The sequence below is a fragment of the Paraburkholderia sp. genome (assembly GCF_035948235.1).
Lineage (GTDB): Bacteria > Pseudomonadota > Gammaproteobacteria > Burkholderiales > Burkholderiaceae > Paraburkholderia.
Window position 1 is genome coordinate 1 of the sequence record NZ_DASZJJ010000204.1, and the last position, 55,937, is coordinate 55,937.

Here is a 55,937-nt window from a genome sequence, read left to right on the forward strand (position 1 = left end):
GATTGAATTGCTCTGCATTGCAGGCGACGCGGCGCTCACTCATCTCTATTCGCACGGCACGCAGCGGCACATCAAGGCCGCGTTGGAACTGGGCGCCACGCGCGCGCAGATTCTCGAAGTGCTGAAGATCGTGAGTCTGCAGGGCATCGAAGCCTGCGAGCTCGCCGTGCCGTTGCTCGATGCCGAATGTCTGGGGCACGAGCACGCAAAGCGTTAATTGTTTGAAGGGGCCGTGCCTCCCGCACGACGCGTCGGCAAGAACGTGCGTGCGGGACCTCAATCTTTGCGGCGCATTGCCGTCGCCCCATTGCTGTAGCTGGAGAAATCATGAGTCAAGCTGCCATCGAGGACGAGACCGCGAGTGAGTCGGCGTCGTCGGAACAATCGCGACTGGCGTATCGAAAGATCACATGGCGCCTGTTGCCATTTCTATTCCTCGCTTATGCGGTCAACTCAATCGACCGTATCAACATCTCATTCGCGAAGTTGCGCATGGCGCAGGATCTCGCCCTCGGCGATGCCGCCTATGCGATCGGCACCACGGCCTTTTTCGTGGGCTATATTCTCTTCGAGATTCCAGGCAACCTGTACATGCAGCGTGTCGGTGCGCGCGCCACGCTCACGCGAATCATGATCCTGTGGGGCTTCGTCACCATGCTGAGCTGCCTCGTGTCCACGCCTTTGCAGCTTTACGTCTCGCGCTTCGCGCTTGGCGTGGCCGAGGCGGGATTCTTTCCGGGCGTGATTCTCTACCTGACCTACTGGTTTCCCTCGTGGAAGCGCGGCCGCGTCACGTCCATCTTCTTCATGGCGGGCTTTGTCGCGGGCATGGTGAGCGGTCCGATCGCGGGCCTCATCATGACGACGCTCGACGGCTGGCACGCGTTCAGGGGCTGGCAGGCGCTCTTTCTCCTCGAAGGCATCCCTGCCGTTGTGCTGGGCGCGTTCGCGTGGTTCTGGCTCGACGATCAGCCCGCCCACGTGAAGTGGCTAAGCGAGCGCCAGAAGGCCATCGTGATCGCCAATCTGCGTAGCGACGAAGCGCATGGTGCGCCGCACGGCTCCTCGCTGCGCACGGCGATTCGCGATGTTCGCGCATGGCTGCCAGGCATCGTGTTCTTCACGATCTACTCAGGCACCAACACCGTGGCGTACTGGATGCCGTCACTGCTGCAAGGCGCTGGCCTGCACGACATGCATCGCATCGGCCTCGTGTCGAGTGCGCCCTATGCGATCGGCGCGCTGTCGATGTACCTGATCGGCCGCAGTTCCGATCGCTGGCTGGAACGCCGCTGGCACCTCGCGGCGACGATGTTCACGGCGGCGCTCGGCTTTCTCCTCATGCATCTGCTGAGTGCGCATCTCGTGCTGTCGATGATCTGCATGGCGATCGGCGCCGGCGCCTGCCTCGCGGCGGTTCCCGTCTTCTGGACCATTCCGCCTGCGTATTTCAGCACCCGGGCGGCGGCGGCCGGGATCGCGCTCGTGAGCAGTGTGGGCTCGCTTGCCGCGCTGGTCAGTCCGATGGTCGTGGGCGAGATCCGCGTGTCCACGGGCAGCCTTTACTTCGCGTTCGACTTTATCGGCGCGATGTTGATCGTGGGCGCAGTTGTCGTGCTGGCCGGGATCCCGGCGAGCGCACTGCGCGAACGCAGAAGATAGGTTTTCGCAAACCGCCTGCCCAACTTCTCAGCGATGACCCCGTGCGCCCTCATCGGGCGCAGGGAGGCGGCTGCGCCGCAGAAAGTCGACGCGAAATGCCGAACGACAAGGATCACCGATAAGAAAACGCAGTGGCATCACCATAACAAAGGAGACGACATGAAAAAGCAGTTGATGATCGCGATGACGGCAGCGACGTGCGCAGGCGTAGCTCATGGACAATCGTCGGTCACGTTATACGGCGCGATCGACGGGGGACTGCTTTACCAGAGCACCTCGGCGGCCTCGTTCAGTCCAGCAGCGAAGAATCAAGGTGCGATCTGGCGTTACAAGGACGCAGGCATTTATTCGAGCATCTGGGGTATGCAGGGCGTCGAGGATATCGGCGCCGGCTACAAGGTCACCTTCAAGCTTCAGGGCGTATTGGATTCCGGCACGGGAAAACTGGGGCTCTCGGACACGGCGGGCGCGCCGGGCTTCTTCAACCAGATCGCGAGTGTGGGCGTGAGCGGCCCGTTCGGCTCAATCACGGCAGGCCGCCAGATCGTGCCAATGATCTACGCGATGGCGGACACGGATGTTCGTGCCTCACAGTATTTCGGCAGCATTCTTGGCGCATGGCTCGGCTTGAACACGGCGGCGGGATGGCCGGGCACCAGCACGAACGGGCCGATTGGCGCGCTGTACGATTCCAATGCGCTCATCTATCGTTCGCCCGCATATCACGGCGTCACGGCCGAGCTGGAATATGCACCGGGTGGCGTTGCCGGGCAGTTGCAGGGCAACACGCGCGAGTCCGCAGTGCTGAAATACTCGGGCTACGGGCTCAAGCTTGCCGCAGTCTATTACAACGGGCACGATACCAATCCGGGCGCCAGCTCCGTACCAACGGGCTTGAACAATAACCGCTATTGGTATTTCGGCGCGCTCTATACGCTCCACGACTTCTCCATTTCCGGCTCGTACAGCAACGGGTCCAATCCTGCCCATCGCAACATGGTCAATCTCGACCTTTATTCGCTGGGCCTCGGCTATCGCCTCACGCCCGCCTTCCGGATCACGAGCGGCGCTTACTACATCACCGACAGGAACCACTCGACGAACAACTCGCTCGAAGTGGCTGCCGGTGCTGAATACAGTCTTTCGAAGCAAACGTTGGTTTATGCGCAGGTGGGCTGGGTCAACAATCACGGCGACATGACGCAGACCATCACCTACGGTCAGCCCGTCGCGCCCGGCAACGGCACTACGGCCGTCATGATGGGTATGCGTCACAACTTCTGATCGGTCCACTGGTAGTAACTGCGCCGCGCGAGGACGTTCACTTGTCGTGCTGCGTTTGCGTGCGTGGCCGCTTGCGCCAACTGCTCGGCGTCTCGCTGTGCCAGCGTTTGAATGCGCGCGTGAAGTTACCCTGGCTGTCGTAGCCCAGCCGCGTTGCGACATCGGCGATCGGCAGGTCGGTTTGCGCGAGCAACTGATCTGCCAGATTGCGCCTTACGTCCTCGATCAACACCTCGTAGCTCGTTCCCTGCTCATCGAGACGGCGATAAAGCGTGAAGCGATGGATCGCGAAAAACTCTGCCACCTTGGTGGATGTGCAGCCGTCCGGCAAGAGCGTTTCGATGACATGACGCACCCGCGAACTGAAATCGTTGGCCTGCTGCGAGCGCAACTCGGTCATATGCTGACGCAGGAAGCGGCCGAGTTCCTGATCGTGACTCTTCCTCGTCTGATCGAGCAGCGCCTGCGGGAACAGCACTTCGTATTGTGATTGACCGAACCAGACCGGGGCCTGGAAATAGCGCTCGTAGAGCGCACTTGACTTCGGCTTGCGGTACGCGATTCTCACGAGCGTTGGATGCCACGAGCGGCCGAGAATCAGCTCGAGAATACGCACGTTCGCGGCGAGGTACGCCGTAAGCAGATGCTTCGCGCCCGGAATGCCGCTATCGACAGAAAGCGAGATGCACGCATAGCCGTGTTCCTCGCTCATGCGCACATGCAGCCCGCGGTACCACACGCCGCAGAACTCGATGAGGTTTTCCACAGCTTCACGCACCGTGGGCGCATTGAGCACGAGAAAGCGCAGTGGCCCGACATTGCCGAGGGCGGCCTTCTGCCCGAGCAGCAGGCCGAGATGTTCGCAGCCGATCTTCTTCGCCGCCGCTTCGAGAATCCGGCCATGTGTCACCGTCGACAGCGGATCGAGCGGCGACGCCATCGCCTCCCGGTTCACGCCGAACGATTCGAGCAGTTGCCAAGGGTCCGTGCCGTGCTCGCGCATGACCGCCGGCAGCGAGTTGAGCGCGCCGATCGGGATGGATTTTTCCGCTGTCGGGGTTCGCATTAATTCGGTCTCCCGGCGCCTGGCAGTGACCGGGCCCCGAGCCTAAGAGATGGTCTGTACTGGATATTCTATCCTGCGACTCAGGCGCACTAGTCCGGCAATTTTCATGTGTGAATGGACAGACATCGTGAGTAAGCGGCATGCGGATCGAGCGTCGGCTCGAAGCGGTGAAGGAGACATTCCAGCGTCAAGGCTTCGACGAAGTCGGACGACGGTTCATGGCCGGCTAGCGTCCGACGAGCGAGCTCGACGATTGCCTCCGGCGCGCGACCTGTACAAAAGGCACGAGCCCGACCCGTCGCGACCCTTGATCTCAAGAGGTAAGTAAAGTCCGAAAATCAAACAGAAGCGGACATTCCGGCGGCGCAGTTCAGCGACAGATTCCGGCTTGCAGTGCCGCGATGATGAGTGAGACGAAATGTGCCCTGAGAGTTGTGACCGATAGCCGGATGCGTTGCCAACACGCTTATTGCGGGCGGTCACCCGATGAGCATCGCGTGAGACAGCGCACGCCAGCCAACGCGACGTCGCTGGTGCTTGCAAACGTGGCTGGCCATTCCCCGAAGGAATAAGTTCTATCACCGCCGCCTGCCTTCTTGCAGCGCGGCGTCAGCGCGATCATGTGTTCACCGTCAACCCCACTGAGGAATCAACGATGAACACCTTCAACGCCTACACGATCGACACCGCGCCGGCCGACGCGAAGCCCCTACTCGAAGGCACGAAAGCCGCTTTCGGCTTCGTCCCCAATCTTCAGTCTTTCATGGCGGACTCGCCCGAACTGCTGGCCGGTTACTCGGCGCTCTGGGACCTGTTTTCCAAAAGCACGCTGACGCCGCACGAACAGCAGGTCGTCTATCTGACCTCGAACTTCGAGAACGACTGCCACTACTGCATGGCCGGCCACAGCACGCTCGCAAAGATGATCAAGATGGACCCGGCCGTGATCGACGCGTTGCGCGCCGGTACCGAGCTTCCCGACGCGAAGCTCGAAGCCCTGCATCGCTTCACGACCGTCGTGGTGCGTGAGCGCGGCTTTGCTACTGATGCCGACATCGACGCTTTTCTAGCCGCCGGCTACACGCGCCGCAACGTGTTCGAGGTGATTCTCGGCGTGGCGACGAAGGTGATGAGCAACTACACGAATCACATCGTGCATACGCCTTACGACGCCTTCATGAAGGGCAACGAGTGGACCAAGCCGCAGACGAGCGTCGCGGCCAGCGTTTGAGCGCAGGTTCTTACTCGATCACCCGACACAGGAGAAGGACATGTCACTGCAAGACAAACTCGACGCGTTCAAGGCGGACTTCAAGGGCGGCAAGCCGCCGTACTACGCACCGCCCGAGATTCACCCGATCATGGAGCGCGCCACCGCCGAACTGATCGCAAGCGGACAGGCGGTACGCGCAATCAAGGCGGGCGAGCGCGCGCCCAGCTTCACGCTCAAGGATCAGGATGGCAACGACGTGTCGTCGGCGGAGCTGCTGCGTCGCGGCCCGCTCGTCATCACGTTCTATCGTGGTGTGTGGTGCCCGTACTGCAACATCGAGCTTCAGGCGATCAACGACGTGCTACCGCAGATCGAAGGATACGGGGCAAACGTCGTGGCCATCTCGCCCCAAACGCCCGTGAACAGCCGCAAGTCGGTGCGCGATAACAAGCTCGGCTTTCCGGTGTTGAGCGACGCGAATGGCGAGGTCGGTGCCGCGTTCGGCCTGCGCTTCGCGCTGCCAGATTATCTGGTCGATCTCTACAAGGCCCTGAAAAACGATCTGCCCGCGTTCAACGCCGATCCTTCATGGACGTTGCCGATGCCCGCGCGCTACGTGATTGGCCAGGATGGCATCGTGCTGTACTCGGAAGTGAATCCCGATTACACGCATCGTCCCGATCCGGTCGATATGTTCCCGGTCCTGGAGCGCGCGCAAGCAAAGGTGTAAGCAAACGCGCAGGTCATCGCCGCCTTCGGGCGGTTTTTCTTTTCGCCAACGTTATTTCACCCCACTGATCATCATGACAAAGCGCACTTTTCTGGTAACGGGCGCGACCAAAGGCATCGGTCTCGCGCTTAGCGAGCGGCTCGTTGCAGCAGGGCATCAGGTCATCGGCATCGCGCGTTCGCACGCGACGTTTCCTGGCGAGCTCATCACGCTGGACCTCGGCGATCGCGCTGCCACCAACGCGGCACTGCGCGAGTTGGCACAACGCCATCGCGTCGACGGCATCGTGAACAATGTCGGGCTGGTCCGGCCGCAACGTGTCGAAGCGGTCGATCTCGATGTGCTCGACGAAGTCTTCTCGGTGAATCTTCATCCGGCCATCCAGAGCGTGCAGGCGTTTTTGCCCGGCATGCGCGAGCGCGGCTGGGGGCGCATCGTCAATATCTCCAGCCTCACCATTCTGGGCATCACGCAACGCACGGCCTACGCTGCTGCAAAAGCCGCGCTCGTGAGCTTCGCCCGCACGTGGGCGCTGGAACTTGCAACGACAGGCGTCACAGTGAACTCGGTGGCACCCGGTCCCACCGAAACGGAGTTGTTCCGCGCCAACAATCCACCTGGGAGCGGAGGCGAACAGCGCTATCTGTCAGGCGTGCCGATGGGGCGATTCGGCAAGCCGCAAGAGATCGCCGCGGCCATCGCATTCCTGCTCTCCGATGACGCGGGTTTCATCACCGGGCAGACGCTTTTCGTTGACGGTGGCGCCTCAATCGGCAAGGCCGGAATCTGAAGGCAAGTTGTCCGTCTGTCCGGCAAACAGGCTTTCGACGAAGGCGACGAAAGCGCGCGCCTTCGTCGTTGCCATCCGCCCGGAAGGAAAGACCGCCCATACGTCGACGCCCGGCAACGTCCAGTCCGTGAGCACCGCCTGCACGGAGCCGTCCGCGAGTTCCGGGGCGAACATCCATTCGGAGGCCACAGCCAGTCCCAGATCGGCGAGGACGGCGGCGCGCATCCCTTCGGCCGCGCTGACCCGTACGCGGCCCGACACCGTGACGGCCACTTCGGTGCCGTCCACGTGTCCGAACGCCCACGCGTCTCCACCGCTGCGCATGGCATGAACGATCGCCCGATGCTGACTGAGCTCAGCCGGCGTATGCGGCACGCCATGCCGTGCGAAGTACGCCTTCGTGCCGACCACCAGGCGCTTTCCGCTTGCGACGCGACGCGCGGTCATCGAGGAGTCGTCGAGTCGGCCCATGCGCAACGCGACGTCGACGCCTTCTTCGAGCAGATCGATCGGACGATCGTCCATCACGATCTCAACATCGAGTCTCGGGTGCTGCTCGAGGAAAGCGCCAAGTGTGGGGATGACGTGCAGCCGCGCGAAGGTCACGGCGGCGCCCACACGCAGCTTTCCGACGAGCCCCTCCGACGATTCACGCACCGAATGTTCCGCGCGATCGGCTTCTTCGATCGCCAGACACGCGTGTTCGTAGAAGCGCTGGCCAGCATCGGTGGGGGTGAGGCCGCGGGTCGAGCGCAACAGGAGGCGCGCGTTCAGATGCTCTTCGAGCTGAGCGATCGACTTCGATACGGCGGGTTGTCCAATCTGAAGCCGACGCGCCCCCGCCGAGAACGAACCCGCCTCTACGACGGCGACGAAGGTTTCCATTGCGGCCAGGCGATCCATGCGGGCGGGGTCTCGGGAGTGAGGAAAAAGGGCGTCGCAGCGTTGCCGAGCGCGAGCGATATCGCATTCCACGCGGACGACCGCGCAACTATACAGCAGCCTGAGGCGGTGAGTGGAGCGGGGGGCGGCGTGCTTTTCCGCATTCCGCGCCAGCATCGCGATGACACCGCGCGACCGGCACAAGGCGTGCCCATGCCGGTACGGAATAACTTCTATCGCCGCGACGGTGCTTCCGGGGCAGACGTCAATCGCCGAAAGTTACGTCATCCCGTTCACGGTTTCAGGCGTCAATTCCATGTATCAGGTCTACGCATTTTCCACGCCGAATTCCGTCAAGGTGCCGATCGCGCTCGAAGAACTCGGTCTGCAATACGAACTGCATTCGGTGAACGTCAGGAAGGGCGAGCAGAAGCACGCCGATTTCGTCGCCCTGAATCCGAATGGAAAGGTGCCGGTGCTTCGCGACGAAGAGCGTGGCTTCACGCTGAGGAGTCCGCGGCGATCCTGGTCTATCTCGCGGAGCGTCACGGCGCGCTGCTCGCGCAGGAGCCGGTGACGCGCGCGCGCACCTTCGAGCAGCTGTTTGTGCATGCGTCCGGCCTCAGTCCCGCCTTCGGGCAGGCGGGGTATTTTCTGCGCTCCGCGCCGTCCGGTTCATCGGAGCATGCGCTGGATCGCTTCACGCAGGAAGCCCGTCGTCAGCTCGGATTGCTCGACGCTGTGCTTTCCGCACGCACCTTCGTCGCGGGCGATGACTTCTCCATCGCTGACATCGCACATTTCGGGTGGATCTGGCGCCGGACATTCCCGGACCTGACGCTGGACGACACGCCGAACGTGCAGCGCTGGTACGACGCTGTATCGAATCGCCCGGCGGTGGGACGGGCAATCGCAAGAATCGAATCGCTCGTCGAAGACCGGCAGGCGGCATGAAAAAGGCCGTGTCGAAATCCCGTACGCTGATTGCGTTCGCCATTCTTTCTATCGCAGTGGGAATCGTAATTAGTCGTCCGTCGTCGATGCAACGATCCGTGCCGTTATCTGGCGCTGCGGTAAGTGCAGAGCTTGCCCGCGTCATGGGCTTCGGCATCGTCTAGATACCGCGCAGTATTTACGATACTTTGAATCAACATCTAAGTGAACAAAATGGACAAACTCTTCAGCCCGATCAGTGTCGGACCTTTCGAACTGGATCACCGCGTCGTGCTCGCGCCGCTCACGCGCATGCGTACTGAACATGGCAACGTCCCAGGCGATCTGATGGTGGACTACTACACGCAGCGCGCGTCGAGCGGCGGCCTGCTGATCAGCGATGCAACGGCCGTTTCGCCGCTCGGTATTGCCTACGTCGACGCACCTGGCATCTTTAGCGAGGAACAGATGCGAGGGTGGAAGCGCGTGACCGACGCCGTACATGCGAAGGGCGCCCGCATTTTCCTTCAGATGTGGCACGCGGGGCGTCAGGCGCATCCGGCTAACACAGGCGGCCTGACGCCTGTTGCGCCGTCGGCGTTGCGATCGCTCGAACATGCGGCGATCCGCGACGGGAGCGGAAACATCGTCGAAGCGGAACTGATCGTGCCGCGCGTAATGGAGATCGACGAGATCACGGCGATTGTTGAGCAATTCCGCCGCGGCGCCGAACTTGCGAAAGAGGCTGGTTTCGACGGCGTGGAACTGCACGGTGCGAATGGATACCTGTTCGAGCAGTTCCTGCTGGACGGCACGAACCAGCGCACGGATCGGTATGGCGGCGCGATTGAGAACCGCGCGCGCTTTTTGTTCGATACGCTCGATGCCGTCGGGGCCGTGTGGGGGCCGGGTCGTATGGCGCTTCGCCTGTCACCGAGCGGGACCTACGGAACGATGTCGGACAGCGATCCACACGCCACGTTCGGCTATGTGGCGCGCCGTCTCAACGACTATGCGCTTGCGTATCTGCATGTTATCGAACCCCGCATTCGCGGCATCGTCGAGCAGGCCACGCAGGAGGGCGACGTGACGTCGAAGGACATCAGGCGCATCTATCGGGGGACCGTTATCGCGGCCGGTGGTTTCACGGGCGATAGCGCGGAACAGATCATTGCCGATGGTCATGCGGATATGGTCGCCTTCGGCCGGATGTTCATTTCCAATCCGGATCTGCCGCACCGTCTTCGCAACCGGAGGCCGCTCGCGCCGTACGACCGCTCGACGTTCTACGGTGGAGACGCACGAGGGTATACGGATTACGCGGTCGATTCAGCGGCGATGGTGTAACGGAGTGAGTTGGGCGTCGGTGGCGCGCGCTTCGGAAATGATAGATAGGACGACCGGCACATCATCGACGCAAAGCAGCCATTTGTGCGCCCGATGTCCGAAGTGGTCGAGCGGCGGCTTCTGGCCGCATTACGCCGCTAGCCTAAGCTCACCAACCTGCTCGCCCGCCGTAATTAGGTCTCAATATCCCGCGGCTGTCCTTCTGCCCTGAATCTCGACATCGACAGCGACACACAGCGACACCCCCCAATTTCCACCACCCTGGAATAAAAATCCAGTATACTGGATTTATGAATGTCGAAGCCCTCCTTGCCAAACGTGTTCGCGACCTGCGTAAAGCGCACGGCCACACGCTGGACGATCTAGCCGAAGCCAGCGGAGTAAGCCGCTCGACGATCTCTTTGATCGAGCGTCAGGAGATCAGCCCCACGGCCGTCGTGCTCAACAAACTGGCCGATGCGCTGGGCGTGACGATGGCCACGCTCTTCACCGACGATGCGCATAGTGCGGCACAGGAGCCGCTTGCGCGCCGCGCCGACCAGCAGACATGGAAAGATCCCGCCACGGGTTACCTGCGCCGTCATGTGTCGCCAGCGGGTTTCGATTCGCCGCTCGAACTGGTCGAAGTGCACTTCCCGCCGGGCGAGAGCGTCACCTTCGATAACGTGACGCGCCACTCGGTCACGCATCAGCAGGTCTGGCTGCTGGAGGGTGAAATGTCCATCAGCGTGGGCGAGACGGCCTGGCAGCTGAACGCCGGCGATTGCCTGGCAATGGTGCTCGACCAACAGATTGTTTTTCACAACCCGGGACGCAAACCCGCGCGCTACGCGCTGGCATTGACGACAGCATCCACGACACAAAGGACACCGAAATGAGCGATCACATCATCGTGCAATGCACCCACGAGCGTCATGCCGATGCGATCCTGGAGATCTTCAACGATGCGATCATCAACTCGACCGCGCTGTACGAATACAAGCCGCGTGACGCACAGAAGATGGCCGCCTGGTTCGAGGCCAAACGCGCGGGCGCTTTTCCGGTGATCGGCGTGGAAGACGAGCATGGCACGCTGCTGGCCTTTGGCAGTTACGGCACGTTCCGTGCATTCCCCGCCTTTAAATACACGGTCGAACATTCTGTCTACGTGCACCAGGATCATCGCGGCCGGGGGCTTGGCCGCGTGATCATGGATGCGGTGATCGCCGCTGCGCGGGAGAACGGCGTGCACGCCCTGATGGGCGCCATCGACGCGACGAATGCGGGCAGTGTCGCGCTGCACGAGCGGCTGGGCTTCAAGCATGTCGGCACGCTGCCCGAAGTGGGCTTCAAGTTCGGCCGCTGGCTCGATCTGGCGTTTTATCAGTTGCTGCTCGATACGCCGGTGAATCCTGTCGACGGCTGAGTGTCGACGATCAATCTACGCGGCCGTCCGTGTGCCTGGATGGCCGCTTTGCTTTTTTCTCTTCCTGCGCCCCGCGCCGCAACTGCGCGAACATGCGCGGCTCCCATTCGCGCGTGCTAATCAGCAAGCCCGTACCGCGCCGGTGCATGAGCGGCGCCGACGCCGACTCGTCATGCAAGGCCGCAAACTTGCTGCGCAGCCGCCGCAATTCCACCGATAACTCCGCGCGCGCCGCTTCGGTCAGCATGCCTTGCGTGAATTCAAGCGATTCGCCCGCGCCCGCGAAGCTGCCTTCGAGAAAGTCGCCAAGCCCACGCGCCTTGAAATACTGCCGTATCGGTCCAGCGGGAATCCAGTCGAAATCGCGCGCCACCAGCAGGCGTATGCGATCGCCGGGCAGCAGTGCGATCAGGCCCATGCGATCGAGCGCGAGCAGCAGCTTGAGGCATTCCGCGCGCGTGACGGTGTAGGTTGCGACGATATCGTCAAGCGACCAGTGATTGAGCGCGCAGACGGTCACCAGCAGCAGCCGTTCGTTCGAGACGAGCTGCGCCTCCTGCGCCTGCGTGAGGATGCGCAATTGCGGCACCGTCGCAGCCGCTTCCTGCACCAGTTCGGCGAGTGTGAAGCCGAGCAGGGCACACACCTCTTCGAGCCGGTCGAGCGTGAAGCGCCCCTTCGAAAAAAGCCGCTTGATACTGGGTTCGGAAACGCGCAGCGCCTGCGCGACGTCGCGATAGGTCAGTCGCCGTGCGCGTAGCTGGCGCTTCAGCGTTTCGACCAGTTGGGCAGTCTGGCTCATCGAAAAGTATAAAAAATTGATACGTCAGGTTGCAGTTGAGGCCACTCTAGCACGAGTTTTCATCTTATTTGATCCTCGTCGGCATACTGGCTCCCGACTTCTCGCCGGGTGCGGGATTCCGATGGCAAACTGCAACGCGCCCCTCTGACCGATCATTCTGCAAGCTCACGAGCCTCTCATGACCTCTACCGCAAGCCGCGAACGCCGTGATGAACCCTCGCAGTTCGCTCTGTTGCGCGAGCGCCGCTTCGCGCCGTTCTTCTGGACGCAGTTTCTTGGCGCGCTCAACGACAACGCCTTCAAGATCGGCTTCACGTCGCTCGTGACCTACGAGGCGTCAAGCTTCGCGGGTGTCGATGCAAAGACCGCCGCGTTTGTCATTCCCGCGCTGTTCGTGCTGCCTTTTGTGCTGTTTTCGGCCACCTCCGGCCAGGTTGCCGACCGCTTCGACAAGGCCACGCTTACGCGTCTCGTAAAGAGCTTCGAGTTCGTCGCGATGTTGATCGGCGGTGCGGGCTTCATGTTGCATAGCGCCGTGCTGCTTTATCTCTGCACGTTTCTCATGGGGCTGCATTCAACGCTGTTCGGACCGGTGAAATATGCCTATCTGCCGCAGCACCTCGCCGATGCAGAACTCGTGGGCGGCAACGGCCTCGTCGAAATGGGCACTTTCGTTGCAATCCTGCTGGGTACGGTGGCGGGAGGCGCGGCCGCTGCTGCGGGTGCGCACGGCGCGACGCTGCTGGCCGGCCTGTGCGTGGCGCTGGCGATTGTGGTGCGCATCCTGTCGGCGCGCGTGCCGGCGTCGCCCGCGCCGCAACCCGATCTGCGCATTAACTGGAATCCGCTCGGCGAGACGTGGCGCAATCTGAAGATCGCCCGCGAAGATCGCAGCGTGTTTCTCAGTCTGCTCGGCATTTCGTGGTTGTGGTTTGTGGGCGCGACCTTTCTCTCGTCATTTTTCGGCTTTGCAAAGGACGTGCTCAGTGCGAATCCCGATGTCGTCACCGTGCTGCTGGCGACGTTCTCCGCGGGCATTGGCATCGGGTCGTTGCTGTGCGAGCGTCTTTCGCGTGGACGCATCGAAATCGGCCTCGTGCCGCTGGGTTCGATCGGCATGAGTGTGTTCGCTATCGATCTGTTTTTTGCGAGCCACGCGCTGCCGGCGCAGGCACATCTGCAATCGGTAGGCGAATTCGTGCGCGCCGCCGCGCACTGGCGAGTGCTGGCCGATCTGTTCCTGCTGGCGATGTTCGGCGGTTTTTATAGCGTGCCGCTCTATGCGTTGATCCAGAGTCGCAGCAAGCCTACGCATCGCGCCCGCATCATCGCGGCGAACAATATTCTCAATGCGTTGTTCATGATTGCATCGGCGCTGATGGGCGTGGCGCTTGGCGCGGCAGGTGTGAGTATTGCGGGCCTTTTCCTCGTGACCGGGCTGTTGAATATATTGATTGCCGTGTACATTTACTCGCTCGTGCCGGAATTCATGCTGCGTTTCATCGCCTGGGTGCTGGTGCATACGTTTTATCGTGTCCGTCGCGTCGATACGCAGCGTATTCCGCATGAAGGCGCTGCGGTGCTCGTCTGCAATCACGTCAGTTTTGTCGATGCCATCGTCATCATGGCCGAGAGTCCGCGTCCGATCCGCTTCGTGATGGATCACCGCATCTTCCGCTCGCGTCTGGCCGGCTGGTTGTTCCGCCACGTCAAGGCGATTCCGATCGCACCCGCGCACGAAGACGCCGCCTTGCTCGATCGCGCTTATGCACGCTGCGCGCAGGCACTTTCTGAAGGCGAACTGGTATGCATCTTCCCGGAAGGCAAGCTCACGCGCACGGGGGAGATGAACACGTTTCGCCATGGCGTCACGGAGATCCTGCGCCGCGTGCCCGCGCCGGTCGTGCCGATGGCGCTGCAAGGCCTGTGGGGCAGCGTATTTTCGCGCGATGAACAGGCCCGCCTGCCGCGCCCGCTGCGTCTGCGCACGATGAGCCGCCTGACGCTGAGCGTGGGCGAGCCGCTTGCACCGGCCGATGCCTCGCCGCAGCGCTTACAGGAAATCGTGCAGACGCTGCGTGGCGCGCAGCCTTAAGAAGCACGCGAAACGCATATTCGGCAAACCTTCTGCTTAACTTGAGCCACACCATGAACAAACCCTGGCTGAATTCCTATCCCTCGGGCGTGCCGGCCGAAATCGACCTGTCCCGCTACGCTTCCATCACGGCGCTTTTCGAGGAGAGCTTCCGGCAGTATGGTGAGCGGCCCGCATTTGCGTGCATGGGCAAGTCGATCAGCTATGCGCAACTCGACGTGCTGTCGCAACGGCTCGCCGCGTGGCTGCAATCGAAGGGCCTCGCACGCGGCGCACGCGTCGCGATCATGATGCCCAACGTGCTGCAATATCCAGTCGCGCTGGCCGCCATCCTGCGCGCGGGCTATGTGGTGGTGAACGTGAATCCTCTCTATACGCCGCGTGAGCTCGAACATCAGCTCAAGGACAGTGGTGCAGAGGCCATCGTGCTGCTGGAGAACTTCGCCACCACCCTGCAGGCGGTCGTGCAACGTACGTCAATCAAACACGTTGTGGTCGCAACGATGGGCGATCTGCTAGGCGTGAAGGGGTGGCTCGTGAACTTCATGGTTCGGCGAGTGAAGAAGATGGTGCCCGCATGGAGTCTGCCGGGCCACACGAGTTTCAACGCAGCAATCGCCGAGGGCGCGCGTCGGCCGTTTCAGCCCGTGCAGCAGGGTCTCGACGATATCGCGTTCCTCCAGTACACGGGCGGCACGACGGGCGTGTCGAAGGGCGCGACGCTGCTGCATCGCAATCTCATCGCCAATCTGCTGCAGACTCAGGCGTGGCTCGAACCGGCGCGGGCGAAGCGCCCCGATGTCACGCAGAACGTGACGGTTGCCGCGCTGCCGCTTTATCACGTGTTTGCGTTGACGGTGTGCGGGCTGTTGAGCATTCATACCGGCGGCCTTTCGGTGCTGATTCCCAATCCGCGCGATATGGCCGGCATGATCGAGACGCTGCGTGGCTACCGTATCACCATGTTCCCCGCGGTAAACACGCTCTATAACGCGATGCTCGATCATCCCGACTTTGACAAGCTCGACCTGTCGCAGCTTTTCGCAGTCGTGGGCGGCGGGATGGCCGTGCAGGAAGCCGTGGCGAAGCGCTGGTTCGAGAAAACCGGCGTACCCATCGTGGAAGGCTATGGTCTGACCGAAACTTCGGCCTGCGTGACCTGCAACTCCGCTGTGTCGGTGAGCTGGAGCGGCGCGATTGGCTTGCCGCTGCCTTCGGCGGAAGTGTCGATTCGCGACGACGATAACAATGTGCTGGGCACGGGCGTGGCGGGCGAGTTGTGCATTCGCGGCCCGCAGGTGATGGCTGGCTACTGGCAGCGCCCCGACGAAACCGCAAACGTGATGACGCCCGATGGCTTCTTTAAATCGGGCGATATCGCGGTGATGGACGAAAGCGGTCTCGTGAAGATCGTGGACCGCAAGAAGGACATGATTCTCGTGTCCGGTTTCAACGTCTATCCGAACGAGATCGAAGACGTGGTGGCGCAGCATCCAGGCGTGTTCGAAGTCGCGGCAGTGGGCGTGCCTGATCGCCATTCGGGCGAAGCGGTGAAAATATTCGTAGTGCGAAGAGACCCGGCGCTCACCGACGCGGAGATCTTCAACTGGTGCAAGGAGCGCTTGACGGGCTACAAGCGGCCCAAACTGGTCGAGTTTCGCGATGGCCTGCCCAAGAGCAATATCGGCAAGATCCTGCGGCGCGAATTGCGCGACGCTCGCGTGTAACGGCCTGATTGATTCGACAGATAAAAAAACGCCCTGCCGTCGAGCAGGGCGTTCCTTTTGAATCAATAACGCGAAAGCTGGCTGCCATTGATCTGCACGCGGTCGCCGGGGTGCAGATCGCCCGGCGTCGGGACGTCGAAGGCGCGTGTCGAACCGTCGCTCAACTGCACGTCGATGCGATAACCGGCCGGGCCGCTCATCTGCTGGCCGATCTGGTTGCCTGCGTAAGCGCCGCCCAGCGCGCCGATCACCGTTGCGGCGTCGCGGCCGTGGCCGCGCCCGATCTGGTTGCCGAGCACGCCGCCCACCAATGCGCCCACGACCGTTCCGCCGACGCCGCCCGCGCTCGTGGCGCTGCTGACCGGGTGAATCGCGGCGATCGTGCCGTATTGCGCGCCGTACTGGTTGTTGTATTGCGGTGTGTTGTTGTATTGGCCGCTGTACTGACCGCTGTTTTGCGTGTCATAGGGCTGCGCCGGTGGCGGCGGCGGTACGTAGGCCGGTTGCTGCACCGTAGCGGGTTGTGCGTAGGTTGGCTGCCCCTGGTAACCTTGTTGCGAACCATACGACGGATAACCGGACGAATACCCGGGGCCGTAGCCCGGTGCAACACAGGCGGACAGCGAAACGGCGGTAGCGGCGACAAGCGCGGCGGTCAGAGCGGAGCGAGTAGAGAGCATGGGCATCACGGTGTTTTCTGCGGCGCTGCGCGCGTGCTGCGCGGCGGGCCGTCTGTAGGTAGCGGATGCGGCGGAGTATAAGGAAAGCCCGTGCAGACGTCCGCTACGCGCGGGTAACAACGTGTAAAGTCTGTTGCCGATGGCGCGCTGCCGGGCGCGCATAGCGCGGATATCGCGAATTCGCGATCCGGCGCGGCAGCGCAAACAATCACGTTAGGGAAGGGCTTCGACCTGAGCATAAGGAGAAACAATGTCCCTCCGAAGTGTCACTGCGCCATTCGTGCGCCCGCGCCGCGGGTTGCGACGCTTGTCGCGCGGCCTGCTGGCAGGCCTTGACGCGCATCCCAAACTGATTTCGGCCGCGGGCGTGTTGTGCGCCATCGTGGTGCTTTCCGGCACGACTGCATGGTTGACGGCCGACCGCGCAGGCCGCGTCGAGCGCGCTAGCGAGCGCGCCCAGAGCGTTGCATCGCTGGTCGCGGGCGGCTTGAGCGGCAACATGAACATCCACGCCGCGCTGCTCGCCGACATGGTGTCGGCGGCGAGCGATCCGGCAGCGCCCATGACCGATAACGTTCGCGAACGTATCCGCTTCGGTCAGGCAATTTCGCACGAGCTGCTCGACGATGCTTTCATCGTCAGTGCGGACGGCATGCTCGAAACCCCACTTGATTCACCGCTCGACAACGCCTTGACGGCGAAGGTCGATCTGCGCGATCGGGACTACTTTCAGGCGTTCGCGCGCGGCGCTTCTCAGGGGCTCTATGTTTCGGAGCCGTTCGCTTCGCGCATTCGCAACGGCAGGCGCTCGGTCGCGCTCGCACGCCGCATCGAAGCGCCTGGCCATGCTTTCGCGGGCGTTGCCGTGCTGGTGGTGCGGCTAGACAGCGTTGAGCGCTTTATCAGCGGTTTTGAATCGCGCGATGTCGATACGGTACGCGTCGTGCGCGATGACGGACTGGTGCTGGCAAATGCGGTGCATCCCGACGGCGCCGCGTCGCTGGCCGTGCAGAAAGGATCGGGCGGTGCGATCGGCCATATCGATCCGGCAAGCGTGAAATGCTGCGTAGCGCATATTAGCGGCGCGCCGCTTGCCGTGATCGCGACGCCGTCCACCGCGCAGACGCTGGGCATCTGGCGGCAGCAGGTGATCTGGCAGGGCGCACTGGCGCTGACGTTCGCGCTGACGCTGGCGCTTGGTTCTATGGCGCTGGAGAGCGCGCTGCGCTCGCGTCACGAGGCGCTGGAGAAACTGCGTGAAATATCGCTGACCGACGCGCTAACGGGGCTGAGCAACCGCCGCGCGCTGGATAGCCGACTCGACGAGGAATGGCGACGCGCGAGCCGGAATAATCGTCAGTTATCCATATTGTTTATCGACATCGACCGGTTCAAGCTCTTCAACGACGAATACGGTCACGCTGTCGGCGACGAAGTCTTGCGCAGCGTCGCGCAGGCCATCGGTGGGCAGGCGCGGCGCATGCAGGATATGGCCGCGCGTTACGGCGGCGAAGAGTTCGCGGTCGTACTGCCGGATACCGACGCGCAGGAAGCCGCCCAGTTGGCGGAGCGGGTGCGACACGCGGTCGAACAGTTGCGCATCGCACACGCGAAGAGCGAGGCGGGCGCAGTGACGGTCAGCGTGGGTTGCGCGACTGTCACGGCCACGCCAGGCATCGAGCATGGCGTAGAAAAGCTGCTGGAGGCCGCCGATGCGCAATTGCTCGTCGCCAAAGCGAGCGGCCGCAATCGCGTCTGCGCAAGTGTGCTGGAGGCGCACGCGTAGCGCGCGTGCGCTCAGTGTGCGCTATCGCCAGTTTTCACGATCTTGCCGCGCGGAAGCACATAAGCCACGCGCTCGCCTTCGCCGGCAATCACGTTGATGTCCGCGAGCGGATCGCCGTCCAGCACCAGGACGTCGGCGATCGCCCCCGCCGCTATCGTGCCCAGTTTGCCCTTCATGTCGACGATCTCGAAATGGCGTGACTTCATGATGCAAGCGTTGCGCACGGTCGTCCAGATTTTGCGTCGGGCGATTTGATCGACATGTGCGTCGTTCAACGATGCGCATGCACGCATGCAAGGGAAAACCCCCTTGTGCAAGGGTGTGTGCGCGGGTATTCACAGTGCCTTCGAGACGGTTTGCCGATTTGTGATACTGCGTGGCCTTTTTGGCTCCGTATCGTAGAAGCGCGAATCAGATGCTCTCGCACCATAACCACGATAACGGAGATGACCTTGGGTCTGAAAACTCATGCAGCGGCCGCAATGAGCGGCTGCGCGCTTCTCGCCACCCTGTCTTTCGCTCAGGCCGCAACGCCTGTTTCCACGGCGGTTGCCGATCGCACCGCCAATGTCCAGACGAATGCGAATCCCGCGCGCCCCAACGTCCTGCTGATCGTCGCCGACGATCTGGGACGTTCCGACCTCGGCGCATTCGGCAGCGAAATTCCCACGCCGAATCTCGACGCCCTGGTCTCACAGGGCCGTTTGCTCGACACGATGTATGTTGCGCCGACCTGCTCTCCCACGCGCTCGATGCTGCTTTCGGGCATCGACAATCACCTCGCGGGCGTGGGCAACATGGCGGAGATGATCACACCGCATCTCACGCCCGAGGAAGTCAATCATCCCGGTTATGAGGGCGGCCTCAATCATCGCGTGGCGGCGCTTCCCGAGATCATGAAGGATGGCGGCTACTGGACCGTGATGGCGGGCAAGTGGCACCTTGGCGCGAGTGCCGGCATGCGGCCCGACCAGCGCGGCTTCATGCGCTCCTATGCGCTCATGAACGGCGGCGCGGCGCACTTCAGGGAAAAGGAAATGCGTATCACCTCGGATTCGCCGGAGCCGACCTACCGCGAGGACGGCAAGAAAGTCGATTTGCCCGAGGACTTCTATTCGTCGCGCAGCTATACCGACAAGCTGATCGAATATCTTGGCGACAAGTCGCGCGACGGCCGTCCGTTCTTTGCTTATGCGGCTTATACGGCGGCGCATTTGCCGCTGCAGGCGCCCGATGAAGCGCTGCGCCGCTTTCGCGGCCAGTACGACGTGGGCTACGACGTGATCGCGCAACGTCGCATCGACAAAATGAAGCAACTCGGGCTCGTGCCCGCCGATACCAAACCCGCGCCACTGCCCGAAGGCACGAAACCCTGGCGCGCACTGACCGGCGAAGAGAAGGCGCGTTCGGCGCGCACATTCGAAGCGTATGCGGCAATGGTGAGCGAACTCGACCGCAACGTCGGGCGGTTGATCGACTATCTGAAGGCGAGCGGCCAGTACGACAATACGCTGATCGTGTTCCTCTCCGATAACGGCCCTGAAGGCAACGAGTGGGACAAGGATAGCGGCAACGCGCAATGGATCGCGCACGACTTCAACAATTCGCTCGACAATATTGGCAGGCCCGATTCGTTCGTATTCGAAGGTCCGGCGTGGGGACAGGTGAGCGCGCAACCATTTCGTCTGTTCAAGGCCTACACGAACGAAGGCGGGATTCGTTCGCCGTCGTTTATTACGTATCCTGGCCATATCCAGCCGGGCAAGGCCGAACAGATGCTCACGGTGAAGGACTTCACGCCCACCATTCTGGACTTTGCCGGCATTCATCAGCCTGGTATCGAATTCCACGGACAGACGGTGCTGCCGATGCAGGGCATGTCGATGAAGCCCTGGCTTACGGGCGAACGCAAGCGCGTGCATGTGGCCGATTACGTCTACGGAATGGAGCTGATGGGCCGCAATGCGCTGCGCAAGGGCAACTGGAAGCTCGTCTATTCGTACGACAACGGCAAGGGTCACTGGCAGCTGTACGATCTCGCCCACGATCGCGGCGAACTGCATGATCTTTCCGCTAAGCGCCCGGAGGTCGTCGAGGAACTGCTGACCGAGTGGTCGCAATACGTGCAGCAGAATAACGTCGTGGAGACGGGGCGCGACACGTCCTATCCGCGTGCGGATTACTGACATGGTGCGATTCAGCGGAGCGAAATCGCGCGCGCAAATCAAGGCGCGATGCAAAGCGACGGCGCTGCCCGTACTGGGCGCGGCGCTTGTATGGGCTTTGGTGGCGGCGACCATTGGCGGGACGCCGCGCGCCCAGGCGAGGGTGGCGGCCGTTGCGAGTGCCGCTACGCCTGCGCTTGGCTCGTTGAAGGCGTGCAAGGCTTTCGGCGGCTTGCCGCCGTCGGGCGAGGCCGACGATCAGGTGAACGTGCCTGCGGGCACTTTCGTGATGGGTTCGGACAGCGACTATCCCGAGGAAGCGCCTGCACGCGCCGTGAAAGTAGGCGCCTTCCTGATCGACCGCTACGACGTGACCAACGCGCAGTTCGCGCGTTTCGTCGCGGCGACAGGCTATCGCACGCTCGCGGAGCGTGGCCTCGATTCCGCGCGCTATCCTGACGTGCCGAAGGCCATGACACGCCCGGGCTCCACCGTATTTCTGCCGCCGAAAGACCTTCTGGTAGGCGCGATGCAGTGGTGGCATTACATCCCCGGCGCGGACTGGCGGCACCCGGATGGGCCGGATAGCTCGATCGACGGGCTTGCGAATCATCCAGTGGTGCATATCGCCTATGAAGATGCGCTGGCCTACGCCAGATGGCTTGGCCGCGACCTGCCGAGCGAGGCCGAATACGAGTACGCGGCGCACGGCGGCAAGAACGCGGTCTATCCGTGGGGCGACACCTTCACGCTGCGATCGAAGCTGATGGCCAACACCTGGCAGGGCGCGTTCCCATTCCAGAACACCGACAAGGACGGTTTTGTCTCGACTTCGCCAGTCGGCTGCTTTCCAGCCAATGGCTATGGGCTGTACGACATGGTCGGCAACGTCTGGCAATGGGTGAAAGACCCGTGGCAGCAGACGCATGCGCAGAAGGCCGCAGAACCGCCGCCGGCGCCCGCCGTCGACCTGGAGGACGCGCTTGTTGCCCGCGCGCGCGGTACGCAATTCGGCACGATCAAGGGCGGCTCGTTTCTCTGCTCTCCGGTCTATTGCAAGCGGTATCGCCCGAGCGCGCGGCACGCGCAGGATCTCACCATGGGCACCAACCACATCGGATTTCGCACGGTGTTGAGATTGCCCGCTTCCTGAGCGATGGCAATCGGACGCGGCAGCAGGTCAGTCTGACGACGCTGCCGCGTCGTTCTGATTCCGCGGTATCGATTCGAATAACAACTTAGTAGTCCAATCTTATGGAGATCTTTTCGTGAAATCACGTTCCCTGACCGTGAGGACCGCGCTCGCGGGTTCGCTCGGCGCCTGGCTGTGCTTCGGTCCGCTTGCTGCGCACGCGCAGAGCAGCGTCACGCTGGGCGGTATTCTCGATACAGGCCTGCTGTACGCGAACAACGCGGGCGGTCATTCGCAATGGACCACGGCAAGCGGGCAGCTTTCGTCATCGCGCTGGATCCTGTCGGGGCAGGAGGATCTGGGTGGCGGCACGCGCGCGGTTTTCCGCCTGATGAGCCCATTCAATATCGACAATGGGCACGGTCCTGGGCGCGCGTTCAACGTCTCCTACGTTGGTATGGCGAATGACGGCTACGGCACGCTTACGCTCGGCCGCCAATGGGATTCGACCGTCGATTTCGTGTCTGGCTTTGCGACCAACGAAACTTGGGCGGGCTATATCGGCGCGCATGTGGGTGACGCCGATAACACCAATGCCACTTTCAAGGTCAGCAATACCGTCAAGTACGCAAGCCCGACTTTTGCAGGCTTCAGCTTTGGTGCTACCTATGGCTTCAGCAATCAAGCCGGCGACTTCACGGGCAATCGCGTGATCGCAGCAGGTGCGGGTTGGACGCAGGGGCCGGCTTCCGTGGGCGTTGGATTCGTGCAGGCCGACCGGCCCGATTCGCAGGCGGCAGGGGCGTTGGGCGCGCCAGGCAGTGGCATTTTCGACGATTATTCGAACACCTTCAGCAACAGCATTGTGAACGGTGAGGGCGTGCAGCGCCAGCGCATCTGGCTGGCGGGCGCGTCGTATCGCATCGGCACGGTGACGCTCGCGGGGCTTTATTCGAAGGTGCAGTATCGCTATCTCGACGCGACGGCGCTTACGCTCGACAACTACGAGGCCAGCATGACGTGGCAGATGAGCCCGGCGTGGCTCGCTGGCGTGGCCTATATCCGCACCAACGGCAGATATTCGGGCGAAGGAACGGCAGGCGCTGAGCCGGGCTGGGATCAGCTCAACCTGGGTACGCAGTATCAGTTATCGAAACGTACGACACTCTATCTGATTGGCGTCGCGCAACAGGGCAGGCACGCGCCGGCGCAGATCTATGGGGTTACGCCATCGAGTACGCGCAGGCAACTGGTGGTCACGGCGGGCATCGTACACCGCTTCTAGGGCGCAGTGTTGTAGCGAGGTGACGCAAGCAGGCGCGGAATCTCGCTCTTGTCGTGCATGCCCAGTTTGCGATACGCGCAGCGCAGATAGTGCCGCACAGTGGTCGGCGAAATCCCCATGCGCTGCGCGACTTCCTTGTGCGACAGACCATCGCCGTAGTGCTGGATCGCAACGAGTTCGCGCGGGCTGAGCAGGTCGAGTGCGGAACGCGTGCGCGCTTCCAGTTGAAAGAGGCCCGCCGTGGGCACGCAGTGGACGGCGACGCGCTCGCCCGTGTACGGATGCGCGGCGCCGCCGTGCAGCCAGTCGATCAGTGGCTGCGGCAAGGTCTGATTGGCGTAGAGCGGCCAGTCCTGGCGCAAGGTGGCTTCGAAGGCCTTATCGGCCTGATGCACTGCGCCGAACGCATCGCAGATCGCGCGCGCGGGCGAGGTTTCAGGCGTCGCGCCGCGTTCGCGCGTGAGCTGGAACGAGCGGTTGATCGTCAGGGCGGCGGCCAGATGTGCGATGACGTTCGCGACTTTACGCGCATCGCCGACGCTGAAGGGCTTGTCCAGCGCCCGTCGATATACCGAAAGAAAAGTCGTGAGTCCGAAACGATGGTCGTGCGCCGTCACGACCATCAGTTGCGCGAGCCCGTGCTTGACGGCCCAATTGCGAAAGCGCGGCGGCACCTCCGGATCGACGACGGAGATCGCCATCGCACGCCCATAAACGCCGCGCGTGCCGATCGCAAGCGGATCGCAGTCGCGCACTTTGACCCACTCCGGAAAGAACGAGTCGGGCAGCCCCCACGTAAAGCTGTTGTGCATGATGGGACCGCCGGGCGTATGCGTGGTCACGCCGGTCCAGCCCGCGTCGAAATCGAGCAAGGCGCCGAGCAGGCGGAAAAAGCCGTTTTCGAATTCGCCGATGCCGGTCTGGTTGGCGAGCGCGTAGAGGTCGAGCAGCAGCACGCTCAGGTCGCGCTCGGCGCTGCCGTCGCTGCAGAACGGGCCCTCGAAATCGGCGCTGCGCGTGGAAGGCGCGCCTGGCGCATAGGCGTCGATGGCGATCGCGGCGGGCATGTCCGAGGCACTGTCGAAGGGCACCGGCCGGTCTGCGTTGCGTGTCAAGCGCTCCTCCTCTGCGATGCTTTTGTCGTGTCTTGCGTTGCGTCTCTTGTTTCTGGTGTTGCGGATTCCCGACCGATTATACGTGCCGCCGATTTTCGGCGAACAGCGTTTTGAAGGACACGCGCACCCCCTGCATTTGAACGGGGTCCAGCATTGCGCGGGACATCTGGCAATCGCACTCAATGCGCCGCGCGCCCGTGTTTATGAGCCTGGCTGCCGCATCAGGGTTTTCCGCAGCGTTCACTTGAACGACTGTTCACGATTTTTCCCGCTACCGACACTGCACGCAGATCCGCATCCGCCGATACGGCGGCCATCGGACGAAAGCGCTTCATGACAACAACGTCGTACGGTTTGGAGAGTCGGTTGATGAAACGATGGAATGGATTTCGGCGCGTGCGCATGAGAGCGGTGGCTGCAGCCATAACGCTCGGCATCAGCTTCGCGGCGCATGCGCAGTCGAGCGTAACGCTGTACGGCATTCTCGATGCGGGCATTCAGTACCGCACGCACGCGGACGGTGAGCACAGCGCCGTGAATCTGCAGAACTACGGGGTGCTGCCTTCGCAGATCGGCATTACCGGCAGTGAGGATCTGGGCGGCGGAATGCAGGCGATCTTCCGGCTCGAACAGGGATTGAACCTCAACGACGGCACGGCCACAGTGCCAGGGCTGGCATTTTTCCGTGGCGCCTGGGTGGGGCTCAAGGGCGGATTCGGCACGCTCACGCTGGGGCGTCAGTTCAGCGTGCTGTTCGATCGCACGGTCTTCTACGATCCGCTGCTTTATGCCGCGTACAGCGGTCAGGGCGTGCTCGTGCCGCTAGCGGCGAATTTCATCGATAACGCCGTCAAATACCAAAGCCCCGATATCGCCGGGTTTAGCGGCGAAGCGCTGGCCGCGACGGGCGGCGTGGCCGGCAACTCGCGCTCGGGTCGCGTGCTGGAGGCGGGCGCGCAATACGCGGGCAACGGCTTTGGCGTGAGCGCGGTGATCCACCAGTCGTACGGTGCGGTGTCGTCGAGTGCGGACACGTCGTCCGAGCAGCGCGTGGTTGGCGTGCTTGCCGCGCATTGGGACATCGACAAGTTGTCGCTCTACGGCGGCGGCGAGCGCCTGACCGGCTCGCTCGAACCGGCCAGAACAGTCGCCTGGGGCGGCGCGCGTTACCGGCTCGATCCGGCGTTGGGTTTCGCGGCCGGTATTTATCACACGTTTTCCAGCACGCCGAGCGTCGGGCATCCGACGCTTTACATCGCCAGCGGTACTTACGCGCTCTCGAAGCGCACCTTCGCCTATCTGAACCTCGGTTACTCGCACAACACGGGCGGCAGCACGCAGCCCGTCTACGAATACGACTCGCTGCCCGTCGCCGGTGTCTCGCAGTTTGGCGCGATGGCCGGCATGTCCCATACGTTCTGATCTCGCGGCCCATTCAAGGGAACCACTACGCCATGAAAAATCCTTCTCCGTCCTTTGCGGCGACCGCTTCGGCTGAAGCGCGGCCGAGCGGTTTCGCGAGCTCGACGCTGCTTTCGCTCATCGTGTTCGCGGCCATCACGCCGTTGTTGTTGCTGGTTGCGCCCGCAGTGGCGGCGCAGCTTGCCGTGCAATTGGGCTTATCAGCGTCGCAGATCGGCACGTACTTTTTCGTCGAGCTGGGCGCGTTTAGCTGCGCGACGCTGCCTTCGCTGCTGTGGCTCGGTCGTGTCGACGCTCGACGCGTCGCGGCCGTCGCCACGGCGCTGTTCTGCGTGGGCAACTTCGCGACTGCGCTGGCGATGCCGGGCTTCGCAGGCCTGCTCGCGCTGCGCACGATCACGGCGCTTGGCGGCGGCACCTTGATGGTGTTGTGCATGACGAGCGCCGCGACCAGTGCGAATCGCGATCGCGTCTATGGACTGTGGGTCGTCGGCCAGCTCGTAGCGGGCGCGGTGGGCCTGTTCCTGCTGCCGCATGTGTTCGCGGGTTACGGCCTGCGTGCGCTCTATGTCGTGCTCGGCGTGCTGGGGCTGTGCGCCGCGCCGCTTGTGCGCGGATTCGATCCGGCGCTGGGCCGCGCGAAGCACGCGGGCGGCGCGGTTGCCGCTGTGCTGGAGCCGCAGGCGGCCCGCGCGGCGTTGAACGCCGCGTTTGTGATCGGCGGCGTGCTGGCCTTCTATGTGGCGATTGGCGGCGTGTGGACCTTCGCGAGCAAGGCCGCGGCGCTCGCGGGCTTCGACGCTGCGCATACGGGCGAAGTGCTCGCCGCCGCGAGCGTGATGGGCATCGTCGGCGCGGGCTGTGCGTCGCTCATCGGCGGGCGGGTGGCGCGCTTCGCGATGCTGCTGGCGGGCTACGCGATCCTTGCCGTGTCGCTGGCGGGACTCGCCACGCAGCCGGGCACATCGGGCTATATGGCCGCCGTGTTCGCCTTCAAGTTCGCCTGGACCTTTGTGCTGCCCTTCATCCTCGCCGCCGCCGCAAAGCATGACCGCTCGGGTCGGCTGGTCGCATCGCTGAACTTCGTGATTGGCGCGGGCCTTGCGGCTGGACCGCTGATCGCGGGCGTGCTTCTTGACGCGGGCGCGTCGCTGGCGGCGTTGTTCGCCAGCGCGGCGGCGATCTGCGTCGTGTCGTGTGTTTGCCTGCTGCGCGTCGAACGCGCGTGATTTCCATTACCGATTTTCGAATCAAGAACCACCACCAGCAAGAGAACCTCATGAGCAAAACTGCCTTCTTTACCGACGAACGCACTTTCTGGCACACGGGCGGCACGCACGCGCTGTTCTTTCCCGTCGGCGGCTGGGTGCAGCCGCCTGCCGCGAGCGGTTACGCGGAATCGCCCGAATCGAAGCGCCGCCTGCTGGCGCTGATCCAGGCGTCGGGGCTTGCGGCGTCGCTCGACATGGGCAGCGCAAACGCGGCTAGCGACGAAGACCTGCGGCGCATCCATCCGCGCGACTACCTCGAACGCTTCAAGGCGGCGAGCGATGCGAACGGCGGCGATCTGGGTGATCTCGCGCCGTTCGGCAAGGGCAGCTACGAGATCGCGGCGCTTTCGGCGGGTCTTGCCATGAGCGCCGTCGATACGGTGCTTGCCGGCCGCGCGGCGAACGCGTTTTCGCTTTCGCGCCCGCCGGGCCACCACTGCCTGCGCGACAAGCCAATGGGCTTTTGCCTGCTCGCCAACATTCCGGTTGCGATCGAGGCGGCGCGTGCGAAACACGGCGTCGAGCGCGTTGCAGTGATCGACTGGGACGTGCATCACGGCAACGGCACGCAATCGATCTACTACGACGATCCCAACACGCTGACGATTTCGCTGCATCAGGAAGGCTGTTTTCCGCCCGGCTATAGCGGCGCGGAAGAGCGCGGCGCGGGGCGCGGCGAGGGCGCGAACATCAATATCCCGCTGCTGCCGGGCGGCGGGCACGACGCGTATCTGTACGCCTTCGAGCGCATCGTGCTGCCCGCACTCGATCGCTTCAAGCCCGATTTGATCGTGGTGGCGAGCGGGCTGGACGCGAGCGCCGTCGATCCCCTTGCCCGCATGCTGCTGCATAGCGAAAGCTATCGCGCCATGACGCAACTCGTGCGCGACGCCGCTGAGCGCCATTGCGGCGGCCGTCTGGTCGTGGTGCACGAAGGCGGCTATTCGGAGGCCTATGTGCCGTTCTGCGGCCATGCGATCGTGGAAACGCTCGCGGATGTGCGCACCCGCGTGGAAGACCCGATGCTCGAACTGGCCATCCTGCAGCAGCCGAGCGCGCGTTTCGCGGCGTTCCAGCGCCAGTTGATCGACGAAATGGCTCAGACGTTTGCGGGCTAATTGCGCCGGTTGCCGATTGCGCGCGTTGTCATCCTTCTGGTTGATGCCGCACGGCGGGGCGGCTCCGTAAAGTGTGAGTCGCGCCGCCGCATTCTGGCAATGAGCGAGCGGCCCTCAAAGTCAATTTACGGAGTCCTCCTTATCATGTCGTCCCAACCCGTCTTTATTCAGGTCGGCGCGCTCGCCGACGGTTTCGCGCCCGATAGCCATAGCCTCGCGCCCACGGGCGATCTCGAGGGCCGCCGCTTTACGCTCGAATTTGCGGATGGAAGCGCTACGACGCTGCATTTCGTGGGCGCGCAGCGCGTGGAAGTCGAACGCAACAGCGGCGCGCAACATGAACGTGCGCATCATGAGTGCCGCGTGAGTTCGGTACGCAATGGCATCTATTTCGTCGATTACGTGGGCGCCGATGAAGCGCTTGTCGATGACGAAGGCCGCGCGCGCAACGTTTCCACGAGCTATGTACTCGATCTGCCGCGGGCTTTGTGTACGGTGGTCGTCGGCGCGTTGCCGAGCGAAACGGAAACCCACATCGATGCTTTCACCCGCGTCGAGCGCGGCATGGAACTGACCGGCGTGCAGGTGCAATTGCACCACGGCCGTATCACGGCGGGCGATGGCATAGAGCCGGGAAAGGCCGCTTTGCATGCGCCCACGCGTGAGTTGATCGGCATGCGCAATCTCTATACGTATAGCGCGACGGAGCGCTACGAGCACGTTTATCTGAACGAGAATTTTTATGCGTGGCAGTGCCTCTCCGGCGTCGAAGCGGGGCTGGCGGATGTGGACCGTTGCCATACGATCGCCATCGACGAAAAGCTCTATCTGTTTGTGTGGCGCGAGAAGATCGTGCCGACGCTTGGCGTCATCATGATCGACCTCGAACGCATGAAGACCGATGGCAAGATCTTCGGATATCAAGGCAGCCGTTTTGATGCGTTGTCGAATTTTCCGGTGGGCGCGCACGCTCAGGTGCTTAACGTTACGCGGTATCCGGTATGACGTGCGCTTTTGAAGGGCGCACTGTGCTGGTGACGGGCGGTGCGCAGGGCATAGGGCGCGGGATAGTCGAGGCGTTTGCGCGCGAGGGCGCTTGCGTGGCTGTTGCCGATCTGCAGGGCGATCTGGCGCGTGAGTGGGTGGGCGCGATGGAGGATGGGGCGCGGCGAAAGCATCGAGTCTATGACGTCGATCTGGTTGAGCGTGAGCAGATTAGTGCGCTCATCGCGCAAGTCGAGGCCGATTTTGGAGGGCTCGATGTGGTTGTGCATAACGCGGCGTATTTTCCGCTTACGCCGTTTGCTGCGATTACGCCGGAGGTGCTGGAGCGCACGCTTGCAGTGAATCTGGGGGCGTTGTTCTGGCTGGCTCAGGCCGCTTTGCCTGCGTTTGTCAGGCGGGGGGCAGGGCGGTTGCTGGTGACATCGTCTGTTACGGGGCCTCGGGTGGCTTATCCCGGGCTGGCGCATTATGCGGCTTCGAAAGCTGGAGTTAATGGGTTTATTCGTGCTGCTGCGCTGGAGCTTGCGCCGTATCGCGTTACTGTGAATGGGGTTGAGCCTGGAATGGTTCGGACGCCCGCTATGGATAATCTTGGGGACGCTATGCTTAATGAGCGAATTGCCAGGGCGGTGCCGATTGGGAGGTTGGGGGAGCCGGAGGATATTGCCGCTGCGATGCTTTATCTGGCTTCCGCCGGGGCCGGTTATGTGACCGGGCAGACTATTGTGGTTGATGGTGGGGCTGTTTTGCCGGAGGCTTCGGCTGCGTTTTTGGGTTGATTTTATGGCGGGTTCGCGTTTCCTTGTGAGCGTGTCGGTCTATTAGCGTTGCCCCTGTGCGGGGCGGCACCTACTTTTCTTTGCAGCGGCAAAGAAAGGTAGGCAAAAGAAAGCCGCTCAAACCGCCAGTGTTACGCCGTCCACCACTTGCCGAATATCGGAGTGGTGACTGGTCTTGCTCGCATCACGCGCCGTATAACAAAGTGGTGACGCCCGCACATCCGGGGCCGCTACGCGCCCCGTTGGGCACAACCGGAAAACCGTCGCAGCACTGTTGGTTTCCCTTGCAGACCCAACCGCTGGGCGCGAAGCGAGCAGCGGGATGAATGAGTCCTTTGTCACTTCGTTTTACGGCGAGTGGTGCGAACAATGCCCAGTCACCACTCCGTTAATGGGCAAGTGGTGGACGGCGTCACACTAGCGGTGTGAGCGGCTTTCTTTTGGTTACTTTTCTTTGCCGCGGCAAAGAAAAGTAACTGCCGCCCCGCACAGGGGCAACGCTAATAGACCGACAAGATCACAAGAAAACGCCAACCCCGCAATAAATCACAAAAAACCCACAACTCTATCCCCGCCCAAAAACCAAAGTAGGCACATCCACAACAGAAGATCCACCATCGGCAACAACCGCCGCCCCGGTCACGATACTCGCAGCAGGCGAAGCAAGAAACCCACAAACCTGAGCGATCTCATCAGCGCTTGCAGGCCGCCTCAAAGGCACATCGGCACACACCCGCGCATACGCCTCATCCACCGTATCCCCATAGCGCTGAACCAACGGCAACATTTCCTCATCGGCCATCGGCGTGCGAACCCAACCAGGACACACCGCATTCACCCTCACACCCTGCGGCCCATAATCACGCGCAAGCGAACGCATCAGCCCGATCAGCGCATGCTTGGCCGTGGTATAGCCACAAACCTCAGGCCCAGCGGCAAGCGACGCAATCGACGCCACCATCACAATCGATCCGCGCCGCTCGATCAACTGCGGCAAACAAGCCCGCGCGCTCACAAAAGCCGTATCCAGATTCGCACGCATCGCAGTGGCCCAGCCATCGTCGCTGGTTTGCAGCGCGATGCCCGCGCCCAGTCCACCCGCGCAGGCGATCAGACTGGCGACACCACCTTCGCCCTCCAGCACAGCGTTAAACCGTTCCCAGTCGGCCGCGCTGGCGGCATCGCCTTCCAGCACCAGGCCCCCCATTTGCGCCGCGACGCGTTCGAGCGGCGCCCGGCGGCGTCCAATCAGCGCGACCCGCGCGCCTTGCGCCGCGAACAGTTTCGCGCAGGCCTCGCCGATGCCGGTGCCCGCCCCGGTGATAACCACGCAGCCCTGAGCGGGCGGAAACGGGGAGAAGGGGGATGTCATTTCGATGGCTCCTGAAAGGGTTGCACTGCGTAGGTGTGCGGGCAGTCTAGGACGCGCCTGGCGATGGGCCTATCGGGCAAAAGGATGACAAGGCAAAGGCGCGCGCGCTGCACATTTGCCAATTAGCGCTCACGCCCCGCCGCGCCGCCTGCCTAGCATCGTCGATATCCACCTTCCGCAAGATCACGGAGTCCACTCATGCCCAGGGATCACTGCCGCGCCGCCGCGCTGGAAACGGCTGTCGCCACGCTCGCAGCGCTGGTGCGCCCCGGCGCGACCGTGTTCTATCGGATCGGCGCCGATCAGCAGCCTTCGAGTTTCGATCTGTTTGGCCTTGCGCAGACCATGCATCGTACGTGGCTGCAGCGCTATCTCGTGCTGGACCCCATGCATCCGTCGCGCTATCTGCGCCAGCACCGCAATGTCCTCACGCTCGCGGGCGAGTTGCCCGAGGCGCTGCGCGGCGAGTCGGTGTACTGGCGGCGCTTCCTGCAGCCGCATCGCGTGGTGGATGTCATGGAGGTGCTGCTGCGCGACGAGGGCCGCGCCGTAGCCGCGTTCTCGCTGTTGCGCTTCGCGCCCGATGTGCCGTTCGCGCAGCACGAGATCGACCACGCCGGCGCGTTGCAGCCCTTGCTCGAACTCGCGCTTGCGCCCGTGTTGCGCAGTGAGAGCGCCCTGCATGTTGCCGCGATGAGCGATGACACCGAAGCGCCGCGCCTCACGCACCGCGAGGAGCAGATCGCGCGTCTCGTGCGCGACGGGCTCTCGAACAAGGCCATTGCGCGCGATCTCGAAGTTTCGCAGCCCACCGTCAAGACGCATCTGCTGCGCATGTTCCGCAAGCTGGGCGTGTCGAGCCGCACGGAACTGGTCGGCGCGCTGTTTCTTTGACCTGCCATCGAACGAGGACTGGACGATGAACGCCCGCGCGCCCTTACTCAACGAAGAACTCAACAACGACACGCCTGCCCCAGCTACGTATGAAGAAAGCGGCCTGCTGCTCTACGCAGTAGCGGCAGTAGCAGTCGAGCGCGATAACGAGCAGGGCTGGTTCCGTCGCTGCGCGCACGCGGGCGCGGTGGTGATTTCGCGCGAGGAGGACGTGCCAGACGTGCTCCTGCGCCTGCCCGACTGCTGGAATATCGCCGATGCCGCACGCTGCCGCGGCCTGCACGACGATCCGGACATCGTCGCTGTCGATCCGCGTTTCCGGCACGGCATCGACGACACGGCTTTCGCCATCGTCGCGCACGACGACGGCCGGCGCCACGTCCTGCTCATGCAGGTCAACGCCGCCGAAGCCGTGCTGATGCCCGAACGGCCGTTTCGCGAGCGCGAAGGCTTCGAATGCTGCGTCTGGCCAACGTGACGACAGCCGATGAACGCGACGAACGCGATGAACGTTTACCCGCACCGCATGGCGATCTGCCAATTTGCGCTAACGCCCGTGCGCTTGCGCCCCTAAAGTCGGCATCACTTACCCGTGTTCGCGCGGGCTGATTGCCCATTTACTTTGCCTGTTTTTTGCCCGAGAGATTGAAGATATGAGTAGCGACGCGAAGGTCAGAGTCAACGACAGCGTGCGTGCATTCATCGCGCGCGAACACGGCCTCTTCATCAACGGCGGCCCGCAGCCTGCGCAGGGCGCAAAGCGTGTCGATGTGTTCGATCCGTCCACCGGCGAGGTGATCGCCACCGTCCCCGACGCCAACGCCGCCGATGTCGATCGCGCCGTCAGCAACGCGCGCGAGGCGTTCGAGGCGCGTGTCTGGAGCGGTCTGCGTCCCGCCGACCGCGAGCGCATCCTGCTGCATCTGGCTGACCTGATCGAAGCCAACGCTGAAGATCTCGCGCAACTGGAAACCCTGGAGCAGGGCAAGTCGATCAACATTTCGCGCGCGATCGAAGTGGGCGCGACGGTCGAATACGTGCGCTATATGGCGGGCTGGGCCACCAAGATCACAGGCGAAACGCTCGATGTGTCGATCCCGTTTCCGCCTGGCGCGCGCTATACGGCGTACACGCGCAAGGAGCCGGTCGGCGTGGTCGCGGGCATCGTGCCGTGGAATTTCCCGCTGATGATCGCGGTGTGGAAGCTGATTCCCGCGCTCGCGGCGGGCTGCACGATCGTCATCAAGCCATCGCCCGAAACGCCGCTCACGGCGCTGCGCCTCGCGGAGATCGCGGTGGAGGCGGGCATTCCGCCGGGCGTCTTCAACGTCGTCACAGGCGGGCGCGAATGCGGCGCGGCGCTGGCCGCGCATCCGCGTATCGCGAAGATTTCGTTCACGGGATCGACGCCCACGGGCAAACTGATCGGCACGGCGGCGGTGCAGAACATGACGCGCTTTTCGCTCGAACTGGGCGGCAAGAATCCGGCCGTGATGCTGGCCGATGTCGATGTCGATCAGGCCGTGCAGGGCGCGCTTGCAGGAGGTTTTCTGAACCAGGGGCAGGTGTGCGCGGCGGCGTCGCGCATCTATATCCATCGCAGCAAGTATCGGCAGATTGCCGATGGTCTCGCCGATGTCGCGCGTTCGATGACGCTTGGCGCGGGCCTCGACCCCAACGCGCAGATCAATCCGCTGGTGTCCGCGCAGCATCGCGACCGCGTGGAGCAGCACATCGCGCGCGCTCATGCCGACGGCCTGCGTTTTCTCGCCGGCGGCACGCGTGTCGATCAGCCGGGTTACTACGTCAATCCCGCCGTGATCGACGATGTGCCGCACGACGCGGCGCTCGTGCGCGACGAGGTGTTCGGCCCGGTGCTGGCGCTGATTCCCTTCGACGATGCCGCCGAGGCGCTGCGTCAGGCCAACGACTCGCCCTATGGTCTTGCCGCAAGCCTCTGGAGCAACGACCTGCGCGCGGTGATGAATCTCGTGCCGCGCATCGAGGCGGGCACGGTCTGGGTCAATTGCCACGTGCCGCTCGATCCGTCGATGCCGTTCGGCGGCTACAAGCAATCGGGCATCGGCCGCGAATTCGGCAAGTACGCGGTCGAAGGCTTTACCGAAACCAAATCCATCTGCATCGCGCATTGAACACGCACATTGTGGGAGACACCATGAGCAAGGAAAATTCCGCTTTCTGGCATCCGATGATTCACCCCGCCGAAATGCAGCAGCGCACCCCGATCCGCATCGTGCGCGGCGACGGCTGTTTCGTGTTCGACGAGCATGGCAAGCAGCTTGTCGATGGCGTGGCGGGCCTGTGGAACGTCAACATTGGCCACAACCGCCGCGAGGTCAAAGAGGCGATCACAGCGCAACTCGACGAGCTTGAATACTTCCAGTTGTTCGACGGCATTTCGCATCCGCGCGCCGAAGAGCTGTCGCGTCTGTTGATCGATATGCTCGAACCCGAAGGCATGACGCGCGTGATGTACAGCTCGGGCGGCTCGGACGCGGTGGAGTCGGCGCTCAAGCTTGCGCGCCAGTACTGGAAGGTCGAAGGTCAGGCCGATCGCACCAAGTTCATCTCGCTCAAGCAGGGCTATCACGGCACGCATTTCGGCGGCGCGTCGGTCAACGGCAACACCGTGTTCCGCCGCAACTACGAGCCGAATCTGCCCGGCTGCTTTCATGTGGAAACGCCGTGGCTCTATCGCAATCCGTTCACGCAGGACCCGCAGGAACTGGGCCGTATCTGCGCCGAAATGCTCGAACGCGAGATCCTGTTCCAGAGCCCCGACACTGTGGCCGCTTTCATCGCCGAGCCGGTGCAGGGCGCGGGCGGCGTGATCGTGCCGCCGGAGAACTATTGGCCGCTGATTCGCGAGGTTTGCGATAAATACGGAGTCCTGTTGATTGCCGACGAGATCGTCACCGGCTTCGGGCGCACGGGCAGTCTGTTCGGCAGCCGCGGCTGGGGTGTGAAGCCGGACATCATGTGCTTTGCGAAGGGCATTTCGTCGGGCTATATTCCGCTGGGCGCGACGGCCTTTAACGCGCGCATCGAACAGGCATTCATGAAGAACGCCGACTTCACCGGCGCGCTGATGCACGGCTATACCTACGCGGGCCATCCTGTGGCGTGCGCGGCGGCGCTGGCGAACCTCAAGATCGTCGTCGATGAAAACCTGCCGGCCAACGCAGCGGCCCAGGGCAAGCATCTGCTCGAAGCGCTGCAGCCGTTCGCGAAGCGTTACGCCGCGGTGGGGGATGTGCGCGGGAAGGGCCTGATGGTCGCGCTCGATCTGGTGCAGGACAAGGCGACGCGCGAGCCGATCGACCCCACCAGCGGTTACGCCAACCGCGTGGCGGAAATCGCGCGCGAGCACGGCGTGCTGGTGCGCCCGGTGGGCACCAAGATCATCCTCTCGCCGCCGCTGGTGATCGAAACCGCGCAGATCGACGCCATTGTTCAGGCGCTCGCCGCAGGCTTCGAGCAGGCCTGAATTTCAGGGATTTTTTCAGGCAGGACCGCTCCCGGGTGCATTAATTTAGTTCGCCAATTAAAATTCATCGATTAAGATGCTGTTGATTCATGCAGGAGACAGCAGATGGATTTCAGGGTCAGCGCGCTTGCCGACGTGCATGATCATTCGCTCGCCGTGAGCGGCTGGGAGCAGGTCTATCGTCAGATGACGCCGGGCCGCTTTGCGAGCCGCGTCGTCCAGGCCACGTCGAGCGACTTTCATTTCTTCCGCGAAGAGACCAACCGCCGTGTCGTGCAGGCCGGCGTCTCGCCCGCGGGCTTTGCCTCGCTCGCCGTGCCGCTCTACGCGCCCGTGGTGGGCACCTTCCAGGGCCAGAAGGTCGATGGCTACGCGCTCATGCAACTCGGCCCCGGCGAGGAATTCCGCTTCTACACGCCCGAGGCCATGCACTACGTGGGCGTGAGCCTGCCCGCCGAGACGATGTTCGAACTCGTCGCCGTGACCATCGGCGAAGAGGCCGCGCGCCAGTTGCGCCGTAACGTGGTGCCGTTTCCCGCCGAAGCCGCGCAGGTTCTGCGTCAGCGCCTGGCGCCTTTTCTCGATGCGAGCGAGCGCGCGGCGTTAGCGGATTCGGCCTCGAATGCGGTCTCGGTCAAGCGCTTCCAGGACGAAATGTTGAGCGTGCTGCTCGGCCTGCTCGAAAGCGCGACGGGTCTGCCCTCGCGCGACGTCACGCACGCCACTTATAGCGACATCGTCAAGCGCTGCGAGCGCATCACCGAAGACAACACCCAGGAATCGCTCACCGTGCTGGATCTGTGCCGCATGCTGCGCTGCAGCCGCCGCACGCTGCAGACGAGCTTCCAGCGCGTGGCGAACGTCACGCCGGTAGAATATCTGCGCTCGATTCGGCTGAACGCCGTGCATCGCCTGCTGCGCTCGACCAGCGCGGACGAATTGCTGATCGGCGACGCCGCCGCGCGCTGGGGCTTCACGCACCTGAGTTACTTCGCGCGCGAGTATCGCGATCTGTTCGGCGAACTGCCATCGCAGACGGTGCGCAAGGGCTGAGCTTTTCCACGCCGTTTTCGTTCCCCTTACATTGGCGTCTGCTTTTCTCCCGATTCGCACCCGATTCGCGCCTGATTCTCCTCCCGACTAACCCTGGTTCCGGCCCCGCTCAGCGCGGCTTGCCGATTTGTGCTGCCGGTCGGCAATTTTGGCTCCCTACAGTGGCTGCAGACACGCGGCCCATCGTACGAGCCGCGGCACGATTACCACTCATCGGAGCGAGATACATGAACGTCGCGGCAGAACCCACGCCCTCGACCGAACTACGCAAAGGCGCCCTCGGTTTGGGCTTCATCGTCTTTTTCGTCATTTCCGCCGCCGGGCCGCTCGTGGCCATCGCGGGGGGCTTTCCCATCGGCATCATGCTCGGCAACGGCGCGGGCACGCCGGCGCTGCTCATCGCTACCGTAGCGATCCTGCTGTTGTTCGCGGCAGGCTATACGGCGATGTCGCGCCACGTCACCAACGCGGGCGGCTTCTACGCGTTCACGGCGCGCGGGCTGGGCGGCACGGCGGGGGGCGCTGCCGCGTTGCTCGCACTGCTGGGCTACAACACCATGCAGATCGGCCTGTATGGCATGTTCGGCGCGGTCTCCTCGGGCTTTCTGCAAACGCACTTCGGCCTGAACGCGCCGTGGTGGGCGTGCTCGCTCGTGGCGATGGCGAGCATCGCCGTGCTCGGCTACCGGCAGATCGACCTGTCGGCCAAGGTGCTTTCGCTGCTCGTGCTGGGCGAATACGTGGTGGTGCTGATCCTCGATCTGGCGATTCTCAAAAGCGGCGGCGCGCATGGTGTGAATGCGGTGTCGTTCACGCCACGGGTGTTTCTGGGCGGCACGCCCGCACTCGGTTTCCTGTTCTGCTTCGCAAGCTTTATCGGCTTCGAGGCGACCACGATCTACAGCGAGGAAGCCAAGGACCCGCAGCGCACGGTGCCGCTCGCGACGTATATCTCAGTACTGCTGATCGGTGGTTTCTATGCGTTCTCGGTCTGGTGCATGGTGATTGGTGCGGGCGCGGACGATATCGTCAAGACGCTGAACGCGTTGCAGGATCCGACCACCTTCCTCTACACGCTCTCCGACCACTACGCGAACAGCACGCTCACGGCGGCAATGAGCGTGCTCTTCATCACGAGCGTCTATGCGGGCCTGCTCGCGTTTCACAATTCGGCGGCGCGTTATTTCTTCGCTAGCGGTCGCGAAGGACTGCTGCCAAAGTCGCTCGGCCACACGCATGCGGTGCATTGCAGCCCGCATCGCGGATCGTTGTGGCAGTCGGCGATCGCCGCTGTCGTGGTGCTGGTGTTCATCGTCGCGCATGCCGATCCGGTGCTGACGCTGTTCTCGTGGCTCACCAATGTCGCGACGCTGTGCATCATCGCCCTGATGACGCTGGCGTCGGCGGCGGTGTTCGTGTTCTTCCGGCGTCAGCGCATACGTGAGGAAAGCGCGCTGCGCGTGGTGTGGTTCCCGGTAATTTCGGGTATCGCACTGGCCGTCGTGTTGATGCTGGCGGTCGCCAACTTCCCGCTGCTCACGGGGGCGGGCGCAACGCTCTCCTATGCGTTGACGGCGCTGCTGCCGGTGTTCGCCGTGTTCGGCGTCTATCTGGCGCGTCGCCTCAAACAGCGCGACCCCGCGGCTTATGGCCGACTCGGCAATTCGAGGCTGTAGAGCGTTCTTCTGGCTAGGTGCTGTGATGCGCGGCTCGTCGATGACGGGCCGCGCGGCGTTTACGGCACGGCAATTGCATGGCTGACGCTTTGTGCTTCAACGATCGGCAACATTTTTACAACCTGTCGCACGGGTGGCGGTGGCGCAGGGAGGTGGGCTGGCATGGTGGCAGGTGTCAAAGAGTGTGGGCCGCTGTATCGAAATGAGGGTCTCAGCGCTACACTCGCCCAAAACCTGATGTCAGGTCCAGCTCGCGTATAGCGCAACAGCCATTCGAGGAAGATATGCCGGCTTTCATCGTTAAATACACTCATCGTCATGTGAACACCGCGACGGACATCGGCTCCGCGATCCGCGTCGACGCTGTTTCGGGCGACGCCGCCATCGATCAGGCCTGGGTCCTTCTCAAGCAGCGCCATCCCGGCGAATACATCGTGGTGACGGCGGCAATCAGAAAGTAGTCGCGGCTTCACCTCAGCGCCGGGTTTGATCGCGCTTCTATAAACCGCACCGCGGCGGGTCAGTAAATTCCGAATTCGAGACGCCCGCCGCGCAGGCGCGCGAGGCATGCTGTACCGTCAGGGATGCACGGGCCTGGATCGTCGGCTTTTTGATCCGGCGTTTCTGCAAATAGCCCGTCGTGCTCGCTGCCGGGGTTCGCCAACGCGCTTTCCCCGGCGGCGGATCGAAACGCTCGCCAACACGGTGGCCAATATGAAAAAAATCCACTTCCTCCCCGCGCTCATCGCCGCCTGCTACGTCAGCGCCGCGTGCGCGCAACCGTTGCCGACCAGCGCGCAAAGCCCCGCGCAGCAGCAGGCCGCGCTGGCCAATCCCGCATCGGTCAACTGCATTCACAACGGCGGCACCCTGCAGATTGTCCAGACGGCGGAAGGCCAGACGGGCCTCTGCAAACTGCCCAATGGCCGGCAATGCGAGGAGTGGGCCTTGCTGCGCGGCGAATGCCAGGCGGCTGGGCAATGAATACGCCCGCCGCCGCGCGCGACTACAGTAGCGACGCCCAGGTGCTTGCGTATGCACTGTGCGCGCAAATCGATCATGCGGCTTCCATGCCGCAATCGCGTGCCTGGGTCGTACACCTGCCCAATATCGATCGGGACGCAACGCTGCGCCTGCGCTTTTCTCCGCCGGAGGCGGCGGGGCGTATCGTGGTAGAGGGCGTGCTGGCGCTCGATGGCACACCGGTGCGGGCTTCCGATTACCTCAGCCTCGAAATCCTGCGTGCGTGCCGTTACCGGAGCACGATTTCGCTGGCGCTCTCGAAGAAAGCGAGTCGTCTGGCCGAGGAAATCAAGGGGCGTCTGATACCGGGCTATATCGACGTGCTCGAACGCATCCGTGCCCAGTGTGGACAGGATCGCACGGCTTATCGGTCGCAAGGGGCGTATGCGCAGAGCAGCATAACCGCTTACGACATCGCCCAGCCCGCGCACAGTTTCACCATGCCCACGCTGCTCGCGAGCATCGGGCTGCATAACCCGGAGTGGAGGGGGCATCGCTGGGTGGTGCTGCCGCGCCTCGTGACGGGTGGTCCGCAGATCGAAGTGAAGCTCGACAGCGAGCAGGCTGGCACTGTGAATCTGTCGATCAGGGAACTGCCGTTCGAGCGCGCGCAGGCCGTGCTGCAGTTGATCTGCGATATGCGATGAATGCGGTCGAGAGCGCTGCGTTTTCTGGGCTGAATCGATCGCAAACATTGGCCTGTTCTTAATGTGACAGGCATATTTCAGGGCATTTCAGGATGGTGTTTTTTCATGCTCGGGCATACTTCGCCTGACGAGGCAAAGACGGCGCCGCGGCGCCGCCTCGGCAACCAGCAACCCCAAAGGAGTCAAGCAAATGAGTATCTTCGGCGATATCGTCAACAAGCTGTTTCACAAGGCCAAGCCTGACCAGACGCCGCCGGCCGTCGAGCCGACGCCGGACCCCGCAGCCGCCCAGGCCGCTGCCCCCGAAGCTGCGCCGGCTCCCGCGCCGCTGACCGATGTCGATGTCGCCGCCGTGATGGACCAGCTCGTGTCCGAAAGCGGCCAGACGCTGAACTGGCGCGTGTCGATTGTCGACACGATGAAGGCGCTCGGGGTGGACAGCAGCCTCGATCACCGCAAGCAGCTCGCGCAGGAACTCAAGTATTCGGGCGACATGAACGACTCCGCAAGCATGAACATCTGGCTGCACAAGCAGGTGATGGCGGCGCTGGCTGCGAACGGCGGCAAGCTGCCGGCCGATCTGGCGGGCTGATCCGGCTGACATGCCGGTTGGCGTTCGAAGGGGCGCCGCAGGCATGTGAATGCAGTAAAAAACGAGCTGCGGGAGCGATTCCCGCAGCTCGTTTTTTATGGTGTGCAATATCCTTCGATGTGATCGCCGGAAAATGCTGCCTGATCGTCAAGCAGGCTAGGACGGATTTCGCTCATCGCCGTTTTCTCTCGTGTGCGTGGCGTGTCGGCTTCCCGGAGCGGGGAGCCTAGGCGGCAGGGGCGCACTGACTTTCATCAGGCTTGTGTTAGCGCCGTGACCCAAATGTTCAGGGCCAAAAACGCTCGGGCAAGCGAGAGATATTCAAGGCGTTGAGTTTGGGTTATGACAATTCGAGCGGGTGGGTTCGAGAGGAACGGGCACCGTCATGACGCAGGAACTGCAGCCTCCAATTACGATCTGGCGCGCGATCGCGGCGTATATAGCCGCAATCGTCGCGGGCGGTCTTGCCTGTGCGGCAATCACGCTGGTGAACTGGCTACGTGATAACGGTTACGAGCCCGCACGCGATCAGCATCTCTTCGCTGGCCTGTTCCTGTTGTCATTTCTGTTTGCTGTTACCGTCGCGCTTGTGGCGCTCGCGCCGGTACTGGTGCCGTCCTATGTGCTTTGCGTCATGGCCATCCGCAAATGGGCAATACGGAGCCGGGTGGCTTTCGTGGCGATCGGCACCGTCTTTTCTACCGTGGGCTGGTTCGCGGTGGCTGTCTATCGCTGCTGGGGAGTGACGTGTTCGTCGACCCCGTGGACGGCCATCTCTCATGCATCGCTTGAGACCGTTATCGAACTGGTCGTGATCGGCGCGGCCAGCGGCCTGGCGGGTCGAAGCACGCTGCTGCGCGCTTCGACCGAAACCTCAGTCAGGACGCGGTGAACTGGCGTCCACGTACGCCCACGCCTTCATACCCGACGCGAGCGTGACCAGATCGCGCCGGTAGGCCGCGACTTCATACTCGTCGGCCTGCGCGAGTTCTTCCGGCGTGATCGCAAACACCGCGCCGCTGACGCGATCGGCGGGATTGCCGGTCCACGCAACGACAGGGTGATGGGTCTTGCCGCTCGTCGCGACCACTTGCGGGTCCTCGATTTTCAGCATGGTCAGCGAGAAGCCGGGCATGTCGTCGCTCTGAGCGTCGAGCTTGCGGCCGAAGGTGGCGATCTGCACCTGTTCGAGCTGCAAGGTGCCGTAGGAGAAGAGACGCTCGGAGAATCTGGGGTCGATAGTCATGGTGCGCGAGGGTGCGAGTAGTGGCGTGAGTGATGTGCGCAGCTGTGCAGCGCGGAATCGCCCTTCATTATAGGGATCGTTGCGTGCGAGCGCCGCCTGGACCGCAACCGATAAAATACGCCGTGAGAACGGTCAATCAATGGAGACGTCACGCTTATGGAAGCCCCGCATCATCTCGACATCGTCCCCGAGGCGCAACGCGAACATCATGTTCCGCGCAACGTCATGGCCCGCTTGCCCTCGCAAGGCGTGGCGGTTTTCACGGTGGACGACGACGCATCCGATACCGCGCAGTTCAGCGAGCGCTATGGCTTCGGTCTGGAGGATTGCGCGAACACGCTGGTGCTGCGCTACAAACGCAACGGCGCGGAGCATCATGCCGCCGTGGTGACGCTCGGCTCGCGCCGGCTCGATGTGAACGGTGCGGTCAAGGCGCGGCTGGGCGCGCAGCGTCTGTCGTTCGCAAAGCGCGAGCAGGCGGTCGAGCTGACGGGCATGGAGTTCGGCGGCATCACGGCTTTTGGCGTGCCCGACGACTGGATCGTGCTGGTCGATGCCGCGGTGATGATGCGCGAACGCATCGTGATGGGCGCGGGCGTGCGCGCCACAAAACTGCTGCTTGCGCCCGCAATACTGGAGCAGTTGCCCAATGTCGATATCGCGCCGCTCGTTTTCGACGACGACTCGATTGACAAGGTATCCTGAATAAAAATACCGCTGAAGCTAAACAGCGCGCCGCGCCACGCCTTCGATCGCATCGACGATGGCCTGCGGCGCGTCGCGCTGCACGAAGTGTTCGCTCTGCGGTACGCGAATGAGTTCGGCACGTGACGACAAGGCGCAGAAGCTCGCCTGCATGGTTTCCCATTGACGCTGCAAGTCGGCGCGCCTCTGCGCTGCAAAGAAAGGCGAGTGCTCGAACGAAGTCGCCACGAGCACCGCCACGGGCAAATCGCCGAGCGCGCCGGGCGTATCAACGGCGCGCGCCGCGCGAAAACTCGCGGGAAAGTCGATGCCTTCGGGCGTGGTGCGCGCATCGCGCCAGCCGCCGCGCCAGAGCGCTCGCATCGACGTCAGTGCAGGGGAATCGTCGGCGGTGGGCTCGACAAACGCCGGGCCGAACGCATCGAACTGAGCTTCGTGCATGGCCTCGACGAGTACTAGGCCGCAGGTCTGCGCCCGAAAGCGCTGGGCGAACAGGCGCATCAGCAGGCCGCCATATGAATGGCCGACCAGCAGCCATGGCGCGGGCATCCTTGCAGCGTTGAGCAGCTTTGCGAGATCGTCGATGATTGCGACGGCGTCGCGCGGTCCGCTGGCGGCTTCGCTTGCGCCGCGTCCGGCGCGGTCGTAGCGAAACACGCGAAAGCGGTGATCAAGGGCCGCTTGAACCGGCTGCCATTCGGCGCTTTCGGCACCCAGCCCGGTTTCCAGCACGACGGTCGGCGAGCCGCTACCCGACGACCAGCAGGCCAGGCGCCTGCCATCGATATTGGCGAAATCCGGTGGAGGAACGGGCGGGGAGGTTTGAGCGGACATGGCGCGCGGGCCCAAAGCGGAAGCGACAGGGCCACTATAACCGCGTTAAACCCCGTCGGCCCCGCGCTCGCCGCGCGCCGGATTTACAGCGCGCGCAGCCCTTCAATATCGACGAGGCGGATCAGCTTGCCCTGGGCGTCGATCAGATTGCGCTTCTGGAAGCGCGACAGAATGCGGCTCACGGTTTCGAGCGTGATGCCCAGATAGCTGCCCATGTCCTCGCGCGACATGCGCAGATGGAATTCGGCGTGCGAGTAGCCGCGCTGCCAGTTGCGATCCGACACATCGAGCAGGAAGTTGGCCACGCGTTCCTCGGCCGAGAGCGAACCCAGCACCATCATCTGCGCGGCTTCGCGGTTGAACTGGTCGCCCATCAGGCGGTGCAGGCGGTCCTGCATCGTCACGGTTTCGCGGCACAGGCTCTTGAGCGCGGCGTAGGGTAGCGTGCAGATCGAGCTGTCTTCCAGCGCGACGGCGCTGAACGCATGGGTGTCGGTGGCGATGCCGTCGAGGCCGAGCGCCTCGCCAGCCAGTTGCAGCCCGGTGATCTGCTCACGGCCGTCGCGATGCACGATCAGTGTCTTGAGCGAACCGGAACGCACGGCGTAGAGGTTGTCGAAACGGTCGCCCGCGCGGTAAAGCGCTTCGCCGCGGCGCACCTTGCGCACGCTGCAGATCAGGGCTTCGAGCTTGGGCACTTCGTCGGAGGCAAGTCCTTGCGGCATACACAGATGGCGCATGGCGCAGACGGAGCAGCGTGCCGCCGTTTGCCGGACCGGCGCGCTCGCGAGGCTGGCCGGATTGACGTGGCGCACGACGACTGGGGATACCGCGGTAGGGGACAGCATCGAAATACTCCTCTGATCGGTTCCGGAATATTGTCCCCTTACCGAGAAGGGTTATATAGGCGACAAAATGACGCGTCTTGGCGACAGGGTTGTTCGAGCCTTGTCAGGCGGCGCTTTGCGTGAACGTGCTAATGCCCGCAGTGTATCGGAAACAAGCTCCATTGCGCATCGATAAAACGAACCCGCGTCACGCTGCTTCGGGCCACGGCAGATCGGGCGAGGCCCAGTCCAGCTCAACGGCCAACAGCACTTGCTGTGTGTCTACCTCGATTGCAATCGAGGCGATCACACACAGGCAACTCGTCAACGGCGAGAGCATCGGGCCGGAGTAGACCGGCTGACCGTTGTTACGCGCGGCCTTCCAGAAGAACGCGCGATGATCCCAGCGGCCCCCGGCTGCATCGCTGCCGTTGTGCAGGCTCAGCGGCGGTTCGGTGCGCGCCGCGCCGCGCGCCTCGAACAGCGTCGGCCTCCCGGTGGGGCCAAGCGCGAAGGCGCGCACGCACTGCGGGCCGGCCAGCAGCCGCGCGAGCGATTCGGCGTACGGTACGCCCGCTTGCACCTGGCGGCTGGCCTCGGCCAGATCGGCAAGCCACGGACGGATCGCGCAATCGAAACGGCCCATGCGCACCGCGCGGGCTTCGGCGGCGAGGTCGAAAGCGTGATCGATGCGCGTAGGCGTCGTGCTGGCGGGCGCCAGCGACGCGTTGGGGCGGCCAAGCAGGAAGCCCTGAGCGATATCGACCTTGGCGTCGACGGCCAGCACCAGTTCCTCGGTCGTTTCGACGCCCTCGACCACGACGACGATATCCGACTGATGCAGCAGCGTGACCAGGTCGCGCAGCAAAGGGCGCCCCGAGCGGCGATTGCGCGCGCGGATCAGCTCGCCGTCCAGTTTCACGAGATCGGGCTGAATGCGCAGCAGGCGATCGAGATTCGAATAGCGCGCGCCGAAGTCGTCCACGGCGATCAGGAAGCCGCAGTCGCGATAGCGGTTGGCGGCCAGCGACAGCGCATCCGGGCCCGCGTCGTCGGATTCCAGCAGCTCGAGCACGATGTCGCCGGGCGCGAGGCCCGCTGCGTCGACCATGCCGGCGAGTTCCGCCTCGTAGCCCGGGCGGATAAAGGTGGACGGCAGGATGTTGAGGAACAGGCGCGCGCCTTCGGGCATGCGCCCGGCGGCGCTTTGCAGATGGCAACGATGCGCGAGCACGTCCAGTTCGCGCAACTCGTCGGCCGACAGCCCGCCGAACAGCACGACCGGCGGCACCAGCCCGCCCTGATCGTCCTCGCCGCGCAGCAGCGCTTCGATGCCGATGAGCTTTTCGCGCGGCAGGCTCCACAGCGGCTGGAAATGCGATACCAGCGAGACGTCGCGCCAGCGCAAGCGCGGCGTCTGGACAGGCGCGCCGGCTTGTCGGGCGGCGTCATGGGCGGCGCTGGTTGTGGCCATGTTTGCGGTTGTGCTTGCAGCCGTGCTTGCGGCGGTATTGCGCACGGCTACCAGCGCCGTGCCGCGCTCGAAAGCCACCTGGTTACGCCCGGCCTGCTTGGCGCGAAACAGCGCCTCGTCCGCACGTTCGAGCAACGCCTCCAGATCGTCCTCGCTGTCCTCGCCCTGCAGGCGGGCCACGCCGATGCTCACGGTCAACAGGCCATCGGGGCGCGCGATCTGCGAGATCGCGTGGCGCAGCGACTGGGCCAGGCCCGCAACGGGCGCGGGCGGCTGCTCCTCGACCAGCACGACGAATTCCTCGCCGCCCATGCGGGCAATCAGCGCGCCCTCGGGCGCGTGCTGCACGATTGCATCGGCGACGTTCTGCAGCGCCTTGTCGCCCGCGCCGTGGCCGAACTGCTCGTTGATCGACTTGAACTGATCGATATCGACGAACAGCAGGGCGATGGCCCGGCCCGCCTTGCGACGCGCAGAGATATAGCGCGCGGCTTCATCGAGAAAGGCGCGGCGGTTCATCACGCCGGTCAGCGCATCGGTGGCGGCGCGCGCCGTGAGCGTCTCTTCAAGCCGGAAATGGCGGTAGCGAAAGTGATAGAAGCCAAAGTGAAACACAATGGCCGTCATGAACGCGATAACGACCCACACGCTAAAAATCGCCAGCCGCGCGACGTCGTGAGGCAGGCTCAACACGAACGGTAGCGTCGATGCGTAATAAAACACGCTGCCCAGCGCAAAGTGACGCGGCGTGAGCCATAGCGGCGCGGCGCAGAGCGTGATCGCCACGACCGCGGGCGTCATCCACACGAGCGGATCGTCGGTGCCGCGCGCGAGGGCGTTGGCGGCGAGCTGCATGATGACCACGTAGGCCACGCCGATCAGGCCGAACTCCGCCGTCGAGCGCGTGCGTGGAATGGCCAGCACCAGCAGCAGGAGACCCACGCCCGCAAGCGCGGCAATCCATAGCGGAAACGGCGCCGCGACCAGCAGCGCCCGCGCAGCCACGAACAACGCATACGCGCCGATTGACAGCGCCATGGTGACGAACGAAAGCGGGCGCTGATGCGCAAGCGAGCGCGCGTGAAATCGATTTCGTTCGGCCGCGTTGGCCGGGAAAGGAAAGACGGATGACCGCATGACTCGCACTCCGGCGATTTGTCGGACGAAAAGGAGGCGCCCAGTATAGCCGTCGGGGGTACTTTGCGGATATGCACGCCAAAACACACAAGGGCGAACGCGGCGGCGCATGCAGTGCGTGCGGGCCGAAACCGGCATGACGTCCGTATAAAATGGATGCGAACTCAACCAGAGCCCTGCGATGCAATTACTCGACCATGTATCGATCGGCGTGCCCGATCTCGACGCGGCGCGGCCGTTTTATGACGCGATCATGACAGCGCTGGGTGCGTGCAAGGTCTATGACCGTGCCACGGCGCTCGGTTATGGCGAACGCTGCAATGCGAACGACCTGCTATCGACGTGTCTGGCCGTGTATCTGGACGCCAGCGCAATTACGGAAAACAAACGCCACTGGTGCTTCAAGGCAGCGACACGCGCCCGTGTCGATGCGTTATTCGTCGCGGGACTCGCGGCGGGTGGCCGTAGCGATGGCGAGCCGGGCTTGCGCGAGCATTATCACCGCGACTATTACGCGGCTTTTCTGGTGGACCCGGCGGGCAATCGCGTCGAGGCCGTCTGCCACGCCGTAGAGCGCTAGCCGGCCTGGCGCTGCCACGGCGCATCACGCCCGCTGCGCGCGAAATGGGCAAGACGCTGCTGCGCCTTGAGCACCGTGAAAAGCGGTGCGCGCCGCAATTGCTGTTCGTGCAGATCGAGCAGCCACGCTGCGAGCGCCTTGTCCTCTTCGCGCAGTGCGTACAGATCGAGGTCGGTATCGTGCGTTGCGCTGCCGATCATTCGTTCGATGTCCTTAAAATCGCTGTGCTCCGCGTGACAGACGCCCGCGTCGCACAGGAACCAGGCGAGCCAGGCGGTTTCGATCAGCACGGCCATCTGGTGACCGTTGCCCTTGCCGGCCAGCAGCGCCGCGAGCGCGAGGTGAATGCGCAGCACACGATCCTGGACCGATGCGGGCGACCCGGGCAACAACATCGACTTACTGAGGGGTTTCTTGCCGTACATGGTGCCGTTCGGTCGATGTCACTTCGTGACGTACCACAGGGCGCCGGTCCCCGTATTGCCCGTCGCCGCAGGTTTGGCTGTGGCGGGTGGCTTCGCGGTGGGCGTTTGCGCAACCGGCCAGGTGGCGGGCTGTGCCGCGGCTTGCGTGCTCGATTGCGTAGGGGCTTGCGCGGCTTTATCGGCGGCGAGCGCGGGCGGCTGGGTCTGCGCCTGCGTCTGGACTTGAGCCTGCACCTGTACACCCTGGCGCGGCGTTGAGAGATACCAGAGCGCGTCGGTCGATGGCGTCGATGGTGTCGATGCAGCGCGCGCGCTGGCGGCCTTTTCCGTTGCGCTTGACGCGGGGTTATTGGGCATCGCCGCGTTCTGCACGCCGGCCGGCACGGGACGTCCTGTGTCGCCATTGCCGCTCTTTTGCGCGCGCGCCTCGTTCGTGCCAATCTGGAAGATCAGGGTGCGCTCAAGCGAGGCAATCACGGCATAAGGCGGTTGCGCTTCCCAGCGCAACAGCACGCGGCCGCGCGGTGTGTCCGCGAAAATCGCGGGCGGGCGCTTCATGTCGCTGAACTGCACATAGACCTTCGCGCCGTCGTCGAACACCTGCACGGGCTTCACATCGTCCGAGCCGCTCACGGTCCAGCCGAAGCTGTACGCGCCGGGCGCCGCGCCCTGCGCAATGGCCTGCGAAGCGGGCAGCGCGGCCGGCGCCGATTGCGCGGTGCGCGGCGCGTTCATGCGGACCTGGGTGACCTCGAGATTCGAAAACGGGTTGTAGCCGCCCGCTGGCGGCGTATAGGAGGGCGGGAGGATGGGCATGGGCGAGTCCGGCGAACGGGTGATGGATTGCGCGGTGGCGTAGACCTTCTGCGCGTAGGCGAGCCGCTTGTCGGGCGACGCGGCGTTATACGCTCCGATCGCATTCCATGTCGGGCCGAACTGGCGGATGTTTTCCGCGAGGATCCAGGCCGCGACGTAAGCATTGGTGCAGGGATCGTAGAGGCTTTGTTCGGTGATGCCCACCTGCGCGAGGCGCGGCAGCCACGAACTGTTGATCTGCATGAGGCCGATATCGACCGTGCCGTTGCTGTTGCGGTTGACGACATTGGTCTGGGTGCCGGATTCCACCTGTGCGATGGCGCGCATGAGGCTCACGTTGACGTGCTGAAACGCGGCCGCGTCGTCGATGCAATCGGCGAAGGCGAGGCCGGGCGTGGCGCCCAGCAACGCTGCGAGCGCGACGAACTGGGATGGAACAGGGCGAGGGCGTAGCAAGGGCTTGGTCGGGCACTGCATGATTGGTCTGGTCTATGCGCGATAATTCGCCGCTTATTTCGTCACTTTTTCTTGTCAGTGACATTCCCCGGTCATGGTGATTTTTAATTCACGCTGGGCATTCAATTGCAAACTCATTGCAAACTTCGCTTTCGTCATTTTTGCCGGTTTGCCATCGGCAGGTATTTTGTGCTGATGTTGTTCTTCTCGCGCGGTGTTATTGCGCGCGGTGCGATATTTTAATTTGAATTCGCAGGATGATGATAGATGGTGGAGCGAAGAATATGTCGTGCATTTTTTAGTAGACGTTTTTGGCTGGTCGCCGTCTTTAATGACACGAACTGGTACGAACCGGCACGCTGAGAGTCTGCCAGACGTAGTTGCCGGTAAAAAGTCCCTTTGTATGCCGTGCGCATTGTCTTGCGGCAATTTTTTCGCGCGCGATTTATCGGCGATCTGTAATTAATCGGCCTGCACGAAAAAGCCGCAACTCATCCATTTTTTTGTTTTTCGTGGGCGACAGTGGATTGGCCAGTCGATGCAAATGCGAGAGGCGGCATTCGTTTGCAGTCTGACTGGCCGGGCGGCGTATATTCAGGACGTTGACGCGGTCCTTTCGATTATTCCAGCATTGAGGTGCTTTGTGCAGCCATCACCTCACGCCGCATCGCTGCGCTTGCGCGTGGGGACTCGCAGCGGCGCAATTCCCAGCGAACGCCGCTTCAGATTAACCGTCTTTGCCGATAAACCAACGCGTTTAGCCAGTTCGAAATCCGAAATCCTGCCAAGCAGCCCGATCTCCTCCTCGGTCCATCGGTGCCTCACCGGCGCAATACCGAGTTCGGTGCGTTTTTTATACACGGTGGTGTTGCTGCAACCGAGCCGATCGGCAACGACCGAATCGCTCACCGTGCCAAGCATCGCAATTTGCTCATCGGTCCACTGGCGTCGCGCGCGCACGGCCGGAAGGCCGCGTTTCACGCGTTCGTAGCGCACGGTGTTGTAGTGCTTGCCGAAGCGCCAGGCCAGTTCAAGATCGGGCACACTGCCGAGCAGCGCGAGTCCTTCTTCTTGCCAGTTACCCGGCCAGTTACCGGCCTCTTCGCCGCTGCGCCGCAACGGCGTCTGCGCGGCCGTCTGGATGTTCAAGCAGTTCCAGTTGGCGTGGCGCCTGCTGTCGCGATCGGCGACCGCCGGCAGACCGAGCTTGCGGCGCTGCAGACGCACCGTCACGGTAGACAGGCCGATGCGGCGGGCGACCTTCGCATCGGGCAGCGTGCCGAGCAGCTGGAGTTCCTCATCGCTCCAGTGATGCCGCGCACGACTGATTCCCAGCCGCCGGCGCTTCTTGTTCACGATTGTCTCGGACAGATCGAGACGCCGTGCAACCTTGGCATCCGACATCGTGCCGAGCAGCGCGATCTGCTCGTCGGTCCAGCAGTGCATGGTCTTGCAGGCGGCAATGCCACTTGCGATTCGCGCACGCTGGACTACGCCCGTGCTCACGCCAATCTGCTTCGCCAGCGAAGCGTCGCTTTGCCTGCCGAGCAGCGCGAGCGCTTCTTCGCTCAGGACGATGGCGCGCGCCATGGGCGCGATCCCGAGCTTGTGCCGCATGGCGCCGACCGTTTGCGCCACCACGCCGAAGCGCCGCGCCGCTTTCGTATCGGGAATCTTGCCGAGCAGCGCGATTTTCTCGGGCGTCCAGTGATGGCCGACGATACCGCGATCGCGTGCGGACTTGATGCCGAGTTCGCGCCGTTTGGCGCTGACCGTGGGCAGCGAAGCGCCGGTGATCAGCGCGACGCGCGCGTCCGGCATGGTGCCGAATAGCGCGACGATTTCGGGCGGCCACTGGTAGCGCGGCGGGCGCCCCCGGCCGTCGCGGCGGCGGGGGTGGTGCGCTGGGGATCTGGATTCTTCGGCCGCCGCATGGCGGTGTGAAGGCGGTTGTGAGCTGGCGGGCCTGGCAACGGTGCGGATGGGACCAGGCGCTGGCTCGCTAAGCAGGGGAAAGACGGACATTTGGTTTGTCATCCTTATGAATGAAATGAGGCGATGTGCCGATGTCTTTCGATCGATCGCCGTCGTGGTCTCACGCAAGGGATTCGCACCGGCGCGTCACATGTGCGATGAACGCAGGGCGCTCGCGCTGCCTGGCGGCCGGCTGGCAGGCTGGCATAGGGGCGCCGCCGGTTTAGCGAGATTGAGCTAAATGTCGCTTTGTGAATACGCGAAAAATCCGAATTTCGGCGTTTGCCTGGGGTGGCGGCGCGTCCAACGGGGGCGATTTCACAATCGCTTGATCTTCGACAAACTTTTAAGGTCGCAGATAGGCGCTGTGACGCACGTTGGCGGAGCAGAACACGCGGAACTCGACCGGTTCATCGGCGCTCGCGCGCTCGACGATGCCGCAGGCGTGCAGCGCATGCTGCAGCGCGGAGATCACCTGGCCGTCCGGATCCTGGTCGATGGCGATGTCCATGATGCCCGCGTCAATGTACTGCCGGTGCGCGTCGAACATCTCGTGGCCGATCCAGACCACGTCGCCCGCCAGTCCAGCCTTGCGCAACGCGGCCTCGATGCCTGCCGATCCGTAGCCCGTGTTGTAGATGCCGGTGAGCTTGCCGCCTCTGGTGCCATTGATGCCTTTCGTGCCTTTGCTGGCGGCGCTCACCGCCTGGGTTACTGCCCTGTAACAGCGTTCGTCCTGATCGAGCGATTCGATGCATGCGTCTTCGCAGACCAGATGGTCGAAGTGGCGGGCGATGTGGGCGCGGCAGCCTTCGATGCGGTCCGCGTGCGCGCGATAGTCGAGCCGAGCGGGCAGCAGCAGCACGCGGCCCGGCTTCGCGAGGCGACCGAGGAAATAGCCGGCGGTGTGGCCGGCGCGCAGGTTGTCGATGCCCGCGTAGTGCAGCCTATCGATTCCGCCGATGTCCGTGACCATCGTCACCACCGCCTCGCCGCGTGCGATGGCCGCCGCTAGCGCGGCGCGCACCTCGGGCGTGTCCTGGGCCGTCACGATCAGCGCGGCGCGACGGTGGCGCCGGTTGTGGGTATCGGAGGCGTCGATCGAGGCGGGCAGGCGCGCCTCGTCGGCGGCGTCCAGCATGGTGCGATGGACGACGACGCGCCGGTCCAGCATCTGCACCGAGCGTTGCAGCGCCTCGCGCAGGCGGCGGAAAAACGGCGAATCGCTGCCCGGCACCATCACGTCGATATGAACGAGGCCGTGCTGGGTATCCGGCAGCAGGCGCGGCACCGCCAGTTGCCTGGCCGCGGCGATAACACGCTCGCGCGCCTGCGCCGAGACGCTGCCGCGCTCGTTCAGCACGCGATCGACGGTGGTCGCGCTCACGCCCGCCAGTTCGGCGATTTCGACGAATCGCGCGGTGCGCTTGCGCCAGCGCGGCGGCGTTTCTTTCGGCATGGCGACTCCAGATCGACGGGATAAGCGCCATGGTGGAAGACTGACGAAATTTCGTCAATTTTCCCGTTGAGAGCCGCGCGCCGCTGGCCTATGTTCCTCACATGCGTTTCGCGCCCGACGAGGCCGGAACCGTCCAGAACAAGGAGACACAGGTGGCCCAGACTAACAACACCAACGACAACACACAGCAAGCCGCACCGGGCGCGCGCGCGGCCTACCGTCTGATTGGCGGCGCCGGCGAACGCGCACGGGCCGCGGGCCTCGTGAACGCCGACTGGTATAAATGCGCGGTCCCGCGCCCCGTCATGAAGCGGTTGATGCAGCGCAGCGACGCGCGCGCGATCCGCGACACGCTGCTCTGGTACGCGGCGATCGTCGCGAGCGGGTTGCTGGCGGGCTTCGCCTGGCACGCGCATTCGCTCTGGGCGATTGCCGCTTTTCTGCTCTACGGCACGCTCTATTGCAGCCCCGCGGATTCGCGCTGGCACGAGTCGGGCCACGGCACGGCATTTAAAACGCGCTGGATGAACGATGCGCTGTACCAGATCGCCTCGTTTCAGGTGTTCCGGCGCGCGACGGTCTGGCGCTGGAGCCACGCGCGTCACCATACCGATACGCTCGTTGTTGGCCGCGATCCGGAAATCGGTGCGCCGCGTCCCACTGACTGGCTCGGCATTGCGCTCAACGTGGTCGCGCTCAAGCATGTGTCCCACGAATTGCCGAAGATGGTGAGCGCCGCTTTCGGCCGAGTCGGCGCGGAGGAGGAGACCTTCATTCCCGCTGCCGAATGGCCGAAGGTGGTGCGCGAGGCGCGCATCGCACTGGCGATCTACGCGCTCGTGATTGCCGCCTGCATCGGCTTTCATTCGATTTTGCCGTTGCTTTATATCGGCCTGCCGAGTCTGTACGGCGCATGGCTCTACCTCTATTTCGGACTCACGCAGCACGCCGGCATGCCGGAGAACGTACTCGACCATCGCCGCAACTGCCGCACGGTGAGGATGAACCCGCTGTTCCGCTTTCTCTACTGGAACATGAACTATCACGTCGAGCACCATATGTTTCCGATGGTGCCTTTTCATGCGCTGCCGGAATTGCACGAAGTCGTGAAGGCCGATATGCCGCCGCCCTATAACAGCACGCTTGCTGCCTATGCGGAGATCATTCCGGCGCTGGTGCGCCAGACGCGCGACCCAACGTACGCCGTCGCGCGTCCTGTGCCGGATGCCGCGCAAGCCTGAACTATCAGTACACCACAATGAAACCGGAGACGAACATGACGCAGTGGATCGACGCGGCGGCGCTGGACGATATCGATGACGAAGACGTGAAGCGTTTCGATCACGCGGGGCGGACCTTCGCGATTTATCGCGTTGGCAACGACGTGTATGCAAGCGATGGGCTCTGCACACATGAGCAGGTGCATTTGAGCGACGGACTCGTGATGGGACACGTCATCGAATGCCCGAAGCACAACGGACGCTTCGACGTGCGCGACGGCAAGCCGCTTTGCGCGCCGGTGTGCGAAAAGCTCAGGACGTGGCCCGCGAAGGTCGAGGGCGACCGCATTTTGATCGATATTCTGCCCGAGGGCTGAGCGATGAAATCCGGTCGTGTGATGGCTATCGTGGGCGCGGGTCACGCGGGTGGCCGCGCGGCGCAGACGCTGCGCGAAGCGGGGTGGACGGGCGGTATCGCGATGATCGGCGCGGAGCGGCATCTGCCTTACGAGCGCCCGCCGCTCTCAAAAGGCTTGCTGACCGGCGAGCGCGAGGCGCAGCAATGCCATCTGCGCTCGCAGGAAGCCTGGCGCGCCGACCATATCGAACATATTGTCGGTGCGGTGCAATCGATCGACGCGCGTGAACGTACGCTGCAACTCGCCGATGGCCGCACCGTCGCGTATGAAGCGTTGCTGCTTGCGACCGGCGGTCATCTGCGCCGGTTGGCGATAGCGGGCGCGCAACTCGATGGCGTGGTGGGCTTGCGCACGCTCGACGATGCCGCTGCGCTTGCGCCACGGCTGAGCGAACAGGCGCGCGTGGTAGTGATCGGCGGCGGTTTTATCGGGCTGGAGGTGGCGGCGTCGGCGCGTGCGCGCGGCTGCGAGGTGTGCGTGGTGGAAGGCGCGGCGCGCCTGCTAGGCCGTTGCGTGCCGGCTGCGATTGCCGGGCGCGTGCAAGCGTTGCATGAGCGCAATGGCGTGCGCATAGTGCTCAACGCGTGCGCGCAGGCGATTGCGCGACGCGATGATGGCGCGCTGGCTGTGACGCTGGATTCGGGCGAAGTGCTGGACGCCGATACGGTGGTTGTCGGCATCGGCATCGAACCGGCAGACGAACTAGCACGCGCGACAGGACTGGAGACGGGGTTGTCGGCGTTGCCGGGGTTGCAACCGTCGTCACGCGGAATCGTTGTGAACACAACTTTGCAGACATCGGCTGCGGGCATTTATGCGGCGGGCGATGTCGCGCTCTTTCCAAGCCGTTTCGGAGCGCATCGCATCCGCCAGGAGACGTGGCACAACGCCCAGACGCAGGCAAGCGTGGCGGCGCGCAACATGTTGGGCGCGGGCGAGCCGTATCGCGAGGCGCCGTGGTTCTGGTCGGATCAATATGACTGGCAGCTCCAGGTAAGCGGCGAACCGGCGCTTGGCGTGCGCACCATCGTGCGCGACGTGCCCGGCGGTGCGCAGATTCATTTCGCGCTCGATGCGGGCGGGCAACTGGTTTCGGCGAGCGGCTTCGGACAGCCACAAGGCTTCGCGAAGGAGATGCGCCTTGCGCGCATGCTGGTGGAGGGCGCCGCGCCGGTCGATGCGGTCAGTCTCGCCAATCCCGAAGTCAAATTAAAAAGCCTGATTTAAAGCGCGCTATAGAACGCTATTTAAAGGAATAACAATGGCACAACGCCTGCTCGTGTTTCAATCGCTCTGGGCGATGGAGCGCCGTCATACCGACGGCTACGAGCGCACACTTGAAGACAATCTGCGCATGATCGCGGCAGCCGGATTTGACGGTGTGAGCGCGCATTACACGGATCGCGCGGCTGTGCGGCAACTCGCGCGTTTGCGCGCCGAATATGGCCTGAATGCGGAAGCGCAGTGCTTTCCGCGCACCGTCGACGACCTCCGGCCGGTACTGGAAAACGCGGTGGAATCCGGTGCGCACCATATCGACATTCAACCGGACGTGCGCCTGCGCACCGTGGCCGAATGCGTGCGCCTGCTCGACGGATGGCAGAAACTGGCGGAGCAGGTCGATATTCCGGTGTATATCGAAACGCACCGCGACCGCATGACGACCGATCTGTTATTCACGCTCGATCTGCTCGATGCGCGCCCGAACCTGAAACTGCTCGGCGATATTTCGCACTATCTGGTTGCACGCGAATTCTCGTGGCCGGTCTCGCAGGAAAATCATGCGCTGATGCACCGCATCCTCGATCATTCGTGGGCGTTTCACGGCCGTGTGGCGAGCCGCGAGCAGGTGCAGATCGAACTTTCCTTCGAACCGCATCGCATGTGGGTCGATCTGTTCCTCGAC

Annotated in this window: 53 protein-coding genes and 2 pseudogenes (1 of these 55 running past the window's edge); 40 read left to right on the top strand and 15 right to left on the bottom strand. The window is 63.3% G+C overall.

Translation table 11 applies throughout. The features are described 5' to 3' along the window. The 3 genes and pseudogenes from VG320_RS17330 to VG320_RS17340 form a co-directional block, all read left to right on the top strand. Nucleotides 1-217: pseudogene (locus VG320_RS17330) on the top strand (carboxymuconolactone decarboxylase family protein); the annotation flags it as partial. 110 nt (nt 218-327) lie between these two features. Continuing rightward, nucleotides 328-1,662, top strand: a complete 1,335-nt coding sequence (locus VG320_RS17335; protein ID WP_327201315.1) for an MFS transporter — start codon at nt 328-330, stop codon at nt 1,660-1,662. Nucleotides 1,663-1,821: 159 nt separating this feature from the next. Beyond that, nucleotides 1,822-2,946 carry a porin gene (locus VG320_RS17340; protein ID WP_327201316.1) on the top strand — a complete coding sequence of 375 codons (1,125 nt, stop codon included), beginning with the start codon at nt 1,822-1,824 and terminating at the stop codon, nt 2,944-2,946. Nucleotides 2,947-2,983: 37 nt separating this feature from the next. On the opposite strand, the gene VG320_RS17345 is transcribed toward VG320_RS17340, so the two are convergent. Next, nucleotides 2,984-4,012 (bottom strand): AraC family transcriptional regulator, encoded by a 1,029-nt coding sequence (locus tag VG320_RS17345; RefSeq protein WP_327201317.1) that lies wholly within the window; start codon nt 4,010-4,012, stop codon nt 2,984-2,986. Nucleotides 4,013-4,667: 655 nt separating this feature from the next. Here VG320_RS17345 and VG320_RS17350 point away from each other — a divergent pair. The 3 genes from VG320_RS17350 to VG320_RS17360 all read left to right on the top strand — a co-directional run bounded on the left by VG320_RS17350 (nt 4,668) and on the right by VG320_RS17360 (nt 6,745). Continuing rightward, nucleotides 4,668-5,243 carry a carboxymuconolactone decarboxylase family protein gene (locus VG320_RS17350; RefSeq protein ID WP_327201318.1) on the top strand — a complete coding sequence of 192 codons (576 nt, stop codon included), beginning with the start codon at nt 4,668-4,670 and terminating at the stop codon, nt 5,241-5,243. 40 nt (nt 5,244-5,283) lie between these two features. Further along, nucleotides 5,284-5,955 (top strand): peroxiredoxin-like family protein, encoded by a 672-nt coding sequence (locus VG320_RS17355; protein ID WP_327201319.1) that lies wholly within the window; start codon nt 5,284-5,286, stop codon nt 5,953-5,955. A gap of 73 nt (nt 5,956-6,028) precedes the next feature. After that, nucleotides 6,029-6,745 (top strand): SDR family oxidoreductase, encoded by a 717-nt coding sequence (locus tag VG320_RS17360; RefSeq protein WP_327201320.1) that lies wholly within the window; start codon nt 6,029-6,031, stop codon nt 6,743-6,745. On the opposite strand, the gene VG320_RS17365 is transcribed toward VG320_RS17360, so the two are convergent. After that, nucleotides 6,722-7,648: a LysR family transcriptional regulator gene (locus VG320_RS17365; protein ID WP_327201321.1), complete on the bottom strand. Its 927-nt coding sequence runs from the start codon at nt 7,646-7,648 to the stop codon at nt 6,722-6,724. The genes VG320_RS17360 and VG320_RS17365 overlap by 24 nt on opposite strands. A gap of 295 nt (nt 7,649-7,943) precedes the next feature. Between VG320_RS17365 and VG320_RS17370 the strand changes: the two genes are divergently transcribed. From VG320_RS17370 to VG320_RS17395, 6 genes are all read left to right on the top strand, one after another. Beyond that, nucleotides 7,944-8,204: a glutathione S-transferase N-terminal domain-containing protein gene (locus tag VG320_RS17370; protein ID WP_327201322.1), complete on the top strand. Its 261-nt coding sequence runs from the start codon at nt 7,944-7,946 to the stop codon at nt 8,202-8,204. Next, the gene (locus VG320_RS17375; protein WP_327201323.1) at nt 8,201-8,581 is read left to right on the top strand and encodes a glutathione binding-like protein; all 381 of its coding nucleotides are present in this window, start codon (nt 8,201-8,203) and stop codon (nt 8,579-8,581) included. The genes VG320_RS17370 and VG320_RS17375 overlap by 4 nt, the downstream gene beginning before the upstream one ends. Then, nucleotides 8,578-8,745: a hypothetical protein gene (locus tag VG320_RS17380; RefSeq protein WP_327201324.1), complete on the top strand. Its 168-nt coding sequence runs from the start codon at nt 8,578-8,580 to the stop codon at nt 8,743-8,745. Before VG320_RS17375 ends, VG320_RS17380 begins: the two co-directional genes overlap by 4 nt. Before the next feature lie 49 nt (nt 8,746-8,794). Continuing rightward, on the top strand, nt 8,795-9,907 hold the full coding sequence (locus tag VG320_RS17385) for an alkene reductase (protein WP_327201325.1): 1,113 nt from the start codon (nt 8,795-8,797) through the stop codon (nt 9,905-9,907). A gap of 290 nt (nt 9,908-10,197) precedes the next feature. Next, entirely contained in the window at nt 10,198-10,785 is a 588-nt protein-coding gene (locus VG320_RS17390) for a helix-turn-helix domain-containing protein (RefSeq protein WP_327201326.1), read from the top strand. Continuing rightward, nucleotides 10,782-11,312, top strand: coding sequence for an N-acetyltransferase family protein (locus tag VG320_RS17395; protein ID WP_327201327.1), 531 nt, complete (start codon nt 10,782-10,784; stop codon nt 11,310-11,312). Before VG320_RS17390 ends, VG320_RS17395 begins: the two co-directional genes overlap by 4 nt. A 10-nt stretch (nt 11,313-11,322) precedes the next feature. On the opposite strand, the gene VG320_RS17400 is transcribed toward VG320_RS17395, so the two are convergent. Then, nucleotides 11,323-12,114 (bottom strand): helix-turn-helix transcriptional regulator, encoded by a 792-nt coding sequence (locus tag VG320_RS17400; RefSeq protein ID WP_327201328.1) that lies wholly within the window; start codon nt 12,112-12,114, stop codon nt 11,323-11,325. Nucleotides 12,115-12,292: 178 nt separating this feature from the next. Between VG320_RS17400 and VG320_RS17405 the strand changes: the two genes are divergently transcribed. Together VG320_RS17405 and VG320_RS17410 are read left to right on the top strand one after the other, a co-directional pair. Continuing rightward, complete coding sequence (locus VG320_RS17405; protein ID WP_327201329.1) at nt 12,293-14,209, top strand: MFS transporter; 1,917 nt, start codon at nt 12,293-12,295, stop codon at nt 14,207-14,209. A gap of 53 nt (nt 14,210-14,262) precedes the next feature. Then, nucleotides 14,263-15,936, top strand: a complete 1,674-nt coding sequence (locus VG320_RS17410; RefSeq protein WP_327201330.1) for a long-chain-fatty-acid--CoA ligase — start codon at nt 14,263-14,265, stop codon at nt 15,934-15,936. Between the two features lie 62 nt (nt 15,937-15,998). On the opposite strand, the gene VG320_RS17415 is transcribed toward VG320_RS17410, so the two are convergent. Next, the gene (locus tag VG320_RS17415) at nt 15,999-16,625 is read right to left on the bottom strand and encodes a glycine zipper 2TM domain-containing protein (RefSeq protein ID WP_327201331.1); all 627 of its coding nucleotides are present in this window, start codon (nt 16,623-16,625) and stop codon (nt 15,999-16,001) included. Nucleotides 16,626-16,866: 241 nt separating this feature from the next. Between VG320_RS17415 and VG320_RS17420 the strand changes: the two genes are divergently transcribed. Continuing rightward, nucleotides 16,867-18,402 (top strand): sensor domain-containing diguanylate cyclase, encoded by a 1,536-nt coding sequence (locus tag VG320_RS17420; protein WP_327201332.1) that lies wholly within the window; start codon nt 16,867-16,869, stop codon nt 18,400-18,402. Between the two features lie 11 nt (nt 18,403-18,413). Here VG320_RS17420 and VG320_RS17425 read toward each other — a convergent pair. Continuing rightward, nucleotides 18,414-18,590 (bottom strand): annotated as a pseudogene (locus VG320_RS17425) (amidohydrolase family protein); the annotation flags it as partial. Between the two features lie 264 nt (nt 18,591-18,854). Here VG320_RS17425 and VG320_RS17430 point away from each other — a divergent pair. The 3 genes from VG320_RS17430 (at nt 18,855) to VG320_RS17440 (ending at nt 22,984) form a co-directional block, all read left to right on the top strand. After that, entirely contained in the window at nt 18,855-20,588 is a 1,734-nt protein-coding gene (locus VG320_RS17430; protein ID WP_327201333.1) for an arylsulfatase, read from the top strand. 1 nt (nt 20,589) lies between these two features. After that, a complete protein-coding gene (locus VG320_RS17435) occupies nt 20,590-21,720 on the top strand; it encodes a formylglycine-generating enzyme family protein (RefSeq protein ID WP_327201334.1) in 1,131 nt (376 codons plus the stop codon). A 115-nt stretch (nt 21,721-21,835) separates the two neighbouring features. Next, nucleotides 21,836-22,984: a porin gene (locus VG320_RS17440; RefSeq protein ID WP_327201335.1), complete on the top strand. Its 1,149-nt coding sequence runs from the start codon at nt 21,836-21,838 to the stop codon at nt 22,982-22,984. On the opposite strand, the gene VG320_RS17445 is transcribed toward VG320_RS17440, so the two are convergent. Next, complete coding sequence (locus VG320_RS17445; protein ID WP_414696066.1) at nt 22,981-24,051, bottom strand: helix-turn-helix transcriptional regulator; 1,071 nt, start codon at nt 24,049-24,051, stop codon at nt 22,981-22,983. The two genes, VG320_RS17440 and VG320_RS17445, sit on opposite strands and share 4 nt — an antisense overlap. A 417-nt stretch (nt 24,052-24,468) precedes the next feature. On the opposite strand from VG320_RS17445, the gene VG320_RS17450 reads away from it, so the two are divergent. The 5 genes from VG320_RS17450 to VG320_RS17470 all read left to right on the top strand — a co-directional run bounded on the left by VG320_RS17450 (nt 24,469) and on the right by VG320_RS17470 (nt 29,694). Next, nucleotides 24,469-25,521, top strand: coding sequence for a porin (locus VG320_RS17450; RefSeq protein ID WP_414696064.1), 1,053 nt, complete (start codon nt 24,469-24,471; stop codon nt 25,519-25,521). 32 nt (nt 25,522-25,553) lie between these two features. Continuing rightward, nucleotides 25,554-26,750 carry an MFS transporter gene (locus VG320_RS17455; protein WP_327201338.1) on the top strand — a complete coding sequence of 399 codons (1,197 nt, stop codon included), beginning with the start codon at nt 25,554-25,556 and terminating at the stop codon, nt 26,748-26,750. A 50-nt stretch (nt 26,751-26,800) separates the two neighbouring features. Then, entirely contained in the window at nt 26,801-27,910 is a 1,110-nt protein-coding gene (locus VG320_RS17460) for a class II histone deacetylase (RefSeq protein ID WP_327201339.1), read from the top strand. A 144-nt stretch (nt 27,911-28,054) separates the two neighbouring features. Beyond that, the gene (locus VG320_RS17465; protein WP_327201340.1) at nt 28,055-28,915 is read left to right on the top strand and encodes a MoaF C-terminal domain-containing protein; all 861 of its coding nucleotides are present in this window, start codon (nt 28,055-28,057) and stop codon (nt 28,913-28,915) included. Further along, on the top strand, nt 28,912-29,694 hold the full coding sequence (locus tag VG320_RS17470) for an SDR family oxidoreductase (RefSeq protein WP_327201341.1): 783 nt from the start codon (nt 28,912-28,914) through the stop codon (nt 29,692-29,694). Before VG320_RS17465 ends, VG320_RS17470 begins: the two co-directional genes overlap by 4 nt. 565 nt (nt 29,695-30,259) lie before the next feature. Here VG320_RS17470 and VG320_RS17475 read toward each other — a convergent pair. Further along, entirely contained in the window at nt 30,260-31,066 is an 807-nt protein-coding gene (locus tag VG320_RS17475) for an SDR family oxidoreductase (RefSeq protein WP_327201342.1), read from the bottom strand. A 198-nt stretch (nt 31,067-31,264) separates the two neighbouring features. Here VG320_RS17475 and VG320_RS17480 point away from each other — a divergent pair, with 198 nt between their 5' ends. From VG320_RS17480 to VG320_RS17530, 11 genes are all read left to right on the top strand, one after another. Next, a complete protein-coding gene (locus tag VG320_RS17480) occupies nt 31,265-31,960 on the top strand; it encodes a helix-turn-helix transcriptional regulator (protein WP_327201343.1) in 696 nt (231 codons plus the stop codon). Nucleotides 31,961-31,985: 25 nt separating this feature from the next. Beyond that, nucleotides 31,986-32,438 carry a hypothetical protein gene (locus VG320_RS17485; RefSeq protein ID WP_327201344.1) on the top strand — a complete coding sequence of 151 codons (453 nt, stop codon included), beginning with the start codon at nt 31,986-31,988 and terminating at the stop codon, nt 32,436-32,438. A 175-nt stretch (nt 32,439-32,613) separates the two neighbouring features. Then, on the top strand, nt 32,614-34,113 hold the full coding sequence (locus VG320_RS17490) for an aldehyde dehydrogenase family protein (RefSeq protein ID WP_327201345.1): 1,500 nt from the start codon (nt 32,614-32,616) through the stop codon (nt 34,111-34,113). Nucleotides 34,114-34,136: 23 nt separating this feature from the next. Continuing rightward, nucleotides 34,137-35,468 carry an aspartate aminotransferase family protein gene (locus VG320_RS17495; protein ID WP_327201346.1) on the top strand — a complete coding sequence of 444 codons (1,332 nt, stop codon included), beginning with the start codon at nt 34,137-34,139 and terminating at the stop codon, nt 35,466-35,468. A gap of 105 nt (nt 35,469-35,573) precedes the next feature. Then, nucleotides 35,574-36,521, top strand: a complete 948-nt coding sequence (locus tag VG320_RS17500) for a helix-turn-helix domain-containing protein (RefSeq protein WP_327201347.1) — start codon at nt 35,574-35,576, stop codon at nt 36,519-36,521. 227 nt (nt 36,522-36,748) lie between these two features. Then, nucleotides 36,749-38,197, top strand: a complete 1,449-nt coding sequence (locus VG320_RS17505; protein WP_327201348.1) for an APC family permease — start codon at nt 36,749-36,751, stop codon at nt 38,195-38,197. A 284-nt stretch (nt 38,198-38,481) separates the two neighbouring features. Continuing rightward, complete coding sequence (locus VG320_RS17510) at nt 38,482-38,658, top strand: hypothetical protein (RefSeq protein ID WP_327201349.1); 177 nt, start codon at nt 38,482-38,484, stop codon at nt 38,656-38,658. Nucleotides 38,659-38,764: 106 nt separating this feature from the next. Further along, nucleotides 38,765-39,181, top strand: a complete 417-nt coding sequence (locus VG320_RS17515; protein WP_327201350.1) for a DUF333 domain-containing protein — start codon at nt 38,765-38,767, stop codon at nt 39,179-39,181. Then, nucleotides 39,178-39,867: a hypothetical protein gene (locus VG320_RS17520; protein ID WP_327201351.1), complete on the top strand. Its 690-nt coding sequence runs from the start codon at nt 39,178-39,180 to the stop codon at nt 39,865-39,867. The genes VG320_RS17515 and VG320_RS17520 overlap by 4 nt, the downstream gene beginning before the upstream one ends. 190 nt (nt 39,868-40,057) lie before the next feature. Beyond that, nucleotides 40,058-40,459, top strand: a complete 402-nt coding sequence (locus VG320_RS17525) for a DUF3597 domain-containing protein (protein ID WP_327201352.1) — start codon at nt 40,058-40,060, stop codon at nt 40,457-40,459. A gap of 385 nt (nt 40,460-40,844) precedes the next feature. Next, complete coding sequence (locus tag VG320_RS17530; RefSeq protein WP_327201353.1) at nt 40,845-41,351, top strand: hypothetical protein; 507 nt, start codon at nt 40,845-40,847, stop codon at nt 41,349-41,351. Here VG320_RS17530 and VG320_RS17535 read toward each other — a convergent pair. Beyond that, entirely contained in the window at nt 41,334-41,705 is a 372-nt protein-coding gene (locus tag VG320_RS17535; protein ID WP_327201354.1) for a gamma-glutamylcyclotransferase family protein, read from the bottom strand. The genes VG320_RS17530 and VG320_RS17535 overlap by 18 nt on opposite strands. Before the next feature lie 156 nt (nt 41,706-41,861). Between VG320_RS17535 and VG320_RS17540 the strand changes: the two genes are divergently transcribed. After that, nucleotides 41,862-42,410: a YbaK/EbsC family protein gene (locus VG320_RS17540; protein WP_327201355.1), complete on the top strand. Its 549-nt coding sequence runs from the start codon at nt 41,862-41,864 to the stop codon at nt 42,408-42,410. Between the two features lie 18 nt (nt 42,411-42,428). On the opposite strand, the gene VG320_RS17545 is transcribed toward VG320_RS17540, so the two are convergent. The 3 genes from VG320_RS17545 to VG320_RS17555 form a co-directional block, all read right to left on the bottom strand. Continuing rightward, nucleotides 42,429-43,244: an alpha/beta hydrolase gene (locus VG320_RS17545; RefSeq protein ID WP_327201356.1), complete on the bottom strand. Its 816-nt coding sequence runs from the start codon at nt 43,242-43,244 to the stop codon at nt 42,429-42,431. An 83-nt stretch (nt 43,245-43,327) separates the two neighbouring features. Further along, nucleotides 43,328-44,092 (bottom strand): helix-turn-helix domain-containing protein, encoded by a 765-nt coding sequence (locus VG320_RS17550; RefSeq protein ID WP_414696065.1) that lies wholly within the window; start codon nt 44,090-44,092, stop codon nt 43,328-43,330. Nucleotides 44,093-44,279: 187 nt separating this feature from the next. Next, entirely contained in the window at nt 44,280-46,682 is a 2,403-nt protein-coding gene (locus VG320_RS17555; protein ID WP_327201357.1) for a bifunctional diguanylate cyclase/phosphodiesterase, read from the bottom strand. Between the two features lie 181 nt (nt 46,683-46,863). On the opposite strand from VG320_RS17555, the gene VG320_RS17560 reads away from it, so the two are divergent. Continuing rightward, a complete protein-coding gene (locus VG320_RS17560; RefSeq protein WP_327201358.1) occupies nt 46,864-47,262 on the top strand; it encodes a VOC family protein in 399 nt (132 codons plus the stop codon). On the opposite strand, the gene VG320_RS17565 is transcribed toward VG320_RS17560, so the two are convergent. The 4 genes from VG320_RS17565 to VG320_RS17580 form a co-directional block, all read right to left on the bottom strand. After that, entirely contained in the window at nt 47,259-47,687 is a 429-nt protein-coding gene (locus tag VG320_RS17565; protein ID WP_327201359.1) for a hypothetical protein, read from the bottom strand. The two genes, VG320_RS17560 and VG320_RS17565, sit on opposite strands and share 4 nt — an antisense overlap. Before the next feature lie 18 nt (nt 47,688-47,705). Beyond that, on the bottom strand, nt 47,706-48,959 hold the full coding sequence (locus VG320_RS17570; RefSeq protein ID WP_327201360.1) for a transglycosylase SLT domain-containing protein: 1,254 nt from the start codon (nt 48,957-48,959) through the stop codon (nt 47,706-47,708). Nucleotides 48,960-49,616: 657 nt separating this feature from the next. After that, the gene (locus tag VG320_RS17575; RefSeq protein WP_327201361.1) at nt 49,617-51,062 is read right to left on the bottom strand and encodes a hypothetical protein; all 1,446 of its coding nucleotides are present in this window, start codon (nt 51,060-51,062) and stop codon (nt 49,617-49,619) included. Between the two features lie 217 nt (nt 51,063-51,279). Beyond that, nucleotides 51,280-52,392 carry a LacI family DNA-binding transcriptional regulator gene (locus VG320_RS17580; protein WP_327201362.1) on the bottom strand — a complete coding sequence of 371 codons (1,113 nt, stop codon included), beginning with the start codon at nt 52,390-52,392 and terminating at the stop codon, nt 51,280-51,282. A 101-nt stretch (nt 52,393-52,493) separates the two neighbouring features. Here VG320_RS17580 and VG320_RS17585 point away from each other — a divergent pair, with 101 nt between their 5' ends. The 4 genes in view from VG320_RS17585 to VG320_RS17600 are tightly spaced (at most 35 nt apart) and all read left to right on the top strand, a layout consistent with a single transcriptional unit that may run on beyond the window. Next, nucleotides 52,494-53,633: a fatty acid desaturase family protein gene (locus VG320_RS17585; protein WP_327201363.1), complete on the top strand. Its 1,140-nt coding sequence runs from the start codon at nt 52,494-52,496 to the stop codon at nt 53,631-53,633. 35 nt (nt 53,634-53,668) lie between these two features. Continuing rightward, nucleotides 53,669-53,989 carry a non-heme iron oxygenase ferredoxin subunit gene (locus tag VG320_RS17590; RefSeq protein WP_327201364.1) on the top strand — a complete coding sequence of 107 codons (321 nt, stop codon included), beginning with the start codon at nt 53,669-53,671 and terminating at the stop codon, nt 53,987-53,989. A gap of 3 nt (nt 53,990-53,992) precedes the next feature. Then, nucleotides 53,993-55,258, top strand: a complete 1,266-nt coding sequence (locus VG320_RS17595) for an NAD(P)/FAD-dependent oxidoreductase (protein WP_327201365.1) — start codon at nt 53,993-53,995, stop codon at nt 55,256-55,258. A 34-nt stretch (nt 55,259-55,292) separates the two neighbouring features. Further along, on the top strand, nt 55,293-55,937 hold the 5' portion of the coding sequence (locus VG320_RS17600; RefSeq protein ID WP_327201366.1) for a sugar phosphate isomerase/epimerase. The gene runs 189 nt beyond the window's last position; the window shows 645 of its 834 coding nt (coding positions 1-645); the start codon lies at nt 55,293-55,295; the stop codon falls past the right edge of the window.

What these genes read in the sequence shown, in the direction of transcription:
- VG320_RS17410 (WP_327201330.1), top strand. Translation starts at nt 14,263, where the DNA reads ATGAACAAACCCTGGCTGAATTCCTATCCCTCGGGCGTGCCGGCCGAA.
- VG320_RS17365 (WP_327201321.1), bottom strand. Translation starts at nt 7,648, where the DNA reads ATGGATCGCCTGGCCGCAATGGAAACCTTCGTCGCCGTCGTAGAGGCG.
- VG320_RS17590 (WP_327201364.1), top strand. Translation starts at nt 53,669, where the DNA reads ATGACGCAGTGGATCGACGCGGCGGCGCTGGACGATATCGATGACGAA.
- VG320_RS17470 (WP_327201341.1), top strand. Translation starts at nt 28,912, where the DNA reads ATGACGTGCGCTTTTGAAGGGCGCACTGTGCTGGTGACGGGCGGTGCG.
- VG320_RS17370 (WP_327201322.1), top strand. Translation starts at nt 7,944, where the DNA reads ATGTATCAGGTCTACGCATTTTCCACGCCGAATTCCGTCAAGGTGCCG.
- VG320_RS17595 (WP_327201365.1), top strand. Translation starts at nt 53,993, where the DNA reads ATGAAATCCGGTCGTGTGATGGCTATCGTGGGCGCGGGTCACGCGGGT.
- VG320_RS17530 (WP_327201353.1), top strand. Translation starts at nt 40,845, where the DNA reads ATGACGCAGGAACTGCAGCCTCCAATTACGATCTGGCGCGCGATCGCG.
- VG320_RS17495 (WP_327201346.1), top strand. Translation starts at nt 34,137, where the DNA reads ATGAGCAAGGAAAATTCCGCTTTCTGGCATCCGATGATTCACCCCGCC.
- VG320_RS17475 (WP_327201342.1), bottom strand. Translation starts at nt 31,066, where the DNA reads ATGACATCCCCCTTCTCCCCGTTTCCGCCCGCTCAGGGCTGCGTGGTT.
- VG320_RS17405 (WP_327201329.1), top strand. Translation starts at nt 12,293, where the DNA reads ATGACCTCTACCGCAAGCCGCGAACGCCGTGATGAACCCTCGCAGTTC.
- VG320_RS17520 (WP_327201351.1), top strand. Translation starts at nt 39,178, where the DNA reads ATGAATACGCCCGCCGCCGCGCGCGACTACAGTAGCGACGCCCAGGTG.
- VG320_RS17550 (WP_414696065.1), bottom strand. Translation starts at nt 44,092, where the DNA reads ATGCTGTCCCCTACCGCGGTATCCCCAGTCGTCGTGCGCCACGTCAAT.
- VG320_RS17380 (WP_327201324.1), top strand. Translation starts at nt 8,578, where the DNA reads ATGAAAAAGGCCGTGTCGAAATCCCGTACGCTGATTGCGTTCGCCATT.
- VG320_RS17455 (WP_327201338.1), top strand. Translation starts at nt 25,554, where the DNA reads ATGAAAAATCCTTCTCCGTCCTTTGCGGCGACCGCTTCGGCTGAAGCG.
- VG320_RS17585 (WP_327201363.1), top strand. Translation starts at nt 52,494, where the DNA reads ATGCGTTTCGCGCCCGACGAGGCCGGAACCGTCCAGAACAAGGAGACA.
- VG320_RS17400 (WP_327201328.1), bottom strand. Translation starts at nt 12,114, where the DNA reads ATGAGCCAGACTGCCCAACTGGTCGAAACGCTGAAGCGCCAGCTACGC.
- VG320_RS17555 (WP_327201357.1), bottom strand. Translation starts at nt 46,682, where the DNA reads ATGCGGTCATCCGTCTTTCCTTTCCCGGCCAACGCGGCCGAACGAAAT.
- VG320_RS17515 (WP_327201350.1), top strand. Translation starts at nt 38,765, where the DNA reads ATGCTGTACCGTCAGGGATGCACGGGCCTGGATCGTCGGCTTTTTGAT.
- VG320_RS17580 (WP_327201362.1), bottom strand. Translation starts at nt 52,392, where the DNA reads ATGCCGAAAGAAACGCCGCCGCGCTGGCGCAAGCGCACCGCGCGATTC.
- VG320_RS17335 (WP_327201315.1), top strand. Translation starts at nt 328, where the DNA reads ATGAGTCAAGCTGCCATCGAGGACGAGACCGCGAGTGAGTCGGCGTCG.
- VG320_RS17445 (WP_414696066.1), bottom strand. Translation starts at nt 24,051, where the DNA reads ATGCCCGCCGCGATCGCCATCGACGCCTATGCGCCAGGCGCGCCTTCC.
- VG320_RS17560 (WP_327201358.1), top strand. Translation starts at nt 46,864, where the DNA reads ATGCAATTACTCGACCATGTATCGATCGGCGTGCCCGATCTCGACGCG.
- VG320_RS17355 (WP_327201319.1), top strand. Translation starts at nt 5,284, where the DNA reads ATGTCACTGCAAGACAAACTCGACGCGTTCAAGGCGGACTTCAAGGGC.
- VG320_RS17480 (WP_327201343.1), top strand. Translation starts at nt 31,265, where the DNA reads ATGCCCAGGGATCACTGCCGCGCCGCCGCGCTGGAAACGGCTGTCGCC.
- VG320_RS17390 (WP_327201326.1), top strand. Translation starts at nt 10,198, where the DNA reads ATGAATGTCGAAGCCCTCCTTGCCAAACGTGTTCGCGACCTGCGTAAA.
- VG320_RS17420 (WP_327201332.1), top strand. Translation starts at nt 16,867, where the DNA reads ATGTCCCTCCGAAGTGTCACTGCGCCATTCGTGCGCCCGCGCCGCGGG.
- VG320_RS17490 (WP_327201345.1), top strand. Translation starts at nt 32,614, where the DNA reads ATGAGTAGCGACGCGAAGGTCAGAGTCAACGACAGCGTGCGTGCATTC.
- VG320_RS17535 (WP_327201354.1), bottom strand. Translation starts at nt 41,705, where the DNA reads ATGACTATCGACCCCAGATTCTCCGAGCGTCTCTTCTCCTACGGCACC.
- VG320_RS17565 (WP_327201359.1), bottom strand. Translation starts at nt 47,687, where the DNA reads ATGTACGGCAAGAAACCCCTCAGTAAGTCGATGTTGTTGCCCGGGTCG.
- VG320_RS17450 (WP_414696064.1), top strand. Translation starts at nt 24,469, where the DNA reads ATGAAACGATGGAATGGATTTCGGCGCGTGCGCATGAGAGCGGTGGCT.
- VG320_RS17385 (WP_327201325.1), top strand. Translation starts at nt 8,795, where the DNA reads ATGGACAAACTCTTCAGCCCGATCAGTGTCGGACCTTTCGAACTGGAT.
- VG320_RS17545 (WP_327201356.1), bottom strand. Translation starts at nt 43,244, where the DNA reads ATGTCCGCTCAAACCTCCCCGCCCGTTCCTCCACCGGATTTCGCCAAT.
- VG320_RS17435 (WP_327201334.1), top strand. Translation starts at nt 20,590, where the DNA reads ATGGTGCGATTCAGCGGAGCGAAATCGCGCGCGCAAATCAAGGCGCGA.
- VG320_RS17510 (WP_327201349.1), top strand. Translation starts at nt 38,482, where the DNA reads ATGCCGGCTTTCATCGTTAAATACACTCATCGTCATGTGAACACCGCG.
- VG320_RS17350 (WP_327201318.1), top strand. Translation starts at nt 4,668, where the DNA reads ATGAACACCTTCAACGCCTACACGATCGACACCGCGCCGGCCGACGCG.
- VG320_RS17460 (WP_327201339.1), top strand. Translation starts at nt 26,801, where the DNA reads ATGAGCAAAACTGCCTTCTTTACCGACGAACGCACTTTCTGGCACACG.
- VG320_RS17525 (WP_327201352.1), top strand. Translation starts at nt 40,058, where the DNA reads ATGAGTATCTTCGGCGATATCGTCAACAAGCTGTTTCACAAGGCCAAG.
- VG320_RS17465 (WP_327201340.1), top strand. Translation starts at nt 28,055, where the DNA reads ATGTCGTCCCAACCCGTCTTTATTCAGGTCGGCGCGCTCGCCGACGGT.
- VG320_RS17395 (WP_327201327.1), top strand. Translation starts at nt 10,782, where the DNA reads ATGAGCGATCACATCATCGTGCAATGCACCCACGAGCGTCATGCCGAT.
- VG320_RS17345 (WP_327201317.1), bottom strand. Translation starts at nt 4,012, where the DNA reads ATGCGAACCCCGACAGCGGAAAAATCCATCCCGATCGGCGCGCTCAAC.
- VG320_RS17540 (WP_327201355.1), top strand. Translation starts at nt 41,862, where the DNA reads ATGGAAGCCCCGCATCATCTCGACATCGTCCCCGAGGCGCAACGCGAA.
- VG320_RS17485 (WP_327201344.1), top strand. Translation starts at nt 31,986, where the DNA reads ATGAACGCCCGCGCGCCCTTACTCAACGAAGAACTCAACAACGACACG.
- VG320_RS17360 (WP_327201320.1), top strand. Translation starts at nt 6,029, where the DNA reads ATGACAAAGCGCACTTTTCTGGTAACGGGCGCGACCAAAGGCATCGGT.
- VG320_RS17340 (WP_327201316.1), top strand. Translation starts at nt 1,822, where the DNA reads ATGAAAAAGCAGTTGATGATCGCGATGACGGCAGCGACGTGCGCAGGC.
- VG320_RS17505 (WP_327201348.1), top strand. Translation starts at nt 36,749, where the DNA reads ATGAACGTCGCGGCAGAACCCACGCCCTCGACCGAACTACGCAAAGGC.
- VG320_RS17500 (WP_327201347.1), top strand. Translation starts at nt 35,574, where the DNA reads ATGGATTTCAGGGTCAGCGCGCTTGCCGACGTGCATGATCATTCGCTC.